This window comes from Mucilaginibacter sp. P2_D11, from assembly GCF_056404435.1.
This window is the reverse complement of record NZ_JBFUEA010000022.1, coordinates 1-57671: the sequence shown is the minus strand read 5'-3', so window position 1 is coordinate 57671 and position 57671 is coordinate 1. Positions and strand designations below refer to the sequence as shown.

General features: G+C 47.5%; 40 protein-coding genes (1 of these 40 running past the window's edge). 31 read left to right on the top strand and 9 right to left on the bottom strand.

Annotated features, from left to right (window positions below):
• The 12 genes from AC1DXC_RS24830 to AC1DXC_RS24775 all read left to right on the top strand — a co-directional run.
• Positions 1 to 112, top strand: partial view of a hypothetical protein gene (locus AC1DXC_RS24830; protein ID WP_477461873.1) — the 3' portion only. It extends 638 nt beyond the left edge of the window; 112 of the gene's 750 nt are visible here — the last part of the coding sequence; its start codon lies off the left edge, out of view; the stop codon is at positions 110 to 112.
• Between the two features lie 2 nt (positions 113 to 114).
• On the top strand, positions 115 to 2988 hold the full coding sequence (locus tag AC1DXC_RS24825; protein ID WP_477461872.1) for a TonB-dependent receptor domain-containing protein: 2874 nt from the start codon (positions 115 to 117) through the stop codon (positions 2986 to 2988).
• Complete coding sequence (locus tag AC1DXC_RS24820; protein WP_477461871.1) at positions 2988 to 4190, top strand: DUF4249 domain-containing protein; 1203 nt, start codon at positions 2988 to 2990, stop codon at positions 4188 to 4190. The genes AC1DXC_RS24825 and AC1DXC_RS24820 overlap by 1 nt, the downstream gene beginning before the upstream one ends.
• Positions 4191 to 4200: 10 nt before the next feature.
• Positions 4201 to 5397, top strand: a complete 1197-nt coding sequence (locus AC1DXC_RS24815; RefSeq protein ID WP_477461870.1) for a DUF4249 domain-containing protein — start codon at positions 4201 to 4203, stop codon at positions 5395 to 5397.
• Between the two features lie 32 nt (positions 5398 to 5429).
• The gene (locus AC1DXC_RS24810) at positions 5430 to 6569 is read left to right on the top strand and encodes a DUF4249 domain-containing protein (RefSeq protein WP_477461869.1); all 1140 of its coding nucleotides are present in this window, start codon (positions 5430 to 5432) and stop codon (positions 6567 to 6569) included.
• Complete coding sequence (locus AC1DXC_RS24805; protein WP_477461868.1) at positions 6515 to 7705, top strand: DUF4249 domain-containing protein; 1191 nt, start codon at positions 6515 to 6517, stop codon at positions 7703 to 7705. Before AC1DXC_RS24810 ends, AC1DXC_RS24805 begins: the two co-directional genes overlap by 55 nt.
• A gap of 36 nt (positions 7706 to 7741) precedes the next feature.
• Positions 7742 to 10141: a hypothetical protein gene (locus AC1DXC_RS24800; protein ID WP_477461867.1), complete on the top strand. Its 2400-nt coding sequence runs from the start codon at positions 7742 to 7744 to the stop codon at positions 10139 to 10141.
• An 82-nt stretch (positions 10142 to 10223) separates the two neighbouring features.
• Positions 10224 to 10697 carry a DinB family protein gene (locus AC1DXC_RS24795; RefSeq protein ID WP_477461866.1) on the top strand — a complete coding sequence of 158 codons (474 nt, stop codon included), beginning with the start codon at positions 10224 to 10226 and terminating at the stop codon, positions 10695 to 10697.
• Between the two features lie 420 nt (positions 10698 to 11117).
• Positions 11118 to 12701: a flavin monoamine oxidase family protein gene (locus AC1DXC_RS24790; protein ID WP_477461865.1), complete on the top strand. Its 1584-nt coding sequence runs from the start codon at positions 11118 to 11120 to the stop codon at positions 12699 to 12701.
• 24 nt (positions 12702 to 12725) lie between these two features.
• On the top strand, positions 12726 to 13898 hold the full coding sequence (locus tag AC1DXC_RS24785; protein WP_477461864.1) for a pyridoxal phosphate-dependent aminotransferase: 1173 nt from the start codon (positions 12726 to 12728) through the stop codon (positions 13896 to 13898).
• Between the two features lie 277 nt (positions 13899 to 14175).
• Positions 14176 to 15174 carry a Hint domain-containing protein gene (locus AC1DXC_RS24780; protein WP_477461863.1) on the top strand — a complete coding sequence of 333 codons (999 nt, stop codon included), beginning with the start codon at positions 14176 to 14178 and terminating at the stop codon, positions 15172 to 15174.
• Positions 15175 to 15351: 177 nt separating this feature from the next.
• Entirely contained in the window at positions 15352 to 18738 is a 3387-nt protein-coding gene (locus tag AC1DXC_RS24775; RefSeq protein WP_477461862.1) for a DEAD/DEAH box helicase, read from the top strand.
• Positions 18739 to 18932: 194 nt separating this feature from the next.
• Here the strand turns inward: AC1DXC_RS24775 and AC1DXC_RS24770 are convergent, their stop codons facing one another.
• Together AC1DXC_RS24770 and AC1DXC_RS24765 are read right to left on the bottom strand one after the other, a co-directional pair.
• On the bottom strand, positions 18933 to 19955 hold the full coding sequence (locus AC1DXC_RS24770; RefSeq protein WP_477461883.1) for a cytochrome d ubiquinol oxidase subunit II: 1023 nt from the start codon (positions 19953 to 19955) through the stop codon (positions 18933 to 18935).
• A gap of 15 nt (positions 19956 to 19970) precedes the next feature.
• A complete protein-coding gene (locus AC1DXC_RS24765) occupies positions 19971 to 21296 on the bottom strand; it encodes a cytochrome ubiquinol oxidase subunit I (RefSeq protein ID WP_477461861.1) in 1326 nt (441 codons plus the stop codon).
• Positions 21297 to 21568: 272 nt separating this feature from the next.
• Between AC1DXC_RS24765 and AC1DXC_RS24760 the strand changes: the two genes are divergently transcribed.
• The 5 genes from AC1DXC_RS24760 to AC1DXC_RS24740 all read left to right on the top strand — a co-directional run bounded on the left by AC1DXC_RS24760 (position 21569) and on the right by AC1DXC_RS24740 (position 29908).
• On the top strand, positions 21569 to 24187 hold the full coding sequence (locus AC1DXC_RS24760) for a hypothetical protein (protein WP_477461860.1): 2619 nt from the start codon (positions 21569 to 21571) through the stop codon (positions 24185 to 24187).
• Positions 24175 to 25227 carry an NAD(P)/FAD-dependent oxidoreductase gene (locus AC1DXC_RS24755; RefSeq protein WP_477461859.1) on the top strand — a complete coding sequence of 351 codons (1053 nt, stop codon included), beginning with the start codon at positions 24175 to 24177 and terminating at the stop codon, positions 25225 to 25227. Before AC1DXC_RS24760 ends, AC1DXC_RS24755 begins: the two co-directional genes overlap by 13 nt.
• A 131-nt stretch (positions 25228 to 25358) precedes the next feature.
• Positions 25359 to 27173 (top strand): gliding motility-associated C-terminal domain-containing protein, encoded by a 1815-nt coding sequence (locus tag AC1DXC_RS24750; protein ID WP_477461858.1) that lies wholly within the window; start codon positions 25359 to 25361, stop codon positions 27171 to 27173.
• Complete coding sequence (locus AC1DXC_RS24745; protein WP_477461857.1) at positions 27174 to 28151, top strand: PorP/SprF family type IX secretion system membrane protein; 978 nt, start codon at positions 27174 to 27176, stop codon at positions 28149 to 28151. It begins immediately after the preceding gene.
• A gap of 8 nt (positions 28152 to 28159) precedes the next feature.
• On the top strand, positions 28160 to 29908 hold the full coding sequence (locus AC1DXC_RS24740; protein WP_477461856.1) for an OmpA family protein: 1749 nt from the start codon (positions 28160 to 28162) through the stop codon (positions 29906 to 29908).
• 265 nt (positions 29909 to 30173) lie between these two features.
• On the opposite strand, the gene AC1DXC_RS24735 is transcribed toward AC1DXC_RS24740, so the two are convergent.
• Together AC1DXC_RS24735 and AC1DXC_RS24730 are read right to left on the bottom strand one after the other, a co-directional pair.
• On the bottom strand, positions 30174 to 31400 hold the full coding sequence (locus tag AC1DXC_RS24735) for an aspartyl protease family protein (protein WP_477461855.1): 1227 nt from the start codon (positions 31398 to 31400) through the stop codon (positions 30174 to 30176).
• Between the two features lie 64 nt (positions 31401 to 31464).
• Positions 31465 to 32202, bottom strand: coding sequence for a DoxX family protein (locus AC1DXC_RS24730; protein WP_477461854.1), 738 nt, complete (start codon positions 32200 to 32202; stop codon positions 31465 to 31467).
• Between the two features lie 140 nt (positions 32203 to 32342).
• Between AC1DXC_RS24730 and AC1DXC_RS24725 the strand changes: the two genes are divergently transcribed.
• Positions 32343 to 33698, top strand: coding sequence for a hypothetical protein (locus AC1DXC_RS24725; protein ID WP_477461853.1), 1356 nt, complete (start codon positions 32343 to 32345; stop codon positions 33696 to 33698).
• A 127-nt stretch (positions 33699 to 33825) separates the two neighbouring features.
• Here AC1DXC_RS24725 and AC1DXC_RS24720 read toward each other — a convergent pair whose 3' ends face one another.
• Positions 33826 to 34602, bottom strand: a complete 777-nt coding sequence (locus AC1DXC_RS24720) for an NUDIX hydrolase (protein WP_477461852.1) — start codon at positions 34600 to 34602, stop codon at positions 33826 to 33828.
• Positions 34603 to 34726: 124 nt separating this feature from the next.
• Here AC1DXC_RS24720 and AC1DXC_RS24715 point away from each other — a divergent pair, with 124 nt between their 5' ends.
• From AC1DXC_RS24715 to AC1DXC_RS24665, 11 genes are all read left to right on the top strand, one after another.
• Positions 34727 to 37225: a glycoside hydrolase family 2 TIM barrel-domain containing protein gene (locus tag AC1DXC_RS24715; protein ID WP_477461851.1), complete on the top strand. Its 2499-nt coding sequence runs from the start codon at positions 34727 to 34729 to the stop codon at positions 37223 to 37225.
• 112 nt (positions 37226 to 37337) lie between these two features.
• On the top strand, positions 37338 to 37712 hold the full coding sequence (locus AC1DXC_RS24710) for a hypothetical protein (RefSeq protein ID WP_477461850.1): 375 nt from the start codon (positions 37338 to 37340) through the stop codon (positions 37710 to 37712).
• Positions 37713 to 37732: 20 nt separating this feature from the next.
• Positions 37733 to 38575 carry a sugar phosphate isomerase/epimerase family protein gene (locus AC1DXC_RS24705; protein WP_477461849.1) on the top strand — a complete coding sequence of 281 codons (843 nt, stop codon included), beginning with the start codon at positions 37733 to 37735 and terminating at the stop codon, positions 38573 to 38575.
• Positions 38576 to 38716: 141 nt separating this feature from the next.
• The gene (locus tag AC1DXC_RS24700; protein WP_477461848.1) at positions 38717 to 41599 is read left to right on the top strand and encodes a glycosyl hydrolase; all 2883 of its coding nucleotides are present in this window, start codon (positions 38717 to 38719) and stop codon (positions 41597 to 41599) included.
• A 98-nt stretch (positions 41600 to 41697) separates the two neighbouring features.
• Positions 41698 to 42477, top strand: coding sequence for a DUF3667 domain-containing protein (locus tag AC1DXC_RS24695; protein ID WP_477461847.1), 780 nt, complete (start codon positions 41698 to 41700; stop codon positions 42475 to 42477).
• Positions 42478 to 42878: 401 nt separating this feature from the next.
• On the top strand, positions 42879 to 43574 hold the full coding sequence (locus AC1DXC_RS24690; RefSeq protein WP_477461846.1) for a 3-keto-disaccharide hydrolase: 696 nt from the start codon (positions 42879 to 42881) through the stop codon (positions 43572 to 43574).
• Between the two features lie 214 nt (positions 43575 to 43788).
• A complete protein-coding gene (locus AC1DXC_RS24685) occupies positions 43789 to 44688 on the top strand; it encodes a helix-turn-helix domain-containing protein (protein ID WP_477461845.1) in 900 nt (299 codons plus the stop codon).
• 81 nt (positions 44689 to 44769) lie between these two features.
• Positions 44770 to 45177: a VOC family protein gene (locus tag AC1DXC_RS24680; protein WP_477461844.1), complete on the top strand. Its 408-nt coding sequence runs from the start codon at positions 44770 to 44772 to the stop codon at positions 45175 to 45177.
• Positions 45178 to 45194: 17 nt separating this feature from the next.
• Complete coding sequence (locus tag AC1DXC_RS24675) at positions 45195 to 45812, top strand: YdeI/OmpD-associated family protein (protein WP_477461843.1); 618 nt, start codon at positions 45195 to 45197, stop codon at positions 45810 to 45812.
• An 89-nt stretch (positions 45813 to 45901) separates the two neighbouring features.
• Complete coding sequence (locus AC1DXC_RS24670; protein WP_477461842.1) at positions 45902 to 46714, top strand: helix-turn-helix domain-containing protein; 813 nt, start codon at positions 45902 to 45904, stop codon at positions 46712 to 46714.
• Between the two features lie 48 nt (positions 46715 to 46762).
• The gene (locus AC1DXC_RS24665; RefSeq protein WP_477461841.1) at positions 46763 to 47242 is read left to right on the top strand and encodes an anthrone oxygenase family protein; all 480 of its coding nucleotides are present in this window, start codon (positions 46763 to 46765) and stop codon (positions 47240 to 47242) included.
• Positions 47243 to 47358: 116 nt separating this feature from the next.
• On the opposite strand, the gene AC1DXC_RS24660 is transcribed toward AC1DXC_RS24665, so the two are convergent.
• The 4 genes from AC1DXC_RS24660 to AC1DXC_RS24645 are packed head-to-tail and all read right to left on the bottom strand — an operon-like array spanning position 47359 to position 50022.
• Complete coding sequence (locus tag AC1DXC_RS24660; RefSeq protein ID WP_477461840.1) at positions 47359 to 48012, bottom strand: response regulator; 654 nt, start codon at positions 48010 to 48012, stop codon at positions 47359 to 47361.
• Positions 48013 to 48017: 5 nt separating this feature from the next.
• A complete protein-coding gene (locus AC1DXC_RS24655; RefSeq protein ID WP_477461839.1) occupies positions 48018 to 48809 on the bottom strand; it encodes a sensor histidine kinase in 792 nt (263 codons plus the stop codon).
• A complete protein-coding gene (locus AC1DXC_RS24650; RefSeq protein WP_477461838.1) occupies positions 48776 to 49450 on the bottom strand; it encodes a hypothetical protein in 675 nt (224 codons plus the stop codon). The genes AC1DXC_RS24655 and AC1DXC_RS24650 overlap by 34 nt, the downstream gene beginning before the upstream one ends.
• 8 nt (positions 49451 to 49458) lie before the next feature.
• Positions 49459 to 50022 carry a hypothetical protein gene (locus tag AC1DXC_RS24645; RefSeq protein ID WP_477461837.1) on the bottom strand — a complete coding sequence of 188 codons (564 nt, stop codon included), beginning with the start codon at positions 50020 to 50022 and terminating at the stop codon, positions 49459 to 49461.
• 485 nt (positions 50023 to 50507) lie between these two features.
• Between AC1DXC_RS24645 and AC1DXC_RS24640 the strand changes: the two genes are divergently transcribed.
• Together AC1DXC_RS24640 and AC1DXC_RS24635 are read left to right on the top strand one after the other, a co-directional pair.
• Positions 50508 to 51053: a phage tail protein gene (locus AC1DXC_RS24640; protein WP_477461836.1), complete on the top strand. Its 546-nt coding sequence runs from the start codon at positions 50508 to 50510 to the stop codon at positions 51051 to 51053.
• Positions 51054 to 51355: 302 nt separating this feature from the next.
• On the top strand, positions 51356 to 57671 hold a 6316-nt coding region (locus AC1DXC_RS24635; protein WP_477461835.1), incomplete at its 3' end, for a cadherin-like beta sandwich domain-containing protein.

Sequence of the window (57671 nt, the reverse complement as noted above, 5' to 3'; positions counted from 1 at the left end):
TAAAAAAGAAGAACTGAAGAAATACGTGAAAGATAACCACATCAGTTTCCGCGACGAAAAGGAGCAGGCCATGGTAAAGGTAATAGCCTATTATGACCAGATAACAAATTAAATATGAGAAAACTTTACTTGTTTTGCCTAAGCCTTCTGTTTACAATTCACTTCGCATCCGCGCAGCAAACGGCTAACAAAACCATCAGCGTAAACTTTCAGCAGGCAACCATCCAAACCGTAGTTGCCGATATCGAAAGCAAAAGCGGCCTTTACTTTTATTACGATGCCGCCCAGTTCGATAGCGTTAGGGTTACCCTGCAGGCAAACGACAAAACAGTAAGCAGCATACTGGATCTAACCTTTAGGGGAACTGATTTTAGTTACGCCATCAATGGCAAACAAGTATTTATAACCAAAACGCAAATCCTGCAAACCGCACTCGCGCCGGGTTACTTTGGCACTTCGCCGGCACCTGTAACAGCGCCGGTTGTTACCGTACCCGCAGGTACGCCTTTAGCACTTACCACAATAGCAAAAGCCCCTGCGACAGCGGCCCCGACCCCGGGAGGTGCCCCGGTCACCGCAACTGCTCCCACAACGGCCCCGGTTACCGCCCTGTCAGATAATCGCGACAAGATAATCGCTGCCGCTAACGAAAATAAGCTTTACGAGATAGGCATAAAAACCAACGATATAAAAGCGGGCAAGGCCACGCTCTCGGGTTACGTACGGGATATCAAATCGGGCGAGCCGGTAACAGGCGCCAGCATTTATATAACCGAACAAAAAACCGGCGTGGCTACGGATCAGTTCGGCTATTTCACCATTACCCTGCCACGGGGCAAGCATCTGCTTAGCATACGTGGCGTAGGCATGCGCGATACCCGCAGGCAAATCATGCTGTATTCTGACGGTAAGATCATCATCGAGCTACAGGAGCAGGTAACCACCTTAAAAGAAGTAAAAATATCGGCAGATAAGGTTGCCAACGTTAAAGCGGTTGAGATGGGTATTACCCGGCTGGATATCAAAAGCATCAAACAAGTGCCCACGGTATTTGGCGAGGCCGATGTGCTAAGGGTGGTACTGACGCTGCCCGGCGTGCAAACCGTAGGCGAGGCTTCCACAGGCTTCAACGTGCGCGGCGGCTCAGCAGATCAGAATCTGATTTTGCTTAACGATGCCACTATCTACAACCCATCGCACTTCTTCGGCTTCTTCTCAGCGTTCAACCCCGATATCGTAAAAGGGGTAGAGCTGTACAAGAGCAGTATCCCCGAGCGGTTCGGGGGCCGCCTGTCGTCGATATTAGATGTTAGCGATAGGGAAGGTAACAAAAAGAAATTTACAGGTTCGGCAGGTATCGGTGCTATAACCAGCCGCTTCAATATCGAAGGGCCGATAATTAAAGATAGAACCTCGTTCATTTTCGGTGGCCGTGCCACTTATTCAGATTGGCTGCTTAAGCTATTGCCCGATGCTTATAAAAACAGCCAGGCATCTTTTTATGATTTTAACCTGGATATAAGCCACCAGCTAAGCGATAAGGACAATATCTACATCACCACCTACATCAGCCGCGATAAATTCAAGCTCAATAGCGATACAGGCTACAGCTACAGTAACCGCAACTTCAATATCAAGTGGAAACACAACTTCAATAACAAAATGTTCGGCGTGTTTTTAGCCGGTAATGACCGCTACCAATACGATATCTCCAGTTTCGACAACCCCATTACCGCCTACAAGCTTAAGTTCGATATCAACCAAACCAACTTCAAATCCGATTTTACTTACTACCTCAATACCCGCAATACCATCAGCTTCGGGCTAAACAGCATTTATTATAAGTTGCACCCCGGTACTTATGGGCCAAACGATGCGGCTTCTTTAATCGTACCCGATGTTGTGCCCGCGCAGCAGGCCCTGGAGAGTGCCCTTTACCTGGGCGATAAATTCGACCTGAACGACGACCTTTCCGTGAGCTTCGGTATCAGGTATTCGCTCTATAACTTCCTCGGCCCCCAAACTGTAAATAATTATGCCCCGGGCGTGCCACGCAGCAGCACAACGTTGATTGATAGCACGCAATACAGCAGCGGCAAGCTCATCAAAACTTATGGCGGCCCCGAAATAAGGTTATCGGCAAGGTACAACCTGGGCGATAACCTGTCGGTTAAGGCAGGCTACAATACCTTAAGGCAGTACATACACCTGCTATCTAATACCACTGCCATTGCGCCTACCGATGTTTGGCAGCTAAGCAACCCCAACATAAAACCACAATTTGGCGATCAGGTATCCCTGGGGCTATACAAAAACCTGAAAGATAATACCATCGAAACATCGGTAGAAGTTTACTACAAACGCCTGCGCGATTATTTAGATTACCGCAGTGGCGCTACGCTGGTGCTTAACCACCATATAGAAACAGATGTGATCAATACCAGGGGTAAGGCCTATGGCATCGAATTTATGGTGCGTAAAAATACCGGGGCGGCCAACGGCTGGATAACTTACGCTTACTCGCGCACTTTCCTGAAACAGGACGACCCAACCCTGGGCCAGCCCGTAAACAATGGTGATTTTTACCCTGCCAATTACGATAAGCCGCACAGTTTTAATTTTGTAGGCAACTACAGGTTTACCCACAGGTTCAGCATATCGTTAAATGTTACTTACAGCACAGGCAGACCAATTACGCTGCCAACTGGTAAGTACTACTACGCAGGTTCGGAGCGGGTGTATTATTCAGATAGGAACGCCTACCGCATCCCCGATTATTTCCGTAGCGATTTCTCGCTGAATATTGAAGGCAACCACCGGGTGCACCAGTTTTTCCACAGCTCGGTAACCTTGGGCGTGTACAACCTTACAGGCAGGCAAAACGCTTACTCAACCTACTTTACGCAGGAGAGCGGCGTTATTACCGGGTATAAGCTATCCATATTTGCGCACCCTATACCATTTATCAACTATAACCTCAGGTTCTGATGATGATGCATAAACGGGCATTGATCTTAATGATATTGGCTATGGCTGTGGCAATTGCCGCATGCCGCAAGCCCTACCTGCCGCCGGCCGTAGTTGCGAGTATCAGCTTGCTGGTGGTTGAAGGCGTAATTGTGCCCGGTGCCGATTCTACCATCATCAGGCTGAGCCACACCGTAAAACTATCCGAAAAAACAAGCAGCCAGCCCGAAACGGGCGCCACCGTTACCGTAGAGGGCAATGGTGCCACTTATAGTTTGGCAGAATTAGGCAGCGGCACCTACGCAGCAGCCAGCCTTAGCCTGAGCGCTGCGAATAAATACCGCCTTAAAATACGCACCGCATCGGGCCAGGAGTATCAGTCTGACGACATGGAAGTAAAAATTACTCCGCCCATCGACAGCCTTGCTTACAAGATAGAGGCAGACGGGTTGCACATCTACTCAGCTGCGCACGATGCAACCAACAACACGCGTTATTACCGTTGGGACTACCAGGAAACCTGGCGGTACAATTCGCTTTTCGAATCGAAATACAAGGTGGGCCGCGATACCGTTATACCACGCGAATATCCGCAGGACGAGATTTATAAATGCTACGGCTCGTACCAGGCAAGTACCATCCTTTTGGGTTCTACCGTTAAACTGGCTGAGGATATCGTAACGCAAAACCCCATAACGCAGATTGCGCCCGGCACCGAACGGTTGAGCATACGGTACAGCATCAAACTTAACCAATATGCCTTAACCAAAGAGGCCTATGCATTTTGGGAAAACCTCAAAAAAAATACCGAGCAATTGGGTAGCATTTTCGATGCCCTGCCATCAGAGTTATCGGGCAACGTGCATAACGTAAGCAATCCGGCTACCCCCGTTATTGGCTATGTAAGCATCAGCACGGTAAGCTCCAAACGAATCTATATCGACAGGACGGAGCTGCCTTTTACGCCCGAATGGCGCGATGTTTACCCCTATGATGGCTGTAAATCCGATTACGGCCTTTACGTAGACCCGCGTTATAACAACACTAACACTGTTAAGGGGAATATTATCGAAAGTATCAATTTTCCTATAGATGCGATAACAGTGCCAAATGCGGCTACCAAAAAGGATTCTATAGTAGGGTTTTCATATGCCTCGCGGCAATGTGTAGATTGTACGCTGCGCGGTAGCCCAAAACGCCCTGCTTTTTGGGCAGACAAATAATTATAAGGAAATGATAGGGAAGGTAAAATATATAATATGTGTAGCGCTGTTTTCAACAGCTTTGGGTTGCCGTAAACCCTATCTACCGGCTGTAATAGCCACAAATGCTAGTTTATTGGTGGTAGAAGGCGTGATAAACCCGGGGGCAGATTCTACTGTGATCAAATTGAGCCACACGGTAAAGCTATCTGAAAAAACTACCAGCCAGCCCGAAACCGGTGCCACTGTTACCGTAGAAGGCAATGGCGCAGTTTATCATCTGGCCGAGATAGGCAGCGGTACTTACGCAGTAACCGGCCTCAGCCTAAACAGCGCCCAGAAGTACCGGCTAAAGATACATACCGCAGGAGGGCAGGATTACCTGTCTGACGAGATGGATGTGAAAATTACCCCACCTATCGACAGCCTGAGTTATACGATGGGCGATGACGGGCTACATTTCTTTTCGGCTACACACGATCCTACCAACAACACCCGTTTCTACCGTTGGGATTACCAGGAAACCTGGCGTTTTAACGCGCTGTTTGAATCGAAGTTAAAAACCGTTGCCAACCTGGATACTATCATACCCCGGGAATATCCTCAGGATAATATTTATAAGTGTTTTGGCTTTCGTCAGTCAAGCACTATCCTGTTAGGTACATCCAACAAAATAGAACAGGATATTATCACCAATAATCCTATAACCCAAATAATCCCCACTTCTGAGAAAGTGAGCATACGCTATAGCTTGCTGGTAAGGCAATACGCGCTTACCAAAGAAGCCTACGCATTTTGGGAAAACCTCAAAAAAAACACTGAGCAGTTGGGAAGCATCTTTGACGCCCTACCTTCGGAAATATCCGGTAATATTCATAATGTCGCCAACCCGTCAACGCCCGTAATAGGCTATATAAGTATCAGTACGGTTACCTCCAAAAGGATATATGTTGACAGGACAGAGCTACCCGGTACTTACATATGGCACACCCTGTATCCATACGAAGGCTGCTCGGAGGGAAAGAGCTATTTTGTAGATGCTTTAGGTGTTAACACAGTAGAAAGTAATATTATACAATCGGTAAATGTGCCACTTACAGCTATTACCGTGTTTGACCCTACCACAGGAGGAGATAAAATTATAGGTTACTACTACAGTGCCCGTACCTGCGCCGATTGTACTATAAGGGGATTTAATACTAAACCGGCATTTTGGGTAGATAAGTAAAGATGGGAAAGATAGCATATATCGTCTGCATAATGCTGTTATTAACAGCTTTGGCTTGCCGTAAGGCATACCTGCCGCCGGCAATTACATCGGCCGGAGGCGTGCTGGTGGTTGAGGGCGTAATTGTGCCGGGGGCAGATTCTACAATCATCAAGCTGAGTCATACCGTAAAACTGTCTGAAAAAACCACTAGTCAGCCCGAGACGGGTGCAAAGGTTACAGTAGAAGGTAACGGCGCAATTTATAATTTAACAGAAATAACGAGTGGCACCTATGCATCGGCAGGCTTAAGCCTCGATGCCGCAAAAAAATACCGCCTGAAAATACACACCTCCGGTAACCAGGATTATTTATCTGACGAGATGGAGGTAAAGATTACGCCGCCGATTGATACCCTGGCCTATGAAATCCAAAGCGATGGGGTGAACATCACCTCCGCTGCGCATGACCCGCTCGATACCACCAGGTACTACCGTTGGGAATATCAGGAAACCTGGCGTTTCAACTCTGAGTTCGAATCTAAGTATAAAGTTGTGGGCGATACCCTGCTGCCCCGCCAGCATACGTTAGAAGATGAAATATACAGTTGCTGGGGCAATCATGGTTCAAACGTTGTCCTTTTAGCATCCACCGTAAATTTGCAGCACGATGTAGTGGTTAAAAACCCAATCGCATTTATTAAGGCCGGCGACGAAAAAATAAGCATCAGGTATAGCATGCTGTTAAAACAGTATGCGCTCACTAAACAGGCCTTTTATTTTTGGACGGAGTTGAAAAAGAACACGGAGAGCCTGGGCAGTATTTTTGACGCACTGCCCTCGCAATTGGCGGGTAATATCCATAATACAGCAAATCCAACGGCACCGGTAATCGGTTTTGTAAGCATCAGCACCATATCCACAAAAAGGATTTTTATAGATAGGAGCGAAATGCCTTTTACCACGGCCTGGCGAGTAGTTTATCCCGATTTTTTTTGCGAAGGAGGCACAGCACAGGATCCCGATAAGTTTGGTAACAATACCATCCGTTCCGAGATAATCCATGGTCCGCATTATGCATTGGATGTTTTTTTTGATCCTAAGGGGCACATGTATGCCGCAGAATACAACACCGGCGAATGTGTAAACTGTACATTGAGGGGTACAAACAGGAGACCATCTTTTTGGAAATGAAGATAAACGGCATCATAAGATATATGGCTTTTGCATCGCTGTTTTTAACGGCTCTAGGCTGCCGTAAGCTATATTTACCGCAGGTAGATGCTGTTGATAATGGCTTGCTGGTGGTTGAAGGCGTGATTGTGCCCGGTGCCGATTCTACTTTTATAAGGCTTAGCCACACCGTAAAATTGTCCGAGAAAACATCGAGCCAGCCGGAAACAGGTGCAACGGTTACTGTAGAAGGCAATGGCGCAACTTATAATTTACAGGAAATAAGCAGCGGTACCTATGCATCCGCAGGGTTGAGCCTCGATGCTGCAAAAACATATCGGCTGAAAATACATACCGCCGGGGGGCAGGATTACCTGTCTGATGAGATGGAGGTGAAGATTACACCGCCTATTGATTCAATTAGCTATAAGGTAAAAGGCGATACGCTCGATTTTTATTCGGCCGCGCACGATCCCTCGGGCAAAACGCAGTATTACCGCTGGGATTACCAGGAAAACTGGCGCTTCAACGCCGCTTTTTTGTCGGAATTTAAAGTGTTTGGCGACACCATCATAGAGCGCGAATTCCCGCAGGACGATATTTATAAATGCTACAGTTCATCCAAAAGTAGTACCATCATTTTGAATACATCGGTGCGTACAAGCCAGGATATCATCAGCCAAAACCCTATTACCCAAATACCGGCCGGCTCCGAAAAGATAAGCATAAGGTACAGCATGTTGCTGCGGCAGTACGCACTTAGTAAGGCGGCGTATGCTTTTTGGGAGAATCTGAAAAAAAATACTGAGCAACTAGGGAGCATATTCGATGCGCTGCCCTCAGAAATTTCGGGCAACATACACAATGTGGCCAACCCGCAAACACCGGTGATAGGGTACATCAGCATAAGTACCACTGCCTCAAAACGAGTTTATGTGGATAGGTCCGAAATGCCTTTTACGCCTGCATGGCGTACGGTGTACGCCTTCGAGGGTTGTTCCATCAGGATACCCGAAGGGAATGAGATACAAGAGAGCGTGATTGATGGCAACGGTGTAAATATTCCCATTAAGGCCAATAACTATACCAGCAGGCAATGCGCCGACTGCACTATACGCGGAACGCTGCTTAAACCTGCGTTTTGGACGGATAATTAAAATATACTGTAACCGATATAACAATATTTGATGAACATGAACAGTAAGAAAATATTAGAGTTGCTTAAGCACACTTTGCTTATGCCGGCGCTTGCGCTTCTGGTTGCCCAGAGCCACGCCCAGGAGGTCCAGCCCGTGCAAAATGCTTTTAGCCAATACACGCAAAAAGCCTTGCAGGAGAAAATATTCGTGCATACGGACAAAAGCACCTACCTGGCCGGGGAGATTATCTGGTTCAAAATATACTGCGTAGACAATGCTTTGAACCGCCCGTTAACGCTTAGCAAGGTGGTGTATGTGGATGTTTTGGATAATACCCAGGCAAGTGTAATGCAGGCCAAGATAGCTATGAAGAATGGTACGGGCAGCGGCTCGCTGGTGGTGCCGGCATCGGTTGCAAACGGCAATTATAAGCTACGAGCCTACACCAACTGGATGAAGAATTTTGGTCCTGAGGGGTTTTTCGAGAAAGCCATCACTATCATAAACCCTTTGCGCACGCCCGAGCCAACTGCTAAAATAAAATCGCCTAATTACGACCTGCAGTTCTTTCCGGAGGGGGGCAGCCTGGTGGCTGGCTTACCATCAAACGTTGCTTTTAAAGCCACCGGCAAAAACGGGCAGGATATAACATTTAAAGGGGCCATCTTAAATGACCACAATGATACGGTGGCGCGTTTCCAGCCGCTCAAATTCGGCATGGGGCATTTTGCTTTTACGCCTGTTGCGGGCAGCACCTACCGGGCCGAAATAAAAGTGGGCAACACATCTTCGGTTGTTGCATTCCCCGCTATAAACCCTAAGGGTTATACCATGCGCGTTACCGATGCCGGCAACAGCACGCTGAATGTAACTGTAAACACCAATGCCGGCGATGGCCAGGCGTACCTTTTCGCCCAAACCCGCGGCATAGCCAAAGTGGCCCTCAGTACGTCCAGCAACGCAGGCGTGGCCGTATTTACCATCAGTAAAGATAAACTGGGCGATGGCATTACGCAGCTTACCGTTTTCGATGCCAACCGCCAGCCCGTTTGCGAGCGTTTGTATTTTAAACGCCCTAAACAAAGCCTGTTTGTTGATGCCGCCGCCGATGCGCAGCAATACGTTACGCGCAAAAAGGTGAACGTAAGCATAGCCGCTAAGGATGCCGCAGGCAAGATGCTGGCATCGGGCTTATCGATGTCGGTTTACCGTATCGATTCCCTGCAAACGGCCGACCGGCAGGATATCCTGAGCTACTTTTGGCTCGGGGCCGACCTTAAGGGCAATATCGAATCTCCGGGGTATTACCTTACCGCTACCGGCCCCGAAGTAGACGAGGCCACCGATAACCTGCTGCTTACGCAGGGCTGGCGCAGGTTCCGTTGGGAGGATGCCCTGTCTGGCACTGCGCCCGCTTTTAAATACCTGCCTGAGTATAACGGTCACCTGGTGATTGGTAAAGCAACAGATGCCGCACAAAGAGCAGCTAAGGATGTTACGGCATACCTTGCCGTACCGGGTAAGCGCGTACAGGTTTTTGCGGCAAGGAGCAACGCCGACGGAACATTGTACTTCAACACCAGCGAATTGTACGGCGCCAACGAGATAGTAGTACAAACCAATACCGAACGCGATACCATCCACAAACTGGAGATATTGAGCCCGTTTTCTGAGCAATATAGCACTACCGCCCTACCTGGCTTTGAACTTACACCCGGCATGCAGGGTGCATTGACGCAGCAGAGCCTCAGTATGCAGGTGCAGAATATTTACGCCGGCAATAAACTGAGGCATTATAACCTGCCCGTAGTAGATAGCGCGGCGTTTTTCGGCAAGCCGTTTAAAACCTACAAGCTGGATGATTTTACCCGCTTTGTTACCATGGAAGAGGTGGTACGCGAGTACGTGCGTGAGGCCTACAGCGTATCTAAAACAAAGGGGCGGTCGCATATCACCCTGATGGACAACAAGACCCCGCTGAATGGCGACCCGCTGGTAATGGTTGATGGCGTGCCGGTGTTCAACCTGAATAAACTGATGGACGTAGATCCGCTTAAGGTGCAGCGGCTGCAGGTTATGCCCAATCGCTACTTTTGGGGGCCTGCGATATTCGAAGGCATCATGAACTACACCACCTACAAAGGCAACCTTGGCAGCGCCGAACTCGATCCTCACGCCCTGGTAATGGACTACGAAGGCATGCAAATACAGCGCGAGTTCTATTCGCCGATGTACGATACCGAAGAGCAGATGCGGAGCCGTATGCCCGATTTCCGTAACCTGCTGTTCTGGTCGCCGGATATAAAAACCGGTACGCAAACAGCCAACAAAGTAGCATTTTACACATCAGACCAAATCGGCAAATACTTCGGCATAGTACAGGGGATGAATGCCAATGGCAATGCTGCCGCGCAAACCTTTACTTTTGAGGTGAAGGCGGATAGCAGGCCTTAAGGGGTAAGTCAACAAACCGTAAATTTCGGTAGGGGAGGCACCAAAACCGGTGCAGTTGCGCCATCTTTAGCGCAAAAAAAAGATGGAGCAACAACTATTCGTAACCATGGCACTGCAGGGGTGGAACACCCAGGTAGCACGCGCCGAAAAATATTTCAATGCCCTTAGCGATACCGATTTTCAAAAGACGATAGCACCCGGCAAAAACCGTATCATATACCTTTACGGCCACCTTACCAGCTACCACGGCCTGCTTAGCGAAACCCTGGGCATTGGTGAGGCCCTATACCCCGAACTGGCCCCCGCATTCCTCCGCACGCCAGATGGCCCCGGCGTAGATGCTTATACCGTAGAACAGCTAAAACAATATTGGGCCGATGTGCACGGTCGTCTAAATGAGCTATTTGCCGCTTTGCCAGCCGAAGATTGGTTTAAACGCCACAACGCCATGACGGATGAGGATTTCGCCAAGGACCCCACCCGCAACCGTCTCAGCGTGTTACTCAGCCGTACCAACCATATCGCTTATCATTTTGGGCAGTTGGTGTTGGCGTAAGGAATAAATATAGACCCATTACGGCAATGGTGCCCTTTATCTGAACTCGAATTTTAAGGAATTAACGAATTGTCAGAAAGATTTATTCCGTTTCAACATTCTGTTAATTCTTAAAATTCGTTTAATTCGAGTTCAGACAAAAGCACAACCCCAACCCACCTAAACCCGATGGCAGCGGCACGAAGTACAGCGTACAGCGGGGCTGCCGCAACCCACGTAGCACCCAACCCTGCTTTTCTCGCAAAAAAAATGTATCATTTTTATATCTGTTGATAATTTAATTGGCTTTGTTTTAAAAAACAGCTAAATTTCCACTGTGAATGGCCTTTAATGCTTTTAGGTTATTTATTCGTCCCCGCAGGGTCTCTCGAAGAGGCCCCTGCGGACCGCGATTTACAACACCTGTCACTGATCTGTACATTGGAAAACTTAACCCGCAGAAATTTCTTAAGCAAGGGGGCCATGCTGGCCGGGGGAACTTATCCCGCCATGCTGGCGCTGGGCATGCTCAAAGCTGCACCTGCACATGCCTTTAACCTTACCGGTACTGGCAACGGCAAACACATCATTATTTTAGGCGGAGGATTAGCCGGCATGGCATCAGCCTACGAGTTGAATAAGCTTGGCTATAAAACCACCATATTAGAAGCCCGCGAAAGGGCAGGGGGGCGATGTTGGAGTATCCGCAACGGCAGCACCAACCAGGAAACCGGGATGCCCACCGCAACCGCAAAATTCGATGACGGGCTGTACTTTAACGCAGGCCCATCACGCATACCTCACCACCATGAACTTACGCTTCACTATTGTAAAGAACTGGGCGTACCCATACAGGTTTACAACAACGTAAACGAAGGTGCCTATTACTTCGCCGAGGGCAAAGGCCCACTCTCCAATAAAAAAATACGCGCCCGCGAGGTACATAACGATGTACGCGGCTACATGGCCGAACTGCTGAGCAAAAGCGTAGATCATGGGGCTTTAGACGCCGCCCTCACTAAAGAAGACACCCAAAAAGTACTGGAATACCTGGCTGCCGAAGGCGGTTTGGATATTGATAAGCTATACAAGGCATCTGCCCGCAGGGGGTATCAGGAATCTCCCGGGGCGGGGAACAAACCCGGAAAAATTGCGGAGGCGAACAAGCTGGCGGATATCATCCAGTCCGGTTTGCTGGACCCTGATTTTTATAACGTGGCAGAGTACACCTATGAGTTGCAAATGACCATGTTCCAGGCGGTGGGCGGCATGGATATGATAGCCAAAGCACTACAGAAGCAGGTGGCACTCTCGCTTAAATTAGGTGCCGAGGTTACCAATATCACCAACCTGCCCGAAGGCGTAAAAGTAACTTATAAAGATGCCACGGGCGAGCACGTTTTGCAGGGCGACCTTTGTATTTGCACCCTGCCGCTGCCCGTGCTAAGCAATATCAATAATAATTTTTCGGGCGATGTGAGCCGGGCGATAGATTATATCGGCTACATCCAAACCGGCAAAATAGGCCTGCAGTTCAAACGCAGGTTTTGGGAAGAGGATGATCATATTTATGGCGGTATCACCCACACTAATAACGATTTAACGCAAATATTTTATCCAAGTTATGATTATTTGGGTAAAAAGGGTATCTTGATTGGGTATTACAATTTCAACGAAAAGGCGGTGCGTACAGGCGACTTAAGTTATGCCGACCGCGAGAAGCTGGCTCTGCAAAAAGGCAGACTGATACACCCGCAGTACGATGCGGAATTCGAGCGGTCGTTCTCGGTAAGTTGGCATAAAACTAAATACAACCTGGGCGGCTGGGCGGTTTATAATAACGAAACCCGCAAAACGCAGTACCCGGCTTTATTGAAACCCGATAAGCAGGTGTACTTTGCGGGCGAGCACTTAACATACCTCAACGCCTGGATGGCAGGGGCCTTCGAATCGGCAAGGAGCGTAGTAGCCCAGGTACATGCCCGCGTAACCGAGCAAAGGGTAAGCTATCCGGCTGTAAAATAACAGACAAAACTAAAATTAAACGATATGTCAAACTCACTAAACCGCCGTAACTGGATAAAAAGCAGCGCCTTGATGGCCGGAGGCGTGGCTTTTCTAAGCAGCACCGTTAGCAAGCTGGCCGCCATGCCGCTGGTACGCAAAATGCGCACCGGCAACACCATGCTTGCCGAAGAGGCTGCCCTGATGCAGGTGCCCGCCCCCATGAAGGCAAGGCTGATGGCCAACGAGAACCCTTTTGGCCCCTCTGCCGCCGCTAAAAAGGCCATCACCGATTCGCTGGATACCAGCTACCAGTACACCTTTGCGCAGATATTCAACATGCGCTTAAAAGTAGCCAGTTACGAAGGCGTGAAAGCGAATAATGTTTTATTGTCGTCGGGTTCATCGCCACTACTGCTTGCTGCTGCCATGTATTACAGCAAAGGCGGAAAGGAAATCATTACCGGCGACCCGTCATACGACGACTTGCCAACACAGGCTGAGCATTTTGATGGCAAATGGGTAAAGGTGCCATTAACGGCCGACTACAAGCTTGATCTGGATGCCATGGAAGCCAAGGTAAGCGATAATACCGGGCTGGTTTACATTTGTAACCCCAACAACCCTACCGCTACCGTTGTAGATACCGAAAAACTGAAGGGCTTTTGCGAGCGCGTATCGAAAAAGACGCTTGTTTTTGTAGATGAGGCCTATATTGATTACCTGCCGGATCCGAAGGCCATCACCATGATGGATTGCATTAAGGCCGGGCAAAATATCATTATTGCGCGTACTTTTTCTAAACTCTATGGTTTTGCCGGGCTGCGCTTTGGTTATATCATCGGCCAGCCCGATACCATTAAAACGCTGGGTAATTATACACCGGGCTGGGCAGGCTTATCCTCTGCCACACTTGCGGCGGCTATGGCAACGTATAACGAAACCGATTACCTGCAGGATGCGCTGAAGAAAACAATAGCCTCCAAAGAGTTTTTATACGAAACTTTGAAAAAGGAGGGTTACACCTACATTCCATCATCGGCAAATTTTGTGATGTTCCCGTTGAAAATGGATGCCAAAAAATTCGCCGACGAAATGATGAAACGCGGCGTTGCCCTGCGCGATTGGAAACTGAACGGCCAGGACTGGTGCCGCATCAGCATTGGCCGTATGGACGAGATGGAAGCCTTTGCAGCGGCGTTTAAGGAGATATCGTAGGGTTGTTGGTGACAACACCAACAATGGCTGGAAAGATAAAAAATAACAAAAAAACGTCATCCCGAACTTGTTTCGGGACCCCATCATGCATTCACGACATGCAGGTCCGCTTTGCATAACGTTCACCTGCCGTGTGGGGGTGCCGAAATAAATTCGGCATGACGGAACCTAATAGATAACTAATATAAAACTCTGTGTCCCTCTGTGCCTTCTCTGCGCCCTCTGTGGTAAAAAATAACCACAACGCTACGAAGCGCATTTAAATTATTGAACTATAATGCGTAATTTATTATCTGCAATACTGATCCTTTTTATTACGAAAGCTGCCTTCGCACAGGATAAGCCCGCAAACCCGCGCCCGCTAACGCTGGCCGAGTACACCAAGGCAAAAACTTATACAATCGCCAATCTGGATAACGACACCTACGTGAAGTTCGACAATGCTTACGTGCTGGATAGGTACGAGAGCCGCAAGCCCTACTTCATCACCGGCAGCGATAACCTCAAAAAACGTATCGACCTGTACAAGTTCATCGCCAAAGAGGGCATGCAGGAGATTGGTACTATGGTATTTTACACCAGCGAAACCGGCAAGCGCTACCAGGCTCTGGTACCCGATTTTACTGCAGATGCCGCGGTATGGGCAGCCTACTTTCTGGATATTGACGATATCAACAAGGTGGAGAAAAACTTCATCCTGAAGTTGAGCTATGTGCTTTCCAAGGAATTCAGCTTTCAGCAATATAAAGTGCTGAATGCGGGTAAGGATATGAAAGAAGAATCGGCCACTTACGGCAATGATATCTGTTTCCCCGGCGATGAGCTGGTTACCATGGCCAACGGAGCAACGAAATTACTTAAAGACGTAAAAAGCGGCGATGAAGTAATCACCATAGACCCTCTTACCAAAAAGACTACCGCCACCAAAGTAAAGGAACTTACGGTGCATGCCGCTAAGAATTATGCGCTTACCCAATTGGTGCTGGTATCTGCACAGGAAAATATTACGGCAATTGGCACTCAGGTAAACCTGCGCGCCAAGGTATTAAAGGCCACGCCAAACCACCCCATGCTAACCAAACAAGGCAAACTTAAAATAGGGGACATTGCCATTGGTCAGCAGGTACTTTGCCTTAACGATGTTACCGGTAAATACGAAGCCTACACCGTGCTGCAAAAGAACGAGCATGCCGGTGGCGTACAAAACGTTTACAACATCGTCGCCGAACACGGCAGCACCATCATGATGAACGGGGTAATGGTGATGCAGAAATAAAACACGCAAATCCAAAATGTAGAGACGCAATATTTTCTGGCACATAGGAATTTACACGTAGAGACGCAATATTTTGCGTCTCCCATAAGCAAATCGGCCATGCATATTAAGAGACGCAAAATATTGCGTCTCTACGGTTAGCCGCGTCCTCTGATTTTATCGTAATTTGCCCGTATAATGGAGCATGTTTTTACCGGGAATGATGGCAACGTAAACGATGGGATGTATATCCTGAAGGGAAAGACCCTAACGGAACTTAACGCAGTGGCAATTGCCCTCCATTCATCGGTTACAAGTTACGAGGACTTGGGCAGCGAGCCTTTAACGCCCGTTAAATTCCGGGTTAATCTGGCTGGTTTTACAGGGAGGGATGGAGCCGCTACGGTAGATATAACCATCAACAATCACCCCGATTGTATTATACTCCACTGCCCCTGCAGCCAGCCCAAAAGCAAGCTTTGCAGTCACCAATCCTCGGCGCTGCTGCAAATCATCGGCAACCAAAACTACCTGATATTCTTTGATGATAAGCTGCGGCACGATAAGCTGCGGAAATTCGCCGCTGATTATGGCCTCGCCGATGTAGCCGACCCCGACGAGCACTTCGCGCCAGAATTGCAGGATGGCCGCCTCGTAATCAAACCAAAAAATAAGGCATTGTTCCCGGTCAGCAATGCCAGCCTGTTGGATTTGGAGCGGCAGCTGATGTTCCGGTCCGCACCCGATGCTGCGCCAAAAGCAGCAACCGGCGAGGATACCAAACGCATCCTGGTACTCAAACAACATAAATTCTACAAACACCTGTTGGTGGAACTTTACGATGCCGCCGTGGCCAAAGATGACCGCATTAAAAACCCGTTCGTTCAGGTTGCCCCACTGCAATTGATATCGGATACCAACGATGCACTCGAACTGAAATTCTTTACTGCCGTATCGCGTTTCCAGCAAAATATCGATACAAAGGTCAATCAGGCTAATTTGGAGGGTTTGCGTTCCATCGTCAAAAATCCACTTAACCTGGAATGTTACCTGCACAAAGGCGAGGTATCAGAAAAAGTTTCGGCTGCGGCTTTGCAGCCGGTAGCATTGCGTAGCATAAGCAAAGGCCTGCAGCTTACGGTGGATGAGAAGGGTGACTTTTTCGAGTTATCCGGCGAGTTGCACCTGGGCGAGGAGCGTTACCCCGTAAATAAATTGGAAACGGCTTTCGGCTATTTCATCAGTATAGATAAGGCGCTTTACCTGGTGAAAGATCTGCAGATGATGGGCGCAATTGGCCTCTTTAAATCCTCGGGCGAGAATTTGCTGATACACCGCTCGCAGTTCAAAGAGTTCCGCACGCGGATATTGAACAAGCTGGAAGAGAGCATGGCGGTGCATTATCCCTACATCCTGAAGGCCACGTCCGCGCAGTTGAAGAAGCATCATTTCGATAAGAACGAGATGATTATCTACCTGTCGGATTTTGGGCAGCATGTGATGTTACTGCCTGTTATGCGCTACGGCGATGCCGAGATACCCATCCGGAAGGATACGCAGATATACGCGCCTGACGATAAAGGCCGCGAGTTTTTGGTGCAACGGAACGATGTGGCCGAAAAGCATTTCAACAGTCTCATCATCCAGCAACATCCTTATTTTGAGGAACAGGTAGGCGATGAGATACAGTACTTTTACCTCCAAAAAAAACGCTTTTTGGATGAGGACTGGTTTTTAGAAGCCTTCGAAGCCTGGAACAAGGCGGGCATAACCATTTTGGGTTTCAACGAATTGAGCGGCAATAAGCTGAACCCCAATAAGGTGAATATCACCATCAAGATACTCAGCGGCATCAACTGGTTCAATGCGCATATCACGGCCAAATTTGGCAAACGCAGGGCATCATTGAAGCACCTGCACAAGGCTATCCGCAACAAAACCAAATTCGTGCAGCTGGATGATGGCACCCTCGGGATATTGCCTCAGGAGTGGCTTGAGAAGTTCGATAAGTACTTCAGGGCGGGGCAGATTTGGGAAGACGAGCTACGCATCGCCAAAACCAATTACGAGACCATCGAGGAACTGTTTGAAAAACAAATGCTGGATGAGCAGGTAAAGCTGGAGATAAAGGACCTGCACCGCCGCTTTGCCAATTTTGAATCGATAGCGGAAGTGCCCGTGCCTGCTACCTTGCTCACCACCCTGCGCCCTTACCAAAAGCAGGGCCTCAACTGGCTGAATTTCCTGGACGATTTTAGCTTCGGTGGTTGTTTGGCCGATGATATGGGTTTGGGTAAAACCATCCAGATACTGGCGTTCATCCTGTCGCAGCGCGAAAAGGTGGCGCAGAATACCAATCTGCTGGTGGTGCCCACTTCATTGATATTCAACTGGCAGGCGGAGGTTGCCAAATTTGCGCCCTCGCTAAAAATATACACCATCTACGGTGCCGACCGGGTGAAGAGCATTGCCGATTTCGATAGCTATGAGTTGGTAATAACCTCCTACGGTACGCTCCTGGCGGATGTGAATTACCTTAAGGATTATACCTTCAATTACATTTTTCTGGACGAATCGCAGAATATCAAGAACCCCGGCTCGCAGCGGTATAAGACCGCAAAGCTGCTGAATGCGCGCAACCGCATAGCCATTACCGGCACACCGATAGAGAATAATACCTTTGATTTGTACGGGCAGCTTTCGTTTACCTGTCCGGGTTTGCTGGGCACGCACCAGTATTTTAAGGAGATATACGCAGTACCTATCGACCAGTTCAAGGTGAGCAAACGCGCGCGCGAATTGCAGCAGAAGATACGCCCCTTCGTACTGCGCCGCACCAAGCAGGAGGTTGCCGCCGAACTACCCGAGAAAACCGAAATGGTATTGCATTGCCCTATGGACGAGCAGCAGCGCAGCATTTACCTGGCCTACGAGCGCGAGTTTAGGGAATATATATCCGCCACCACGCAGGACGAACTGCCCAAACGAGCCATGCATGTGCTGAAAGGACTGACCAAGCTGCGGCAGATATGCGATTCGCCGCAATTGCTGCAAGGTGAGCGGGTGCCCGGCAATGCTTCATCTAAGATAGATACGCTGATAGCCGAGATAGAAAGTAAATCGCCTAACCATAAGATACTGGTGTTTTCGCAATTCGTGGGGATGTTGGATTTGATTAAAGCAGAGCTGATGAAACGCAAGATTGGCTTTGCCTACCTCACTGGTGCCACCCGTAACCGGGCGCAGGTGGTGAACGATTTTCAGGATAATGCCACCACGCGCGTATTTTTGGTGAGCCTGAAAGCCGGCGGCACGGGCCTTAACCTCACCGCCGCCGATTACGTTTACCTGGTTGACCCCTGGTGGAACCCGGCCATCGAAAACCAGGCTATCGACCGTGCATATCGCATAGGCCAGCACAAAAACGTGGTAGCCGTTAGGCTGATATGCCCCGACACCATCGAAGAAAAGATTATCGTCCTACAGGAGACCAAGAAAGAATTGGCCGGCAAATTGGTATCGTCGGACACGATATTTAGTTCGCTTAGCAAAAGTGATTTGTTGGGGCTGTTATCGGTGTTGTAAGCCCTCTGACAAAAAAAAATGTCATTTCGAACCGAGGCACGAGGGAGAAATCTTGTTAGATAAGCAAAGCCGATAAGCAAAGCCGATAAGCAAAGCCGATAAGCAAAGCCAACAAGATTTTTCGCTGTCGCTCAAGAGATAGTTTCTCGTCGCTGCGCTTCCCTGCCAATGACAAATAGTTGAAGTTTCTTCTGTCAATGCCCCGCCACATCCCCCTTATCTTTCCGCTGGAAACTGTAGATAAGATAGCCCAGCGCAGGCAATATGAACAGACTTCCCAACAATAGTGCTATGCCCAAGCCATCAATGGCTTTATCCGCACCACGGTCGGCGAGGAGGGAAAGGTAACCCCCGTTTTTCAGGATAACGATATTGGGGTAATGCTTGTAGGTGGTGGTGAGCAAAATCATGGTCATCTGGAAGCCCGCCAGCACCCGGATGATGAACCTTTTGCCTTTGATGATGAGATACCACATCACCCCCAGCGAAATACTGGCAGCGCTTACCGCCAAAATACCGATGATATTACCAAACACCCATTGTACCAGCGGTATCTTCTCCTCTACGGAGGCAATAAAAACCAAGCCGCCGGCCACTACAGCGGCAATATTCATGAACCGCGCCTTGCGGATGGAGCGTTTGGTTTCCTCGGGCTCGTGAGCCTCGCCAATGAGGTAAATAGCCGCCAAAAATCCGCAAAGCGCAACCGTAAAGAAGCCGATGGCTACCGAAAACCAATTGAGCCAGCTGTACACATAGGCTGTCATAAAATCGGTGGCACCGGTATCTATGCGCCCGCTAACCGCGCTGCCGGCTATAATGCCCAGGAACAGCGGCGTAATGAAGCTGGAATACACGAATATTTTGTTGTAAACCACCTGCATATTATCGGTAACAGCGTCGTAGTTACGGAAGGTAAGCGCCGTGCCACGGGCGATAATGCCCATCAGCATAATCACCAGCGGGATATGCAGGTAAGTACTCATGGTGGTATAAATCACCGGGAAACCCACGAACAATATCACGATGGCGATAATCAGCCACATGTGATTGGCCTCCCAAATGGGGCCAATAGCGTTGTACATAATGCGGCGCGTGCGGTGTTTATTAGCATTTGATGTAAACAGCTCTACGATGCCCGCACCAAAATCTGCCCCGCCCATTACCAGGTACAGCAGCAGCGCAAGCCATAAGAAACCCATTACCACGTAAATCATCATAAGCTTAGTATTTTAATCAGTAACAGCGGGTTCATGATCGTAAAGTACGGGTACCATTTTTATTTGCCTGTAAAGCAAAAAGGTAACCGCAATGCTCAGGGTAAAATACACCGCTGTAAACAAGTAGAACGAATAGCCTATCCCCGGCATGGGCGTAACGGCATCTGCGGTGCGCATAACGCCTTGTATAATCCAGGGCTGACGGCCAACTTCGGTAACGGTCCACCCGGCTTCTACGGCAATAAAACCAAGCGGCGTGGCGGCGATGAACAGTTTCAGGAACCAGCCTTTTTCAAACCAGCTTTTCTTTTTTGCCAACGCGATGAGGTAAACCACGCCGAGGGCCATCATGGCCATACCCAGGCCTACCATCAGTTGGAAGGCATAATGCGTTACGGCAATAGGGGGCTGGTCGGCGAGGGGTATCTGGTCGAGGCCTTTTACCGGCGTTTTAAAATCATCGTAAACCATAAAGCTGAGCATGCCGGGCAGTTCGATGGCGTAATCAACCTTTTTGTTCTTTACATCGGGTATGCCGCCGATGATGAGGGGCGAGTAAGCTTCGGTTTTGAAATGTGCTTCCATGGCGGCAAGCTTGGCGGGTTGCCTTTTGGCCACCATCTTGGCCGAAATATCGCCGCTTAAGGGTTGCAATATAGCAGCCACCACACCGAATATCGCTGCTATCCTGAAAGAGCGCATATGGAAATCGACATTGCGTTTCCTTAATATCATCAGCGCGTGCACGCCCGCTACAGCAAAACCCGTTGCTGCAAAGGCGGCTACCGTCATATGCAGGGCCTGCGAAAACCAGGCGGGATTGAACATGGCCTTTATGGGGTCTATATCTGTATATTTGCCATTTACCAGGGTAAAACCGGTCGGGCTGTTCATCCAGGCATTGGCTGCTACCACCAATATGCCCGAAGCCAATCCGCTCACCCCGACTATCACCCCGGTAAACCAATGGAACCATTTATTGAACCTGTTCCAGCCGTACAGGAAAAAGCCCAACGCAATTGCCTCGATAAAAAAGGCGGTGCCCTCCAGCGAGAACGGCATGCCGAATATCGGCCCGGCATGTTTCATAAAGGTGGGCCAAAGCAGGCCGAGTTCGAAGGACAGCACCGTGCCCGATACCGCGCCAGTTGCAAAGAAGATAGCCACGCCTTTGCTCCAGGCCTTGGTTACGTTCTGGTAAATAAGGTTATTGGTTTTTAGGTACATAAAGTGCGATACCGCCATAAAAAAGGGCATCACCATACCTATGCACGAAAATATGATGTGGAAGCCGAGGGACAATGCCATCTGCGAGCGCGCGGCCATAAAATTATCCATGCCGTAAATTTACGCAAATGCTGTTTTAACCACTTACCTATCAGGTAATTATTATAATTTATATTGATTATGTATTAATATTTTAATTGCATTTGTAGTGCTTTTAACTTAATAAGATATATGGCGCATCGCAGCTAAAAAACACCTTGTAAAACAGCGGTTTATACCCTTTTGGGTTTTCGTTGTTTTGCCTTACTTGCTCATCGATTAATATTCTTTTAACTACATTTATTGCACCTATCAATCACCATAATAGCTAAACCTTACCAATTATGAAACGCCGGGATTTTATCACCAAAACTGCGCTTACCACATTTTTACTGAGCGAGCTTTCGTCGTTCAGCATATTGGCATCGCCCGCCAGTACGTTAAACGACATTGATTTTGATAAAGGCGGCACGGTACAGTTAACGGCGGATGCATCGGCGAAATTCAAAACTTTGCTGAAATGGATGCAGGATAACGGCTGGGTAGATTACCTCAATAAAACGCTTTCGCTAAAAATAAATCCTGCGGATACCGATCTCGCCAACTACACCAAAAATCAAAGCTTTGCCAGAGTAAAGGGCTTCGAAGATTTTGCAGGCGAGAAGCTGATAGAGCCCGGGTACCCGGCAGGCAGTTTGCTTTATCACGCTCTGGCCAGCGCACGCGTACGGCCTGCTATCGCCAGAAGCCAGTATCCGTCTGTGGAAATTATAGACTCGCTGGAAGATATTATTTACGGCTTGCGCAATTTCACTGCCGACGAGATGAAGGACATGGTGCTGGCCGTTTTTGCTTATGAATACCGCCCGGCCTATAAAACACCGCACCACTTGCACGCCGATATGGTTTTCTCACGCACGGGCATTTCGCGCATAGGCGATTGCGAGATGAATTACGATGCGCATAACCGCTGCTATACCAACAAGCCCGCCGACGCAGCCAAGGTGAAAAGTATTGCAGTAACACCCGCCCGTTTCGGTTTGTTCCTGGCTAAAAAGATGGTGGGAGAGGCCGGTATAACCCTGATGGGCAAGGCCAGGGATGGTGAGGATGTGAAACGCACGTTCCTGCAACCAGTTCGTAAAATTTTCAAAGGCGATGCCCTGCTGGATAGCCAAAGCCTCAACTTTAGCGCGTATCACGTAAACGAGAAGCTGAACAGCCTGGTAAAAACCTTCCCCGATCATTTTAACAACCCGATAGATGCAAGCGGAAAGCACATGTTCGATATCAACAAACCGCCGTTCAGGGTCGACTCCGGCAATTCAACAACATTGGCAATGAGCATTGGCACAGGTTCTTCTGTTCTAGTCAAATCTGTCCCCGGTGGCCTGGTGCGCTGGGCAAAGCAGAATGGTAAGCAAATTTATTACACGGTTAAAAAGCAGGATGGTGCGTACTTCGCCGCCATGAACACCGCCTATGTAGGTAACGAGGAAGTGCTGTTTTACGATAAGCTGGATGGGCAAGTGTATCGCGAAGTAAACCCATACGATGTGCCACGCAATACGCCCATGTTTGTAAACGCCAAGTTTAAGAAAGACGGCGCGATGCCCGGCTTTATCCATTTGGAACGTAACCCGCGCGGCAATTACCTTGCAGCTTTGTTTGAAGACAGCATTTGCGATGGCTGCGTAACGGTAGACACGAGGAGTTGGGAAAGCAAGCTGCTGCCCCAACATATCCTGCACAATTGCCTGCCTGCTTTTTCGATTATTACAGCACCTGATTTTTTCCCGCTGGTAGATAATTATGATTTGGCCGGCTTTGATTTTGACGAGGATAATGCCACCAACTTTTTCGAAGGCGGCCTGTATAGTTTTTGTGCCGAACGTACCCGGCCAAACCAAACCATGCAGGATCCGGTTACAAAAAAACCGGCCTTTGATGCCCATGGCGATACTTTTACGGCTGTATTTTCTGAAAGCACCCTCAGCAAAACCACCGCTGCAGGCATTTATACCCAAACCAGCAAACGCGATTATCGCGCCGGCAGCTTCCTGCCCGATGTGTGCTCTGGCGTGTTTGCGCCGGGCTGGGATATTACCTATGCTAATGATACCAAACAGCCCGACGGCAAATATCACAAGGCAGATAGCTACTTAAGTACGCGTGGCCTGGGTTCGCCCTTTGCAGAGGATATGAAGCTTTGCGCCGCCATGAATGGCATGTGGCCAGCCGCTTCGCCCGATGCGGCCCGCACTTACCAGGGATCGATGGATACCGATTACCGCAATCCTACGGCCGTGCCACTGATGGATAAGGAAATTGGCCTGCACAAAGATTCGCCCGCGGTTAAAGAGCTTCATTTTTTTGAAACCAGCGGTTGGGATGGCGAGCAGGGGCCGTTTTTAGAAAGGGTAAACGGAAACATGTTTGTGAATTTTACCGATCTGGCCTGCGCAGATTATATCCAAAATGCTATGAATGGCAAAATGGATATGTCGGTACTGCGCGAGTTGACCAGTGCCGAACTTCGCTCGCGGATGGCATGTTTAAAATTGTGCATCCAAAAACTGCCGCAAACCAACTTCGACCAGGAAATTATACACGATATTAAACAAAAGATGGTAGGCATGACCGGCTTATGGCTGGTAAGTGCCGAAAAGGTGGTCGACTGGGCTAAGGGCGCAGCAGGCATCGGCATCCCTGCCGATTTTGTAGGGGATAGCAATACCTGGGCTATTAATGCGCAACGGGGGATAAGCGGCGACGGCTACCTGTATGTCTTCGCCAACACCGATAAAGCCAAACCTGTAATGGCCGATAATTTAGCCGAGAAACGACGCATACAGGCCTGCTTAAAATTATACGTTTGCCAGGTTACCGAACGTGGCATAGCCTGGACGATGGTAAGGGGCGACACGGTGACTACTGCAAAAAAACTGGTTTGGAATACCTGAACGATATGAACCATGCAGATGTAATAGTGATAGGGGGCGGCCCTGCCGGCATAGCTGCGGCTATTACCTGCGTGCAAGGAGGGCTAAAGGTTATATTGCTGGCCGACAAACCAGGGGAGCCCTCCTTAGATGAGGCGGCAGGTAGACCTGCCGAACCTTTGCAAAGCCTGCACCCGGGCGCGCTGAGTTTGCTGCAGAAATTGCAGATAGATGGCGCAATTGCTTATTCATCAAAAGGGACTTACACAGGCATCCAAACGGGCGAAGATATTTCTTATTTGAGCACCGTAGAGGGTGAAACCTGGGAAGGGCATCATATTGCGCCTTCGCTGTTTTCAAGCTTCGCGCTTTTGAAAGCCAAAGAATTTGGCGTCGACCTGCGTTTTTCCAGCCGTGCAAATGAAGTGATCTGCAGCGACGATGCAGTTACCGGCATAACCTTATCTGATGGTATGGCACTTAATTGCAAATACCTCATCGATGCAAGTGGCCGCAGCCGTTTTGCGGGTCGGTTTTTGAAATTCGATGAAGCAATGCATAGTCGCCCTTTGCTCTGTTGGACAGGAATTGGCACAGACGATGAACCGGATCATCGTAGCAAACAATTGGCTCATTTCGAATCTAACGAACACGGTTGGACCTGGACGGCTTACAGCCAACATGGCTACCATACCTGGACCAAACTCACCGACAATAAAAACGCTGTTTCCTTTACTAAAGCGTTAGCCGCATCTCTCCAAAGCACATCGGTAAGAGCAGCCAATATGCAATGGTGCGTTTTTCGGCCGCTGGCCTGCCCAGGTTTGCTGCTGGCAGGAGATGCTGCCGGCATCTTAGACCCGGCAGCGGGGCAGGGGATACTAAGTGGCCTCATGTCGGGCGTTATGGCCGGCGAAACGGTTATCAGCTGCGTTAAAAATAGCATACTCTCCAACTGGCACTTAGCCCAATATGATAACTGGTTTATGGAACACTACAACCACAAAAAAGATGCGTTAAATAAACGATATCTCGAAATGGGTATCGACGTGAATCCCTAACAATATCATCGCCTCCTTTTTATTTTGAAGTATGCTGCTGTTGGTGCGCTATAATAGCTATTTTGCCCGCAGAAATTCTTACTTTAGCCACAACCCCTTTAACTTAGCCAGTGCTTACCGTTCGGTAATTTATGGAGATACATTTTTCAAACTCATGCCTTCGTAATTGGCTGTCCTGCTGCATTCTTTGCCTGGCATTGTTTTGTACGGCCAATTTATATGCCGAAGGAAGCAAGGAACTCGCCGCTAATGGTGGTAACCGTGCTTATTTATTATCCTCCACGGTAGAAAACCCTTCGTACCCGTTCCCTACGCTTGGTACCATGAAAGTTTATGTAAAGGAGGGCGAAACCATTTATGTAGGGTCCAGCGCGCAGGGGCAAAGTTTCGGCACCATAAGCCTGCGCTCGCCCGATGGCGCCACTTACACCAGCGGCAACTCAAAAACCGTAGGTTTTATTGGTACTCGCGCACAAGAAGTTGCCGGTCCGCAGCCCAACGCCGGCGGCTACCTGGCCTTTACCCGCACCGTACTGGCAGGGCAGGGGGGCATTTGGGAGATAGACTTTATCTCGCCGAATAATGGCGGCGATACGGGCGGCAACCCGCCACAACTTGCTGTTGATGCGCAATGGGTACAGCCCACCAACCGCTATATCGCCGCGTTCGACGTTTCGGTGCGTAATGCGGGCAATACCGCCTTTTTAACCGGCAGGGTATTCACCAATGTGCTATCGGGCATTTTAGGTACATTCGATGTAGGTTTTAACGCCATATTAAACATCCTCACCAAAGATGGCTACCACTACACCCTGGATAATAACGGGCAGGCAGGCAACGGCTTTACGTTTTTCGCCAATAACAAAGGTTTCCGCAATGCCGATGGTACCCCATCATACAAAAGCGTAAACAACACCAGCAGTCCCGATGTGTACAACCCGGCAAACGGCGATACTCCCTCTGATATCACCCACAAAATATTCTTCAACACCCCGGCTGCCGATCTCCCCGCGTCGGCCAATACTCCCGGTGGCAATACCTGGCTCGTGAACGTGCCCGTTTTGCCTACTTTAAGCAATATCAGCTTTATAGGGGCCGATGGCATCAGCGGCCAAACCAGCACGGCCAATCCCGGTGGAAAAATCAAATTCACGGCTACGGCCAATGGCAGCTACACCATCAGCATAGATATTAACCGCAACGGTGTTTTTACCGATGGTATAGACCGCATCATCAGCGGCACCATCAATGCGGGGAGCAATGAAGTAGTTTGGAACGGGCTGGACGGTGCCGGAAGCGTAGTGCCGGCAAATGCGGCTAGTTACACCGTTAATATCAACGTATCGCTGTTCGCTGCCGAGGTCCACTTTCCGTTTTTTGATGTGGAACGTAACCTCAACGGCATAAAGCTTACGCGCACGAATGGCGCCAACTCGCCTGATAATACCATTTATTGGGACGATAGTCCGATTACCCCAAATGGCCTGCCCTCCAACCCTGTAACCAATACCACGGGCCTAAGCAGCCTAACCAACGGCCACAAATGGGGAAAGACGGCCCTGAGCAGTAACGACGATGACGACTTCGGTAACAACAAAAGCATCGATACCTGGGCCTATGTGATCACTTCGGCCCTGGCCGCAAGCCTCGATGTTATCGTAAAAGCACCAAACCCTGATGGTATTATCTTCGTGCCGAATATCATCACGCCAAATAACGATGGCAAGAACGATGTATTCGAAGTAAAAGGCATAGCGGGATTCCCCGGCAGCCGCCTCATGATTTTCAACCGCTGGGGAAACCAGGTATATAAATCTGAGAATTATGCCAACACCTGGGATGCTAACGGCCTCGCCGACGGTACCTATTATTACCTGCTCGAACTAAACACCGGCGAACCAAAACGCACCGTGTATAAGGGTTGGCTTTACATCAACAGAAGGTAAATGAACAGGGTTAACAAATATATACTGCTATTAGTGCTGGCATTTGCTTTGCAGCAGGCCCACGCACAGCAAACCGTACAGTTTAGCCAATACATGTTCAACGGCCTGGTGGTTAACCCGGCTTATGCGGGCTATAAAGAAGACTGGACGCTGAACCTGGCCAGCCGCCTGCAATGGGCCGGTATAGATGGCGCGCCGCGTACCAACACCATATCTGTAGATGGCGTGTTGAACCCGGATAGCAAGAACGCCGCCCTCGGCTTTTTAGCTACCAACGATAGGTTGGGCCCCGAAAATAATACCTCTTTTTATGCCAATTACGCCTACCGCCTACGACTCGATGATGAGGACACCAAACGTCTGAGCTTTGGGTTTGGCGGGGGGCTGGTGCAGTACCGTATTGATGGCTCTAAATTTAGCCCCATCGATCCTACCGATGGTGGCATCATCGGCAACGAGAATACGCTGATGGCCGATTTTAGGCTGGGCGTGTATTATACCACGCCATCGTTTTACGTTGGGGCATCGGCATTGAATTTATTTTCGAAGCCGATATCCGGCGCGAATACTTTGGTTATAAAGCCGGTTTCGCACTTCTACCTCACCACAGGTACGGTTATTCCGTTGAGCAACACTATCGATATCAAGCCATCAGCTATGCTGAAAGGAGATCTGAAAAGCCCTGCGGGTTTAGATTTGACAACCTACCTGCTGTTCGATAAAAAGCTGTGGCTGGGGGCATCGTACAACACGGGGGTAAACATCAACAATAAGTACAAACAGTATAAAGGGGTAGATAAAAACAACACCATAACCGCTATTGCACAGTTCAATATCAACGATTTCCTGCGCTTTGGTTATTCGTATGATTTCAGCACCAATGCGCTGGCAACCTACCAAAGCGGCACGCACGAGGTTTCGCTAAGCATAAGTTTCAGGCGAAAGCAGCCAAGAGTAATTAGTCCACGCTTTTTTTGATGAGCAATATGAAGAAGATACTGATATTCCTGGTATTGATACAATGCCTTACGCGGGTAGCAACCGCGCAGGAGCAGCTCAGCAAAAAACAACTGGCCGATAAGCTTTTCGAACGTTATGAATATTACAAAGCGCTTAGCCTGTACCTGCCCCTTACAGATAAAAATAACCCAGACGTGCGCGTGGTAGAACGTGTAGCCGATTGCTACCGACTGGTAAACGATAGCAAAAACGCCGAAAACTGGTATGCCAACGCTATTAACTACAATAACGCACAAGTAATAGATTGGTATTACTACGCCGGGGCGCTGTTACAGAACAACAAGCTAAAGGAGGCCAAAGCGCAATATACAGCCTATTATAAAAGCGTGGGTAAACCTGATGAACTGCAATTTAAGCTGGCCACCTGCGATTCGGCTGCGAAGTGGATGGCTGCGCCAAATAGGCGTTATAGGATAATTGAAGAAAAAAAATTGAATAGCATTTACGCTGATTGGGGCACTAATTTTTATGGCGCGTATGGCGAATACGGCATTGTTTTTACATCCGACCGCGTTACCGGGAGCGAGGGCGACAAGCAAACCGATAACCGCACCGGTAATGCTTATTTAAAATTGTTTAGGGCCAATAAGGATAGCGTTTTGCTGCTGCCAATAAGCAGCGAGGGCAGCAAGATTTTCAATGGAGACTACCACGCCGGCCCCGCTTTATTCAACGATGCAGCTGACACTGCCTGGATAACCATTACCACAACCGTTCCCCGCGGCAACCTGCCTGTAGATAAGCGCGATAAAGGCAGTCACCAGCGCCTGTACACCCGCAGGCTGATGCTGGTGATGGCAACGAAGAAAAATGGCGTTTGGGGTAATTTCAAAAACTTTGCTTACAATAATATAAAGGAATACTCGGTGGGGCACGCGGCCTTGGCCTATGGCGGCGGAGTGCTTTATTTTGCATCAGACATGCCGGGTGGTGTAGGGGGGACTGATATTTGGTACTGCCTTAAACAAAAGGATGGCAGTTGGGGCAAGCCCATTAACTGCGGTAAAACAATTAACACAAAGGGCGATGAAGCCTTCCCGGCAACAGAGGGGCCCGGCGTACTTATATTCGCATCTAATGGTTTGCCGGGGATGGGCGGCTTTGATATTTTTACCGCGGTTGGTGAGCAAAGCACCTGGAGTGTGCCATATAATCATCGTTATCCGGTTAACAGCACTGCCGATGACTTTTACTTCTTAACAAGTAATGGCCTTTCAGGTTATTTTTCCTCTAACCGCACAGGAGGTACTGGCAACGATGATATTTATAGTTTTAAATACCAGCTCCCTGCACCACCGGTAGTGCCTATACCTCCGGCTGTTATCGTATCCACGCCGAAACCGGCTTTCGATCCGCAGGATATCCATGCGATTATTTATTACGACCTCGATAAATCCAACATCCGGCCGGATGCCGCTGCAGAGCTGGATAAACTGGCCGAAGTGTTGAAGGCGAATCCATTGGTAAAGGTAAAACTTGCTTCTTATACCGATGTACGCGCATCGGGTAGCTACAATATTGGTTTATCCAAACGGCGCTCCGATTCGGCTATTGCCTATTTGGTTAAGCAAGGGATAGCGCCGGGTAGACTCTCGGCAGGGTGGTTCGGCAAGGAAAACCTTGTAGCAGATTGCCCCGACCGCAGCGCATGTACCGAAGCCCAGCATCAGCTGAACCGCCGCACTGAAGTGGTGTATGATGGGGTGCTGAAGTGAATCGGGTGAGGATAAGGCCTTGCAGAGCGTGATTTTCTATTTAGAAATTATTAGAAATCTAGCTGTGAAATGAGCGCATTTATTGGAAAAAGCTGGAAAAAATATGCCCGTTTTTGGCCAAATCAGCCTATTTTGCTGTGCGCGAAAAACTACGAAATTTGAAGAAAAACGCAGATTTTTAACGGTTTTTGTTATTAGGAGAGGCTTTTTCTCAGTACTTTTTTTCGACTGTTTTCTATCCCGTCGAATTGGAAAAAATGAGGGCTTATATCCTCCTTTTCAACGTCAGTATTACCCGGGTGTATATCTTTTCGTGATATATCTCCAGCAACAAACTCCGCCCATCACCCGAGCGGAAAAGTTGGTCCAGCTCTTCCAGCTGCATATTGGCCACCGGCTTAAAATTCACGGACATGATCTCGTCGTCCCTGGCCAATCCAATATCGTCACTTGCAGAACCGGGTTCTACGCGGCTTATTACCACATGCTTCAGGCCATCGCCGCCGGCGTAGTACTCCAGGCCGCTCATATCACGCTCAAAGGCCTCTTTAAGATTGGAGCGGGGTTTTACATACAGCAGCCCTTTGCCGTAATCGAATATCAGGTGAAAACGTTTCAGCACGTCAATACCCAGGTTGCCGTCGCGCTGGGCCGAGGTATAGGGTTCGTAGCGTCTCGCGGGGAAGGAGGAAAGCACGTTGGTTAAGATATACCTGCCAATGTTCAGCTGGTTTATCCGGCTTATATCGCCGCTAATGGGTCCCGTAAGGCCCATGCCCAGGTTGGCGGCGATGGATTTATCGGTAGGCCAGCGTTTGCTGCCGTCATCCTCCAATGATAAAGGATGGCCGGCGCCAATATCTACGATTAGCTTGCAGTCGCGCTCGGTTTTATCGCAAAAACGCACGCAGGTGGTTATAAACGGTTTGTTGCCCTCTATTAAAAGCGGCAGCGCATCGTATTTCTTCGGCACCCGCATTTTGCCCGGGCGATAGGCAGTTAGTGTGCTATCGCTAAAGTTTATTTTAACAACCAGCCTGCTAAAAAACTCGTAGCCCAATAAGCCATATATGGGCACACCTGCATAATTAGATAAACCAAAGTGGTCTTTCTTAAAGATAGCAGCACTAACGCCTACGCTGTTTATCCCGGGAATTTCTATATTTAAAGTTGATGTATAATATGCATCGAAATCGTCGCCCTCGCCCAGGCCGCCCAGCTTTATGGTGCGCCTATCGGGTATGCTCAGGCTATCGATCAGGCTGGGCTCGGTTATCACCATAAAGCCTACGCCGGTATCTAAAATAAAATTGTAGGGGCCGTTATTATTTATCTTTAGCTTAATAATCACCATGTTCCGCACTATCTTGAACGGCACGTTTACCTTGTTCTGGCCACCTGTCAGCTCAAAAAATTGCGCGTACCCCCGCCGGCTGCAACCAAAAAGCATGAGCAGCAACAAAAAGAGGTAATATGCAATATGGCGTGGCATAAGGGCATACGATTTATAATTGGTTTGTAACAGGTGGTTATATAATAATACGTTAGTTTTTGCATTAAGTTGCCAATGCTACTGTCTTATAATAGCGCGCCTGCAGGTTGGCAATCGTAAACGTACCTCCTGCAATAGCAAAGTCCAGCATCGAGGCCGTCCACACCTGGCCATCGTATATATTGGCAACCATTAGCGGCAAATGATACAGCAGGCCGAATGCCATTAAGAATATGCCCAGGGCAACAGCCGGAAGCCCGCCATAGCGGTTGCTGATGACGCCAATGGCAGCTATGATAATGAATGCCCCGACCAAATAATCCCATACGGCCCCACCCGCGAACCATTCCGGTACTTTGGCCGTAACGAATTTGATATGTGCAAAATGCTGCATCGCTAAAAATATCAAGGCCGTGGCAAACAGATACCGCGCCGGCAATTGCAGCCTGCGTTGCCCGCTTAAAGCCATGGCAATAGCCATTATTGCCACATCCTGTAGGGCACGTGTCCAAAACTGCACATCCTGCGGCGTGCTTATCAAACGTGGTATATGCAGCAGTACGATGAAAAGCAACAGCATCAGGGCCAACAAAAGGGCGGCTAAACGGGTGTATTTATCAATAGCTATGCTCGCGGCGAACGCTACGAATGCAACGCCAACAAACCAGGCCAAAAACAAGTGCCAGGGTATAAATGCAGGTACCAACGTAGCCACAAAGCCGGCATACATAAAATGCTGTATGCCAAATACAAAGAATGCCGCTGCGTAAAGCCATTTGCCAGCTGTAGCTAACTTATCCATAAAAAATGTATTGGTGTTTTGGTTATTTAGCCGCCAAAATCGCGTAACTTGCATAAGCGGCGGCCATACAAATGTAGACGGCGTTTTTCCATATTGCATGCGTTTTGCCTGTACAAGTTGGTACAAGTTGATACAAGCGTATGCATGCAACGCATGCTGCTAAATTTGCGCAAGTAAAACCGATTATGCCTTTTGATGAACTAATAGAATCGCTTAAAAAGCAATACGAGGCCGAAACCGGCTGGGGCGACAGTGGCAGCTGGACCAATCAGGATTTTATTAACCTAAGCGAACTTATACACCAGCGCACCGGCGTAACCTTAAGCCATGTAACCCTCAAACGCATTTGGGGAAAGGTGAAATACGATAGCCTGCCCAATACCTACACGCTGGATACCCTTGCCACTTTTATTGGTTTTAATGGCTGGAGGAGCTTTGTAACCGCCCATCAAAAAAGCGACAATACCAACGTTGCCATACTGGAAGATGTACTGGTAAGCCCCCAACCCGGGCTTGCACCGGCGCCAAAACCGGTTACTGCCCATAAGCCAACCAATATGCGGATATGGCAGATTACCGCCGCAGTTGCTTTAATAACCGGCATTGTGATAACCTACCTCAGCATCAACAAAAACCCCGCGCCTGTTACCGATGCCGACTACACCTTCAGCAGCAAAAAGGTTGTTACCAAGGGGGTGCCCAATTCGGTTATATTCAGTTACGATGCAGCGAAGGCACCGGGCGATTCGGTCATCATACAGCAATCGTGGGATAAAACGCTGAGGCAGAAGGTTTCTAAATGGGATAAGCAGCACACCTCCATTTATTATTATCCAGATTATTACCGGGCAAAGCTCATCGTAAACAATAAAATTGTAAAACAGCACGACCTCCTGATTAAATCTAAGGGGTGGATGGGTGCCGTTACGCTGAAGCCGGTGCCGGTTTATTTCGACAGTTCAGAGGTGATGAGGGGTGGGAAAATGAAGTTAGATGTAGCTCAAATACAGGCACATAATATTAAAATGCAACCTACGCCACCTTTTGTGCTGTTCAGCAACGTGCGCGACCTTGGCGAGATATACAGCGATGATTTCGTATTCGAGTCCTCCCTGCGGAACGATTACAGCGATGGTGCGGCCATTTGCCAGCAAAGCCACATTTATATATTGTGCGAGGGCACGGCCATTGCCATACCGCTGTGTGCAAAGGGCTGTGTATCAGATATAGATTTCATTTTTACCGACTACTACAAATCGGGCAAAACGCAGGATTTATCCGTCTTCGGGGTAGATTTTAGCAAGTACGTGAAGGTTAGGGTAGAGGCGCACACCGGGATAGGGAAGGTGTACCTGGACGATAAACTGGTGTACACCATCAAAAGGAATATTGTCCGCTCCAAAATTATCGGTATCGACTTCAGTTTTCAGGGGACGGGATCGGTAGATTACGTGAAACTGTCAAACGGTAAGGTAAACTACCAGGATAACTTTTAGCCCGTTTTTGCCAAAAATCACCGTGAAAAATCCGAGCTTTTCGGAGAAAAATAGGGGCTTTTCTGTCGTTTCCATTGTTTTTCCGATGGAAACTTTTGAGGCGGCATTTTCGGCACCCTTCGCAACCTCAAAAAGCCAGGGTGACACCGTTTTTTAATCCATCGTCGTATTTTTCTTTATCAAACTTGTAGAGGAAGGGAGAGCGATGTGCACCAATTTTTTTTGTCTCGTTTAGTTTGGTTATGATACCTGTGGCAATCAATTTTTTTGAAAAATTCCGGTCATCTAACGTTTTGCCCAAAATGGTTTCGTACAAACTATGAATCTCGGGGAGCGTAAATTTTTCTTCAAGCAATTCGTACCCTATTGGAAAATGCGCGATGTGCAACCGCAGCGCTTTCAACGCCTCGCCGATGATATGCGCATGATCAAACATCATCGACGGTAAGTCGCTTACAGGCCACCATTGAATTTGTGCCTCCAATTCGCCTTTTTTTATTTCCACTTTCGAAAACTCGGTAAGGGTATAAAAACTTACCGAAACAAAATAATCGAAAATCCAGGAATCAGACGGCACATCCATCCCGGTCAACTCCTTCAAATGTTCGGGCGTAAACCCGCTGTCCACACTCCGTTGCGGGGTACCAAACGAGCCAAACTTTTGTAAAAAGAGGCCTTTTAAACCCGTCCTTGATAAAGCTATCCGGCTTGCCGCTTCTTCAATCGATTCCGTTTTTTTTATATAGCCACCCGCTACTGTCCATTTATCAACCGAAAATGGCTGTTGCAACAAAACCTTCAGCTCTTTTTCGTGATAGCCGAAGATCACATTATCTACCGCTACATTCTTAAGGTATTGATCACCCCGGCCTATAAAATCGGCCGCCTCCTGCTCTATTGTCATTTTCGCTCTAAAATTTACAACGTCAAAGTTACAAAAAATACATTACGTAATAAATACGCATTATAATTTGGATATATAAAAAACGCAACATACCTTTATTCCGTATAAATTACAGAATGAATATATGAGACGACATATCCTTTTACCAGTTATCTTCCTGTTAACAACATTGAGCGCCCTTGCTCAGGATTCGCGGGCAACCCTGTTTGATAATGGCTGGCGTTTTAAAAAGGACACACTTAGTGGCGCTGAAAACCCCGCTTACATTGATGCAAAATGGCGAACCTTAAACCTGCCGCACGATTGGAGCATAGAGGATCTGCCCAATCAAAAAGAAGGAGAAGTGCAAGGGCCGTTCACCAAATCCTCTATAGGAAAAGCGGCAACCGGTTTTACCGAAGGCGGCACAGGCTGGTACCGCAAAACATTTAAGCTGGATAATAGCTATAAAGGAAAACACACTTATATCGTATTTGACGGTGTTTATATGGACGCCGATGTTTGGCTAAACGGGCACTATTTAGGCAACCATCCATACGGCTACACCGCATTTTCGTACGATTTGACGGCCTTTTTAAACGTAGCGGGGAAGCCGAATGTAATAGCCGTTCGCGCAAAAAATGTGGGCAAGAATAGCCGCTGGTACTCCGGCTCGGGCATTTACCGCCATGTATGGCTGCTGCCGGTTAACCCTGTGCATACCAAAATATGGGGAAATTATATCACTACCCCAATAGCTACAGCAAGCAATGCGGAAGTAATCATACAAACCTCCGTTGAAAACACATCGCCTGTAAAAAGCGTGGTAACCGTAAAGGTAGATTTGATTGACCCGACCGGGCAATTAGTTGCTTCGCAAAAAAAATCTGTTACTATCCCTGCAAACACCAGTGAGGATATTACGCAAAGTTTATCGGTAGTAAACCCCAAATTATGGGCGATGGAAAATCCTGTTCTGTATAAGGCGAAAGTTACCATTCTTAGCGGCGCCAGAGGAGTCGATCAAACTGTTACATCATTTGGCATCCGCAGCCTAATATTCGACGGGCAAAAAGGGCTTTTAATAAACGGCAAAACGGTTAAACTTAAAGGCGGCTGCATCCATCACGATCTGGGCCCCTTAGGTGCTGCCAGTATAGACCGTGCAGAGGAACGCAAAGTGGAACTGCTGAAAGAAGCGGGCTACAACGCTATCCGCTTGAGCCACAATCCGGCATCGCCGGCTTTATTAAATGCTTGCGACCGTTTGGGCATACTGGTGTTAGACGAAGCCTTTGATATGTGGGAGTTGGCCAAAAGCCCGCAGGATTATCACCTTTATTTTAAAGACTGGTGGCAGCGCGACCTGGAAGCCATGATCAAAAGCGACCGCAATCACCCCTCTGTTATTATGTACAGCATCGGTAACGAAATTTATGAAGCGCCCGACTCCTCGGGTTATCAAAATGCCAGGCGGCTGTCGGCAGAGGTGAGGAGGCTTGATCCCACCCGTGCGGTTACCGCAGCCATCGTTTTCCTGCCGCCTTATACCAAAAAGCCATGGGCAGCATACCAACCGCATGTAAACAACCTTGATATCGACGGGTATAATTATTTTCTCGACCCGTCGATCTACTTCGCGCGGGATAGTGCCACGTTGCACCGTTTCGAAACGGAAAGGGCTAAGCACCCTGCTAAATTATATATGTCAACAGAATACCTCAACAACGCCGCGCTCGAAAATTGGGATGCAACAGAGAAGTACCCATGGTTTTTAGGAGGCTTTAGCTGGACAGCAATAGACTATATAGGCGAGGCGGGAATAGGAAAATCGCAGATGGTGCCCGAAGGCCAGGTACTGCAAAAGGGGCTAATGGGCATGGCCGTTTTTTACCGCAATAACTGGCCGGTGTTTAACGCCAATTGCGGCGACCTGGATTTGATTGGAACGCCCAAAGCAGCGTCCTACTATAAAAATGTGGTTTGGCGTAATAGTAAAATAGAGTTGCTGGTGCACGTACCCATACCCGATGGGCAAAAAGAAGCGGTAGCAACCTGGGGTTTCCCGGATGAAATGAAAAGCTGGACCTGGCCGGGCCGTGAGGGAAAAAAAATGCAGGTAAGCGTATATACCCGAAGCAAAATGGTGAAGCTTGAATTGAACGGTAAAATTATTGCCCAACAAGCTGTTCCTGCCGGATCTGTAACCGTCACTTTTGCTATTGATTATCATCCCGGCACTTTAGTGGCAAAAGCTTTTGACGATGGAAAAGAAACCGGATCGGACACGTTAACAACAGCAGGTAAACCGGTTGCCCTAAGGCTTGTTGCCGACAGGCAAACTATTGCCGCCAATGCAAACGACCTATCATTTGTAAATGTAGAAGTGGTAGATGCAAAAGGCAATATAGTACCATCGGTTGATGGCCTGGAGGTGAGTTTTGCGGTGAAAGGCAAGGCGGCTATAGCGGCCGTTGGTAATGGCGACCCGGCGGATATGTCGAGCTTTCAGCAAAAGCATAAAAAGGTATACAGAGGGGTAGCATTAGCCATTGTAAGGCCAACGGGCGTTAAAGGGGTAGCTACATTAACCGCCTCGGCTAACGGCCTTAAACAAGCATCTACTCAAATAGTAATAAAATAAAAGCACAATGCGTAGAAAATACGCAATGAAATTTGGATATATGAAAACTATCTTCTAATTTTATTCCGTTAAAAGTACGTAATAAATAAAACCAATATCAAACATTAAAATCATGAAGAAGAAATTAAGCTTAATTTTTACAGTAGTTATAGGCATATTCTTTTGCTTTACGGCAAAGGCCCAAACCAATGCCGATTACTTTGCCGGCAAATGGACCGTTACCATATTCGGTACACCTAACGGCGATGCTAAAATGGATTTTGTATTCAGCAAAACCGATGGAAAGTTAACGGGCATAGTGCAGGATTCTACCGGGAAACTTGTTTCTAAGATTACCACGATAGAAGAGAAAGACAAAACCATTACCGCAGCATTTACCGCGCAGGATTATGATGTTACCCTAAGCCTGGAGCCGGTTGATGCCGACCATGCTAAAGGTAGCCTGATGGGCATGTTTGAGGCTAAGGCTATCCGCAAAAAAGACTAATCTCATCTGCATCGTAAATTATGAGAAGAATAAAATTTGCAGGTATAACAGCAATTGTGCTCTCATCAGTACTATTTGCTGCCTTTACCGTACCCAATGCCGGCCCTAAATGGAAGCTTGGCGTTGCGTTGTGGACCTTCCACCGCTTTACGCTGGCCGAATCTGTCAAAAAGTGCGACAGCGCGGGTGTACATTATATTGAGGGCTCTACCTTTCAAAAGGCGGGGGAGGAGATAGAAAACACTGGGGTTGCCCAGCTATCGGATGCGGGTATCGAAAAGTTAAACGGCTTCATGGCAGAGCATCACCTACAAATGAAATCTATTTATGCTTTTGGCGGCAAAACCGTTGCCAGCTGGAAAAAGGATTTTGAGCTGGCGAAAAGGCTAAAGGTTGATTTTGTTACCGCAGAACCGCCAAAAGCTTTGTGGAACAGCATCGACAGCCTTGCCGGGGCATATCATATTAAAGTAGCCATACATAACCACTGGAAAGGAATGAGCATTTACTGGCACCCCGATTCGGTTTTGGCGGCCATTAAAGGGCACCCCAATTTTGGCGCTTGCCCCGATTTGGGTCATTACCCTAAAAGTGGGATTGATGCTGTGTACGCACTAAAAAAACTGCATGGGCACATCCTGGCTATCCACTTAAAGGATGCCGACGAAATGAATAACCCCAAAGCCAACGATGTAAACATTGGCAAAGGCGTGGTGAATTTTAAAGCTGCTTTTGAAGAATTGAAAAGGCAAAACTACAAAGGCTATATTTATATAGAACGCGATGCCGATTACCGGCCGAGCAACCTACCATCGGTAATAGAAGAAATAAACTATTATACCCAGCTAACGGATAATTTATAAATTCGTTAAAAGATCTTTTGCATCATCTCTCAAACACCGGCTTTGCTCATGGCAAGCCGGTGTTATTTGTCTGGTGAGTTTAAACCTAAGTGCCGCCATTCTTCGAAAAAAAAAGCCGGCATCTATATTATTTAGTTAAGGATGAAGAGTTTTTACAGAATAGCGGTATTCCTGCCGTTGATGGCGGCGTCATTTTGGTCTTTAGGCCAGGGTGCTACAAAAAAACAAGCCTCGGCAACCGCTAAATGGTTCCCGAAGTACGATTTCAACCCGGCAGTATTTAAACAGCCCGCTATCGAATTTGGCCCCTTCGCCCGCTGGTGGTGGCCGGGCAATAATGTGGATAAAACAGAACTGCAAAGAGAAATTAATCTTTTTGCCGATAATAGCTTTGGTGGTGTAGAGATACAACCGATGGCTGCATTGTTTGCTCCCGGAACGGCTGCGGCCCGTGCCAAAATGGTGACTTGGGATACCCCGGATTACTATGAAAACTTAAAAACCGTTATGGAAGAAGCCCGCAAGCGCGGCCTTAGCGTAGATATGACTGACGGCAGCGGCTGGCCCCCGGGTGGCTCGTTCCTCACAGCTGCTGACGGCTTTTTAAGTTTAGATGCTGCGTCGATTGATGTTACAGGGAACAGCGCTGTGGCTATTAAACTTCCAACAGTAACTAATAACACAACCAGTCCCTCGCGGCTGGAAACGGTGCTCGCTGCGAAAATATTGCCTAAAAATTCGGGCGACAAGTCAAGTACCGTCCTGATGGACCCATCCTCGGTTGTCCTGCTTACGAAACATGTTCACAAGGATTCTCTTAACTGGCATGCACCGGCAGGCGATTGGAAGATTATCGCTTTTTGGAGCAAGCCTGCAGGGCAAAAAACGATGAGTGCTTCGCCAACGCAAGGCCCGGTGTTCGACCATTTCGACTCGGCCAAAGTGCTAAAAAATTACAGGCATTTGTTTGGCGCGCAAACTGGCTTAGCGCCGTATTTCGGCAACCCGATGCGCTCGGTTTTTAACGACAGCTATGAGTTTACGGTGAACCGCCACTACGCTTTAGGGTTTATAGCATATTTTAAAAAACACAGGGGTTATGATATCACCCCTTGGCTTCCTGCCGAAATGCAACGGGGTTACAATTATGTAAACTACATGAACCCCAATGGCAGCCCGGATTTTTCCTTCAGCAGCCAGGACTGGCGGTTAAAGTACGATTATGACCTTACGCTAAGTGAACTGTTTGGCGAGCAATTTTTAAAAGCAAGTAGAGATTTTTTAGAGCCACAGGGCTTGTTGCACCGTACGCAAGCTTACGGATTAAACCTGGATATGATGGCATCCGCAGGCCTGGCATCCATCCCCGAAACAGAGACAATGCTTGGCCCCGAAGCGAATATCAAAATCATGACATCGGGCGCGCATTTGTATAACCGCCCTATAATATCGGCAGAATCTGTTGTGTATGCATCAAGGGCGTACACCACTACGCCGCAGAAGATTAAATTGGCGGTTGATAAACTATTTGCCGAAGGGGTAAACCAGGTGATTTATCATGGCGTACCGTATCGCTATACACCCGAACAGGTTGGATCCGAAGGCTGGTACCCATTTTCGCTGACTACTTTGGGCTCGATTAATTTTTCCTCGAATTTAGGCGAGGGCAATATTTTTTGGAAGGATCAAAAGGCGGTGAACCAATATATCCAAAGGGTGCAATATGCGCTGCGCTCAGGGAAACCACATGCCGATGTACTTATCTATTTTCCGTTCATGTCGGTAGACGGCACGCCCGAGAATCCGGAGGAGATCATGGCGAAAGGTTATATCCCTGGCGTTGAAGGCCCCTTGCCCGATATTAAAGAGCGGCAGATGGCAGAGAAAGAAAAATGGGCAGAGGTTGTTTACCCGCTGATAAACCAGTTGGAAGCAAACGGCATCACCTGGGATTGGGTTAATGATGCCTCTATCCAAATTGCACAATTAAATGCCAATAAACAGATCAATATCCGGGGGAATATTTATAAAGCGCTCATCCTGGCAAGTAACCCTGTTATCCAGCTTCAAACAGCGCAAAAGATCAGCCTGCTTGCAGCCGGGGGGATGAATTTTATGGCTACAGGCACATTGCCCTATATGCAGCCATCATATTTAAACTGGCAGGCTAACGACAGGAAAACCGAACAGTTTATCCAAACCGCACTAAGGGCAAAAAGCAGTAAATATATACAAACGGGTATCGCCTTAAGCAGCTGGCTAAAGGGCCTCCGCGGAGCCGTTGCTTTCAAGGGGCAATACCATTTTACCAGGCAAGTTCAACGCGATATGGCCGACGGTAGCCGCATCCAGTTCATCTGGAACAAAAGCGATGAATGGCAAACCCTGGCTTTATCACTCGATAAAAAATACCAAAGCAGTTTTTGGCTTAACGCCGACGCGGGTACCTCGGTACAAAACAATACTTCGGTTATCAATTACCGCTTGCCGCCTTACGGTTCGGTAATACTTTTTGCTTCCACAAAAAAAGCTGTAGGCTCAACATCGTCTGGAATTTTGCCCGGTGCAATCGACGAAGGAACTATTGTACTTGCGCTGGATAAATGGGATTTAAAAGCGGATACTGTGACGCTTGAAAATAGCGGCTTATTCGATTGGAGAACAAATGACAAGTTGAAATTCTCCCCGGCAGAAGGTATCTACTCTTCCTCGTTTCAATGGGGTAAAAGCAGCGCCACATCGCACTACTACCTGGATTTGGGCAAAGTGTACTTCACTGCGGAGGTTTTTGTTAACGGGCATGTTGCGGGTAAACGCTTGTTTTCTCCCTATATGCTCGATATTACCCCTTACCTTAAACAAGGGGAAAATAGTATCGAAGTACGCGTTACACCAGGTCAGTTAAACGGGTTTATTGGTAAGGCAAACTCCGGTGATGCTCATTACAAACAATTTAAAGGCAAAGAAGGCCAGTTAATGGCAGCCGGATTATTGGGGCCCGTAGTAATCAGAGAACAGAAATAAGGAAAATCTTTTACAATGAAAGTTAAAGTTATCATAATCAGCTTTGTCGACGGTATCATCAATAATGTTGGTTGCTAACAGCTTATCAAAGAAAGCAAATGCGAAAAACGTTGAAAAAAACCGGCGATAAAGTAAATACTACGATCATTTGCAAAAATTGCGATGGCCAGGTATCGGGCAATTTTTGTAGTGGTTGTGGACAACGGGCAGACACCCACAAACTGAACATGCATTTTATTCTGCATGAGCTGCAACATGCACTGATTCATTTTGATAAAGGGATTTTGTACACTGCTAAGCAGCTTTTGACAAGACCTGGTCACACTATCCGCGAGTTTTTGGAAGGGAAAAGAGTCAGGCATTTTCAGCCACTATCCTTTGTTATTGTGCTTGCTACTTTTTATGGATTACTCTGGCATTACTTAATTTCCGACCGCCTTCATGCGAGTCTAATTGAGCCCAGAAACGACATAACCGGGGCTTCCGGGAAAATCATTAGCTGGATAACTGAGCATTTTGCTTTTGACTGTCTAATCCTGATCATAACCAGCACCTTGGTTTCCTATGTCATTTTTAAAAAACGGAAATATAATCTTGCAGAACACCTCGTTTTGAATACATACTTAATGGGATTGTTTGTAATTGTCAGCCTACTGGTTTTTCCCATTGTTTATATTTTCGGTAACGCATTAACGCTCCAATATGGCATAGTTCAGCAGGGTTTTCTATTCATTTTAATGTGCTGGTGTTATTCCCAGTTCTTTAACAATACCTCGCGAAATAAGATAATCGGTCTTACTTTTATTGCTTTTTTGGTCATTTCAGTTCTAAACCTGGCTATTGGATATTTTGCCGGTTGGATAGTATCGCATTCTTGATGCCTTTTAACAACGTAATAACCGATTTGCATTAACGGCGAAAAATGCATGGAATGCCTGATTTCTCAGCCACAATGGGCAGGTTGACCGTAACCGTAGGCCGGCACCTTACTGCCGTGGCCCCTGCGTGCTCCTTTTCCGTTGCAGATGATCAGCATAATAAGCTACAAATAATCGGATTTACAAGTTCGCAATCGCTATGTTTGTGATACAAGATTTGCAGTTAATCTGCACAAAAAATTGCTTGGTTTTCGGTAAGTAAGAAATAACAACCGTTTAACATATTGATTGTCAAAGTGATTTAAGTATTAAATAAATCGCCTTCTTTGCTGGCAAAACAACAGGGGCTCTTCGGGGATCCTTGCGGGAACATAGAACGAACTATATTTATATTATCTTATATGAAAAAGAGATTACAAGTTAAATACTTCGTTTTATTTGCCTCCGTTTTTTTAACGGGGGGTTGCGGCAGTTCGCGCATCTTACCGGGTGTAAACACAACTTCGTTGGTGTACACTTTGCCGGATAAAGGCAAATTTGTTGACGATAAACCCGTGGGAACAGGTTGGGTTAACCTGATTGGTTCGTTAAACGACTGGGTGGCTACAAAACCTTACTGGACTTTGAATGATGGTATTTTGCATGGTGATTATAACGGTGGCGGGCGACATATGTATGCATACACCAAAACTACCTATGCCAACTTTGAATTAAATGCGATTGTTAGGATGACCGGCCGCGATGCAAACTCGGGTGTTTGCATACGCATACACCCTACCGATACTGATAACGTACCAGGCTACCAGGTAGATATGGGGCCGGGCTACTGGGGATGCCTTTGGGAAGAACGCAGGGCCGAAATGGTTCAAAAGTACCCAAAAGAACTGGCTGATAAACTGGTAAAGGCAAATGACTGGAACCATTACTATATCATTGCCAAGGACCACCATATTACTGCATGGTTAAACGGCGTTAAAACAATTGATATCGTACATGCAGAAGGATTTAGCGATGGCGCCATTGGCTTACAACTTTGCCATGGCGACAAACATACGGTACTGGATGTGAAGGCATTGTATATCAGGAAGATAAAGTAGGGGGGGGGCTGTTTCACGAAAATGTATTCCTGTTAACAAGCTTACTACTATTGATCCTTCATTCAAAAATCAGTGAAGTTTTTCATTTAAAATTGTACCAATCGGAAATTATAAGCCGTCCATAATAAAGATGTATTGTGGGCTTTAAATTCTCCGCATTAGCAGAAGAGATTTTCTTTTCCCATTTTAGGAAAATCTTTTTGTGGACTATTTTATGGATAAAATAAAAAATACGCTCCCTTATTATACCGAAATAAACGATTTCCTGGCTTCTATCCCATGGCCGGGCCGTACTACCAACCCTGATTTTTACTGTTTGCGCCTAAAACGGCTCGGCCGCGATCTGCAGGTGTACAGGCCACCTTTTAAACGGTCGTTTTATTTTTTTGCCTTGCTATTTAATTCAGGTAAGATTGAGGTGAACTTCGGTGGCAAAACCATTCACAACCCCGACTCCTATCTCGTTTTTCATTCGCCTAACCTGGTGTACAGTTTTGCCCACAACAATGCGCTGGAAGGGTATGTTATCTACTTTAAACCGGAATGCTTTTCCTTTTTTAAACCCGGCTTTCATCAGCAATTCCCTTTGTTTGATATGATGCATACCAACCTGTTCGAGTTTAGCCATGCTACTTTCGATCAGTTAGCCCCACATTTTGAAGCTGTATTTACCGCTTACGAACGATCTGCCAAAGCACAGCATATAGAAGCAAGAGTAAAATTATTGGGCTTGCTTTACCACCTTGATGACTTTGCGTTGCAAAAGAAAAACGATACGCCAACTGCTACTACGCAGCAAGTATTGTTGCGCAAATTTACCCTGCTTATTGATAATCACTACATCAATAAGCGCACCGTGCAGGAATATGCAGAACTGCTTTCGGTTACCGCAAATTACCTCTCCCAATCTGTAAAACAGCTCTCGGGTAAAAATGCGCTTACCTTTATTACCGGGCGGCTGGCTACCGAGGCGAGGTCGCTTATGCAGTACACAGATCTGGAAATTAGCGAGATCGCCTACCAGCTCAACTTTTCCGACCCGGCCAATTTCAGCAAATTCTTCAAAAAGCATATTGGCGTGTCGCCTTCCGGGTTCAGGAAAGAGGTTAAGTAATTAAATTGACCTGTTTACCCAAGTTTTCTACCACTGCTTTTTGCCTTCGTTTAAGTTTTTTTGTGCTATAATATTAAAAACATGGCAACTAAAGTATTTATCAACCTCCCGGTGAAAAACCTGGAAAAATCTATGGAATTCTTCAAAAACCTTGGCTTTGCGTTTAACCCGCAGTTTACCGATGAAAAGGCTGGTTGCATGGTGGTGAGCGACAGCATTTTTGTGATGCTGCTCACCGACAATTATTTTAAATCTTTTATAGATACGGAGATTTGCAACGCACATCAAACTACCGAAGTACTGATAGCGCTGGATGCAGTTTCGGCAGATGAAGTGAAGCAGTTTGTTAGTAAGGCCGAATCGTTGGGCGGCCGAATATACGCCACGGCGCAGGATCATGGCTGGATGTACCAGCATAGTTTTGCCGATCTGGACGGCCACAAATGGGAAATGGCTTATCTGGATATGAACAGCTTCCCTCAATCATAAACCTTTTTAATAATACCATGATGAATTATAACACCGAGATAGATAACTACATAGCTAAGGCCGAAGATTTTGCAAAGCCCATTTTAACGCATTGGCGCCAAATGGTGCACCAAAGTTGCCCGGGAGTAGTGGAGGCCATAAAATGGGGTTTTCCGCATTTCGACTATAAAAACAGCCACATGTTTGTTATCGCCTCTTATAAAAACCATTGCTCATTTTCCTTCATGAAAGCGGAGCTGATGAGCGACCCGCGCCTGAAAAACAGCACAGATCAAAAACCTATTCAACGTTTTTTGGGAAAGGTTACTAAAATAGAAGATTTGCCGGCCGACGAAGAATTTACAGCTATGCTGCTGGAAGCGGTGGCCTTGAATGAAAATGGGGTTAAGGTAAAAAGAGAAAAGCCGACTGCGGATAAACCTAAGGTATTAGAAACGCCGGATTACCTGCTGGCTGCCTTAGATGCCGAGCCAAAAGCAAAAGAGGTTTTTGAAAGTAAATCCAATTCGTTCCGCAAGGAATATATTATATGGATAACCGATGCCAAAACAGACGAAACGCGGCAAAAGCGGATAACGGAGGCTTTGGAATGGATAGCCGAAGGCAAAGGTAGGTTTTGGAAACACCAAAAATAAGCGCACAAGCCTGCCTGTTTAAATTTTACTGTAACGTAAATGGCTTCGGCTCAGTCTAAATCAAAATCGTTACCTTCGAGCCTAAGACGTTGACTGCTAAATTCTATACACCAACCGAGCCTTGTTTTAAGCAAGTGATACACTCCATTTGGCAGGTAGAGCATCCGCAGCATCAATTTAAAAAGGAGTGTATTATCCCCAATGGCGTGGTGGAGGCAATCTTTAATTTTAGCGATAGCCCGCCCATACCGGCTCAATTGGGCAACAAACAGCAATATTTGGGTAACTGCTTTATAAATGGGTTTAATACTACCCCTATCAATATCCAGCTTCCGCAACGGCAGGTATTTTTTGGCGTTATGTTTCAACCTTTAGCGGTAAAACATATATTTAAAACCCCGGCGGCCGAGTTTGCCAATTTAACGGTGGACCTTGGCCTTGTCAACCCCATTTACAATTCGCTTTGGCACCATTTGGCAGAGCAGGGCAATTTTGATGCAAGGGTAACAGCTTTTCTTGGCTGGCTTAGTAAACACCTTACCGGTTGGCAGCCCCGCGAGCAAATGATCAACAACTTCCTGTACGCCACTAACCAAAACGATTTATCTGTAAACGCCCTGGCTTCATCATTGTGCTATTCGCCACGGCAGTTGCAGCGGAAAATACTGGAAGCCACCGGAATGAATACCGAAGAAATGCTGCTGTATAAAAAATACCTAAAGGCCGTTGGGTTGATGCATGATGATGCTAACCTTTCGCTTACAGAGATAGCCTACCAAACCCGCTTTTCCGACCAATCTCATTTCAACAAAACCTTTAAGGGTTACGCCGGCATTACCCCCGGCGAATACAAACGGGGCATGGGCCCGGTAAAAGGGCACCTTTACCAGGATGTCCGTTAAATACAATTTTGCGGGGTGCCACTGCGGCATCTTTGCAGAAAAAAACAAATGAAAACAATATTTTTATTCGCATCTATCGGCATAGCCAGCGGCTTGCTATTTACAAACATTTACACTTCTTTGGTCGACGCACGGAGCTGGGGAAGCGACGTTCCCCATTCTATTGCTGCGGCGCGGGAATACTTTAAGGTGGTAAGCCCGGGCAATTTCTTCCGGATATTTTCGCCAATTAACCAGCTATTGGGCTTACTGGTGCTCATCCTTTTCTGGAAGGCATCGCCGGCTATTCGGCTGAGTTTAGGCGCTGCCTTTGTTTTATACATTATTGCAGATGCTTTTACATTTGCCTATTTCTATCCGCGCAACGATATCATGTTTAAAACCGCCCGCCTAACCGATGTGGATCTGCTCAAGCAAACAGTGTCGCAATGGGCCACCATGAACTGGCTGCGTACCGCAATTGTTTTTGCAGGGCTTTGCTGCTCGTGCGTATCGCTGCACAAGCTATATTTGCTTGCACAGAAATAATTTGTGAGGGTAGCCGGTAACCGGGAATGAGTGCCGGCTGCCCATTCGCAATTGTATTTCAATTCGTCGGGTAGGCGGTATCCGTCACCTCTGCGGTTACTGATGTTGTCAGCCTCCTATATCTTTATCAACCCGTTCTTCAAGGCAGCAATCACCAGCCCCGTGCGCGATTTTGTTTCGAACTTCTGGAACAGCGATTCGCGGTAGTTATCGATGGTGTGTGGGCTAAGGCACATTTGGTCGGCAATTTGTTTGTAGGTAAGGTCTGAACAGCACAGCTCCAGGAAACGGAGTTCGTTGGCGTTAAGGTCCGAATAGTCGTTCTTAAGCTGCTGTTTGTTTTGGATATTGCGCAGTAGCTTGCCCGATACCAGCTCGTTGATATAAAAGGAATGCTGGTTGATACCTGCGATGGCAGCCACCAGATCGCTAACCTTGCTTTGCTTGAGCATGTAGCCGCCCGCGCCGCTTTTGAGCATTTCGATGATGGGCTTGTCTTCTTCAAACATGCTCAGGGCGAGCACGTTGATATCGGGATGGTTTTGTTTGAGCCATCGGGTGCTTTCGTAGCCATCCATTATGGGCATGGTAATATCCATCAGCACAACCTGGGGTAGGGCCTGTTTGGTGATCTTTTGTATCATATCGGCACCGTTGCTGGCATCAAAAACAACGTTTACCTGGCCGCTCTCGGCCAAAAGGTTTACTAAACCCTGCCTAAAAAGGGTATGATCGTCAACTATCGCGATATCTATTTTGTCGGGGGACATTTTATTTATAAATAGGGTACAGTAATGGCTATTGCAGAGCCGGTACCAGGGGCAGATTCAATAGAGGCGGTGCCGTTAATAATGGCAGCGCGCTTCTTGATATTGTACAAACCCATACCAGTCTTTCGTTTCAGGGTTTCTTCAACATTAAAGCCTGCGCCATTATCGCGTATGCTCATTTTCAGTGCCCCTTCAACCTGTTCCAAATTAACGAATATTTCTGTTGCCCTGGAGTGCTGGATGATATTATTTATGATTTCCTGGAAAAGGCGGAACATGATGGTCTCCTTGCTGCCATCGCCTGTGAAAGAGTCGAAGGTGGGTTTAACGAAATGGATGGCAAAGCGGTCGCTGCGTTTCATCCATTCCAGCTCGAATTCGATGGCCGAGAACAGCCCCCTGCTTAACAGTTCCTCGCTGTGCAGCATGCGCGATAGGGCCTTTACCTCCTTGGTAGAGCGCGCCGTGAGGTCCTCCACCAATGCTATTTTTTCGGCCGTTTTGGCAAGGTCGTTCAGGTTGATGGAGCTGAGCGTGATGGTAGTTAGGCTAAGCAGCTGGCCGATGTTGTCGTGCAGGTCGTAAGCGATGGTTTTGAGGGTCTGTTCTTGCACTTCCATCTGGGTGCGCAGCAGTTCGGTTTCTAAAGTTTTTACCATAGCCTGTTTTTCTTCTTCGTGTTTTTTCTTTTTACGATTATATAGCAGCACGTACCGTATCAAAAAGATAGGGGCTATAAGGAAAACGATGGAGGTTAACCCAATTAACGAAACGATTTCCTTTGTAGATACCGGCATACGGATGAAATTGACCAGAATGAATACAGGATAACATTCAACACCTTAAAAATAATATACCGTACCGAGCTGTTGTAAGCCGATATTTCGTTGGTTTTAAGATAATCGAAAAAAACATTACAGGCAGTGCTGCCAAAATAAAAAAAGAGCGCCCCGCTTACAAACCAAAACTCACCCGAGCTTAGCAGGGGTTCATACCGCTCATCCGTTAGTTTCAAATAGTAAAACCATACGCAGGCCAGTACAAATACTACCGACATTACTTCGGCCGAGATGGTAACGAAATCCGAAAAGTGGGTATAAAGTATTTCGCCGGTGTACACTACCGCAAATACCGCAAACCAGCCATATAGCCATTTTATGCTGTAACCGTAAGGTTTAAACAGGGTATAAAAAAAATAGCTGATAAAACCGCACTCGGCCAGTAGCGCAACATTGTACAGCCGCATATTGGGTAACAAGAACACCTTGCGGATGATTAGCCCTGCGGTTTCTACGCAAACGGTTAGTAGCAGGTAAATAACAAACAACCGCCAGGCTGCGCTTTTATCCCGGTAAAGGAATATAAGCGCAACCAGGAAGCAAATAAACTCCACTGCTGTGTTTAGGGTGTATAAATCGCTTAGCGAGTATGGTTTCATTGTTATAATTACTGTATAAGCGTAGCGCCAACGGCCGGGCAATTACTTGGCGGAGGGCAAATTTCGCCGCGGTTTTCGGGGCCGGCTCCTATGATGCCTGTGGGCTTTCCGTTCAGCGGGATGTAGCTATCCCAATGCAGGTTTTTTTGGCCCAGGGTATCTTTTTTCACGGTTGATACCATTACCAGGGTGTTGTAACCATCGTACCTACGGGCACTATCCTTTGCTGCCACGCCCAGCCTTGGGTTATAAGCTGCGAAGTAAAACCTTACGCCGTCGCCGTCTTTTTCTTTCTCTAAAGCAGCTAGCATAGCCTGCAGCTTTTCTTTACTAAACCAAACCGAGCGTGTGTTGGGCAGTTTTACATGCGTTCCGTCGGATTTTATGGAATCTACCTCGCCTGCACGGGATTTGTAGTTGCCCACGTATTTAGTCGCTGTTGCAACATCAAGCGCGCCGCTGGTATCAATGGCGGCGGTGCCGGGTTCTGTTGGTGCGGCGGTTTTGGGCTGGCACGATGCAAGGCCTATGCCTGCGACTGCCAATAGGATAAGGGTTTTTTTGATTGTCATATCGTTATGAATTTAAGGTTATCGAAAGTGGGTAATTACGGGCGCAATCGCAAAAAGTATCCCGCCTTTTTTTACCCCTAAATCACCCCCTCAAAAAAGCTGATTAAACCCTGTTGCAGCTTTTAGCTTCAACATACATTTGGGATGTAATAAATAATTAATGTTAAGGGGACACATTGATCAAAGTATAGCCGGGAATAAAGTACCGGTTATATTTTAAATGCCGCAGGGCAGCATAACAAGCCGCCAATGGATGGTTAAACATTTAATTAAATGTTAAGGCAGTATTCCTATAACGGCTAACTATATATCATAGAAACATATACAAAGTATATACAAGTTTTTAATAATGCGCTGGATTTTAATTTATTAACATAAAAATATGCAATTGTTGATATTAAATATTTCTTTTACTACTAATTAAATATATTACATTTACACACCAAATTATAAACCTTTAACAATAACCCTAATCAATTTAAACTATGGATCAGTACATGGCCTCTCTCATGCTTTTTGCGGGCAACTTTGCACCAAAAGGCTGGTTCTTCTGCGACGGAACCTTATTATCAACCAACCAGTATCAAGCCCTTTTTTCGCTTATTGGCACAACTTACGGCGGCGACGGCGTTACTAATTTCGCACTTCCCGACCTGCGTGGCCGTGCACCCGTGCATCCCGGCCAGGGCAGGGGCTTGTCTAATTACTATGAGGGGCAAATGGCCGGTGCAGAAAGCGCAACCCTAACACAACAGCAACTGCCGTCTCATACGCATGCACTGCAAGGGGTAACTACCGCGGCCAACCAGTCGGACCCGCTTAATAATTTTATCTCGGTACCTATTGAAGGTAGCAGTGGTAATCCTCTTTCTACCTACAACGATGGTACTGATCCTGTATTTGCGCTTGCGGCGTTGAATCCAAAAAGTATTTCTTTCACAGGTGGTAGCCAGCCGGTACAAACGCTGTCGCCGGTATTGGCAATAAACTATATTATTTGCTGGGACGGAATATACCCGAGCAGGCCATAATTAAATATTAGCAGCGGCGCCTTCTTCAAACAATGGGGCGCTACTTTTTCACTTGGCATTAGTTGTGAGGCTCCTAAGCCCTGCAACTAATGCCATAATACACCCGGCCAAACGGCCGACACCATTAACTCGCAAATAACAAGTTTTATACAGCCCGCATCAATAAACGGTGCCAGGAAAAACTTTATAGATATAACACCTGCACCACGGCCCGGCATGCAGTTTTTACGGTTGAAACGGGCAAATATTATATTAAAATACAGCGGCGTTGCCGTAAAAAACGGACTACTTAAGTGAACATTATGAAAACAAATTTACTCTTATTAAAAAGCAGCTTGTTAAAAACCTCCGGCGTTTTAAAGGCTGCCTTTTTGCTATTAGTATTGCTGGGCATTAGCACAGCTTCTCGTGCGCAGGTTGTTTACAGCATGGGCGAACCGGGTAACACGACTGCCGCTACCTCGGGCGATTTGATCAAAAAAATGAACTACGACGGCACCAACGTAAGTACCGTTATTACAGGTACCAACGCCGGGCTGATACAACCGCTCAACGTTGCGTTGGATGGTAATAACAACCGCATTTTCGTATCCGAGGGTAACTTAAGCGGTAATGTTATCAAAGTTATTACCGGTAGCTCGGTGACAGGTACCATTACCAGCGCCAATTCTGCTTATATAAAAGATATAAATTACGATGTGGTTGGTAATTGGCTGTATTATATTACCGAAAGCGGCGATATTACGCAAGCTACTGCAAATGATGCCCTTTACAGGGTACACCCGGATGGTACCGGCTCGCAAACCCTCGCCACATCGGTAACAAAAAACCCTTACAGGCTTGAAGTGGATGCGGCTAATAATAAAGTGTACGTAGTTGATGTATCTTTTAGCGGCAGAAGCATAAAAACCGTCGACCTGGCCAATAGCAACGCCGTTACCTCGCGCGCCTTTGCCACAACATTGAACTCGGTTTATGACGTCGCCTTAGATAAGGTTAACGGGTATTTGTACTATTGTGCCGAAGGGGGGAGTGCTGCTACACTTTCCGCCACCGACCAGGTAAGAAGACAAAATATCGACGGCACCAACGATGTTCAAATAGCAGCTTCGGTTTGTAATTCGCCTTTTCGCTTAGGCCTTGATGCTGGCAATAACCGCCTCTACGTTGGCGATGCTTACTATGGCTCAGGAAAAATCGTTGCCATAAACCTCACAAATAACACGTTCAGTACGACACTCAGTTTCGCAACCGGCCAGAATTTTCCACAGATATATGATTTTGGCGTGCCCGAGCAACCTAAAGTTACCACCACAGCTGCAGCATCAGTAACAGCAACGGGGGCAACACTGGCTGGCAACCTGGTTTACGGTTACGGTATGAGCACCGAACGTGGCGTGGTTTATAGCTCCACGAATACTACCCCAACAGTAAGCGATACCAAAGCAGCAAATGCTACTGTAACTACAAATGGCGCATACTCGGCAAGTGTTAGCGGCTTAACACCGGTTACCACTTATTATGCACGGGCCTATGCCATAAATGGCGCCGGCACTACTTACGGTGCTGTGGTTACATTTACAACAATATCAAACGATGCAAACCTTTCGGCCTTTACCATTAGTTCGGGTACCTTAACTCCTACGTTTGCAGCGGGCACAACCAGTTATTCGGCATCGGTAACAAACGCCGCAACCTCCATTACGGTAACACCTACCCGCAACCAGGCCAACGCCACTATTAAAGTTAATACCGTAGCTGTAAACTCCGGTTCCGCTTCCGGCAATTTAAGTTTAGCCATTGGCAATAACACCATCACCACGGTGGTAACGGCGCAAGATGCAAGTACCAAAACATACACCCTTACGGTAACCCGCCCCAAAGCGGCACAAACCATTACCTTCGCCTCAACTGCTACCAAAACCTACGGCAATGCCGACTTTGCACCGGGCGCAAGCACAAACAGCGGGCTTACCATAAGCTACGTAAGCAGTAATACCGCGGTTGCTACCATCGTAAACGGGCAAATACACATCGTAGGGGCAGGCACATCAACCATTACCGCTTCGCAGGCGGGGGATGCCAATTATTTGGCGGCGAGTGATGCAACCCAACTCCTAACTGTAAATAAAGCGTCGCAAACAATTACCTTTAATGCCTTAACAGCCAAAACCTACGGCAATGCCAATTTTGCACCGGGCGCAACTGTTAGCAGTCCTTTGAGTGTCACTTACACCAGCGATAACACTGCTGTTGCTACCATAGTAAGCAATCAGGTACATATAGTAGGGCAGGGCACTGCCAATATCACAGCTTCGCAGGGCGGCAATGCCAATTACAATGCCGCTGCAAACGTGGTACAAAGCCTAACCGTAAATAAAGCAAACCTTACCATAACCGCCGCAGCCAAAACTAAAAATTACGGCGACACCGACCCTGCATTTACTTATACCGCAACAGGCGTAGTAGGCAGCGATGCTCCTACAGGTGCATTATCAAGGGTATCACCAACAACAAACATCTTTATCGGCACCTATGCTATTGATCAGGGCACCCTTAGCTATAGTAACAATTACAATGTTACCTACGTGGGCGCAAATCTTACGATTAACAAACGGCCCATTACCGTTTTACCGATAGCCAAAACCAAAGTTTATGGCGATGCGGATCCGTTCCTTAACCAGTTTCAGACCGTAGCAGGCTCATTGGCCTCCGGCGATGCAACGAGCGACCAATTTGGGCGTGCTGCCGGCGAAAACGTGGGCACTTACCTGATGAGCCTTGGCACCAAAAAGTTTGTAAATGGCCTTAACGATGTTACCGCCAATTACGATATAACCGTTCAACCGGCCTATGTAACCATTACTGCTAAACCTATAACCGTTACAGCCACCGCTAAAACCAAAACTTACGGCGATAACGACCCGGCGTTAACCTACACTGCCAACGTTGCTTTAGGTTTTAGTGATAGCTTTACCGGGGCATTAAGCCGTGCAGCAGGCGAGGGATTTGGCACTTACGCTATTAATAAAAATACGCTGGCATTAAGCAGCAACTATACCTTAACTTATGTTGGCGCTAATTTAACCATCGGCAAGAAAATAGTTAACGTTATCGCCGAGGCCAAAACCAAGACCTTTGGCGACAGCGACCCTGCATTAACCTATACCGCTGATGAATTGGCCAGTGGCGACAGCTTTAGCGGCGCGCTAACCCGTGTAGCAGGGGAGAACTTTGGTGCCTATGCCATTAGCCAGGGTACGCTCGCCGTAAGCAACAGCAGTAATTATACCTTGAGTTTTACAGGCGCCGACCTAACCATCAACAAGAAAACTATTAACGTAACCGCCGCCGCCACAAGCAAAACTTATGGCGATACCGACCCTGCGCTTACTTACGCTGCCGACGCTTTGATTGGCGGCGACAGCTTCACAGGGGCAATAAGCCGCGCCCCGGGCGAAAGTTTTGGCACTTATGCCATAACCCAGGGTACGCTTGCCCTTGGCAGTAACTATACATTGAACTATACAAGTGCCGACCTGAGCATTGAAAAACGAGTTATTGATATTTACTCTGGCAGCCGCGATGTGCAATACGGCGACCCTGATGGCACAATCGGGTACTCTTATTCGGGCACCCCGGTTTCGGGCGATACGTTCTCCGGTTCACTTGGCCACGAGCCGGGTAGTGCGTTAGGTACTTATGCTACAACTATAGGTACTTTCGGGATAACCAATGGCGGAAGCTATGACCTTATTTTCCATAGTGGAGCGTTCAATATCGTACAAAGGGAGATCATCGTTTCGGGCGGTTCTACCTTTAAGATCTATGGCGATGCCGACCCTGCTATCAATTACAGCATTGTATCGGGCACTTTGCTGGGCGGTACCCAAATTACAGGCGCATTAACCCGCGATGCGGGTGAAACAGCGGGCCCGTATAACGTAAGCCTCGGTACTTTAGCCATTAACGACAGCAATTATAAACTGACTTTCCAAGGCGGGTACTTCGAGATAGACCGCGCACCCCTTACTCTTACTATCGATAATAAAACCAAAGTTGCTACCAAGCCAAACCCGGCACTTACCTATAGTGTAACCGGTTATAAAAATGGTGATACCGAGGCAACAGCATTTACATCGGCCATTCAGCTAACAACAGATGCCACCATCAGTTCGGCTGCCGGTGATTATAATATTTATGTTAACGGTGGTGCGTACGCTTCCAACTACAACGTTACTACCGTAGGTGGTACCATGACTGTAACGCCTGCATCAAGCATTAATACCCTGGCAAGTGCTACGCTAAATGGCGGTGGGTTTAATGAGGCTTTTGATCCTGCAACTGATTTTTACTCGGCAAGTGTTCCAAACGGTTCTACGTCTGCAACATTAATAGCAACAGTAACCGATCCGCTATCGACCATGTCGATAGGCTACGATCCTGCAACCGCTACGCCGATAGCATCCGGCGCACCTTACACAGTAACCTTTACTGGTGGCAATACCCAGCAGGTACCCGTAAACGTAACGGCAGAAAACGGAACGGTACATTCTTACTATTTTAATATAACACCTATTCCTTCAGACTCTAAGCTGTCTAACCTGAGCAGTAGCGTGGGTGTTATCAGCCCATCGTTTAACCCTCTTGTTACCTCATACACGCTTGATGTTAGTGCCGAAACAGATTCTATCACCATTACCCCAACAACCCACGACCCGCTGGCAACAGCAAGAGTAAGCGGTGGTGGCGAAGGTGGCGCTACAGGTGCCAAAAGGATAGCTGTGCATGAGGGCGGAAACCCGGTCAACATAACTGTTCGATCTGCCGATCATACCAGTAATACATTTTACCAGTTATACATCAAAAGGCCTATCAGGTTGAAAACGCTTATGCTAAGCGCCGGTAACCTGTTCCCCGCCTTCGATCCTAACGTAACCAGTTATGTAGCAAAAGTAGGCGAGAGCATACCTGCCATTACAGTAACACCAGAAGGTAACCAGTCTTATTTCCAAATCACTGTAAACGGCGATCAGGTAACTTCCGGCGACGCGTCTGCACCGGTTACTATAAATGCAGATGGTTCTACTACTATCGCGGTGACAATTACCGCAGGCGATGGCGAAACCTCTAAAACATATAATATTAGCGTAGTACACGCATCAAGCAATGCTGCGCTTGCCGGCATCAGCTTAAGCACCGGCGCGTTAGACCCTGTGTTTGATCCGGCTACTTTAACTTATAATGTTTACCTGCCAAATACAACAACTGCAGTATCATTTACGCCAACGGTAGCAGATGCAACGGCAACCATGACAATAAACGCCAGCCCTGCGGCTTCGGGTGCTACCATTACCAACAATAACTTAACTGTAGGCCTGCACAATTACTATTTGGTTGTAACTGCTGCAGATGGCGTAACAGCCAACACCTATAATTTGAGGGTATCAAGGGCACCGTCAAGCGAATCCGGCCTGTCAAATATCGTACTAAGCCAGGGTACCCTGTCGCCGGTGTTTGATATAGAGGTTAGTTCTTATACCGCATCGGTAAGTAACGGGGTATCGATTTTAACGTTAACACCGGCATTTCTAGATGCTACCGGCAGCCTGTCTGCAAAGGTTAATGGCAGCAATGCAGCCATATCATCGGGTGTAATTACTGCTCCACTCAACTCGGGTGCCAATACGATAGACATTATATCAACAGCCGAAGACGGCGTAACCACTAAAACCTACACCATAACGGTAACTCGCGCCCTGTCTAACAATGCAGCGGTATTATTAAAAGTTGGCGGGGCCAACCTGGTGTCTGCAACGGGGAGCGGTGATGAGAATTATAAAACATCGGTAGCCAATACCGCAACAAGCATCGTGCTGACGCCTACGGCATTGGAGGCCCATGCTGTTATCCGTGTAAACGGTACTGTCGCAAGCAGCGGCTCTCCGCTTTCGATACCTCTTACCGGTGCCGTTACGCAGGTTACCATCCAGGTAACCGCAGAGGATGGTGTAACCACCAGGACGGCGACGCTTCAGGTAAATAAAACAGGGTCTACCAATGCTTGGTTAACTCAGGTGGTTTTAAGCCCATATGTAACGTTAAGTTCTGTTTCCGGAAGCAGCGATTATAATTTTTCGGCATCGGTAGGTGCAAATATTAGCAGTGTTACGTTAACCGCCACGCCAAGTGATTCCAAAGCCATCATACGGGTTAATAACGTAGTGGTAGCTGGTGGGGCAGCCTCCGGGGCGATAGCGCTTTCAACGGGATCCAATGTGATCAGTACGGTGGTAACAGCCGAAGACGGCATAACCACTAAAACCTACACCATAACGGTAACTCGCCTGTCTAACAATGCAGCGGTATTATTAAAAGTTGGCGGGGCCAACCTGGTGTCTGCAACGGGGAGCGGTGATGAGAATTATAAAACATCGGTAGCCAATACCGCAACAAGCATCGTACTGACGCCTACGGCATTGGAGGCCCATGCTGTTATCCGTGTAAACGGTACTGTCGCAAGCAGCGGCTCTCCGCTTTCGATACCTCTTACCGGTGCCGTTACGCAGGTTACCATCCAGGTAACCGCAGAGGATGGTGTAACCACCAGGACGGCGA

Bases quoted from the DNA above. Each gene is read 5' to 3' on its own strand.
- AC1DXC_RS24735 (WP_477461855.1), bottom strand. From the start codon at position 31,400: ATGCCACGCCATATTGCATATTACCTCTTTTTGTTGCTGCTCATGCTT.
- AC1DXC_RS24695 (WP_477461847.1), top strand. From the start codon at position 41,698: ATGCGAAAAACGTTGAAAAAAACCGGCGATAAAGTAAATACTACGATC.
- AC1DXC_RS24645 (WP_477461837.1), bottom strand. From the start codon at position 50,022: ATGACAATCAAAAAAACCCTTATCCTATTGGCAGTCGCAGGCATAGGC.
- AC1DXC_RS24770 (WP_477461883.1), bottom strand. From the start codon at position 19,955: ATGATTTACGTGGTAATGGGTTTCTTATGGCTTGCGCTGCTGCTGTAC.
- AC1DXC_RS24720 (WP_477461852.1), bottom strand. From the start codon at position 34,602: ATGACAATAGAGCAGGAGGCGGCCGATTTTATAGGCCGGGGTGATCAA.
- AC1DXC_RS24795 (WP_477461866.1), top strand. From the start codon at position 10,224: ATGGAGCAACAACTATTCGTAACCATGGCACTGCAGGGGTGGAACACC.
- AC1DXC_RS24705 (WP_477461849.1), top strand. From the start codon at position 37,733: ATGAGAAGAATAAAATTTGCAGGTATAACAGCAATTGTGCTCTCATCA.
- AC1DXC_RS24815 (WP_477461870.1), top strand. From the start codon at position 4,201: ATGATAGGGAAGGTAAAATATATAATATGTGTAGCGCTGTTTTCAACA.
- AC1DXC_RS24700 (WP_477461848.1), top strand. From the start codon at position 38,717: ATGAAGAGTTTTTACAGAATAGCGGTATTCCTGCCGTTGATGGCGGCG.
- AC1DXC_RS24765 (WP_477461861.1), bottom strand. From the start codon at position 21,296: ATGGATAATTTTATGGCCGCGCGCTCGCAGATGGCATTGTCCCTCGGC.
- AC1DXC_RS24690 (WP_477461846.1), top strand. From the start codon at position 42,879: ATGAAAAAGAGATTACAAGTTAAATACTTCGTTTTATTTGCCTCCGTT.
- AC1DXC_RS24725 (WP_477461853.1), top strand. From the start codon at position 32,343: ATGCATGCAACGCATGCTGCTAAATTTGCGCAAGTAAAACCGATTATG.
- AC1DXC_RS24715 (WP_477461851.1), top strand. From the start codon at position 34,727: ATGAGACGACATATCCTTTTACCAGTTATCTTCCTGTTAACAACATTG.
- AC1DXC_RS24810 (WP_477461869.1), top strand. From the start codon at position 5,430: ATGCTGTTATTAACAGCTTTGGCTTGCCGTAAGGCATACCTGCCGCCG.
- AC1DXC_RS24640 (WP_477461836.1), top strand. From the start codon at position 50,508: ATGGATCAGTACATGGCCTCTCTCATGCTTTTTGCGGGCAACTTTGCA.
- AC1DXC_RS24760 (WP_477461860.1), top strand. From the start codon at position 21,569: ATGAAACGCCGGGATTTTATCACCAAAACTGCGCTTACCACATTTTTA.
- AC1DXC_RS24650 (WP_477461838.1), bottom strand. From the start codon at position 49,450: ATGAAACCATACTCGCTAAGCGATTTATACACCCTAAACACAGCAGTG.
- AC1DXC_RS24780 (WP_477461863.1), top strand. From the start codon at position 14,176: ATGCGTAATTTATTATCTGCAATACTGATCCTTTTTATTACGAAAGCT.
- AC1DXC_RS24745 (WP_477461857.1), top strand. From the start codon at position 27,174: ATGAACAGGGTTAACAAATATATACTGCTATTAGTGCTGGCATTTGCT.
- AC1DXC_RS24665 (WP_477461841.1), top strand. From the start codon at position 46,763: ATGAAAACAATATTTTTATTCGCATCTATCGGCATAGCCAGCGGCTTG.
- AC1DXC_RS24680 (WP_477461844.1), top strand. From the start codon at position 44,770: ATGGCAACTAAAGTATTTATCAACCTCCCGGTGAAAAACCTGGAAAAA.
- AC1DXC_RS24785 (WP_477461864.1), top strand. From the start codon at position 12,726: ATGTCAAACTCACTAAACCGCCGTAACTGGATAAAAAGCAGCGCCTTG.
- AC1DXC_RS24685 (WP_477461845.1), top strand. From the start codon at position 43,789: ATGGATAAAATAAAAAATACGCTCCCTTATTATACCGAAATAAACGAT.
- AC1DXC_RS24825 (WP_477461872.1), top strand. From the start codon at position 115: ATGAGAAAACTTTACTTGTTTTGCCTAAGCCTTCTGTTTACAATTCAC.
- AC1DXC_RS24660 (WP_477461840.1), bottom strand. From the start codon at position 48,012: ATGTCCCCCGACAAAATAGATATCGCGATAGTTGACGATCATACCCTT.
- AC1DXC_RS24675 (WP_477461843.1), top strand. From the start codon at position 45,195: ATGATGAATTATAACACCGAGATAGATAACTACATAGCTAAGGCCGAA.
- AC1DXC_RS24800 (WP_477461867.1), top strand. From the start codon at position 7,742: ATGAACAGTAAGAAAATATTAGAGTTGCTTAAGCACACTTTGCTTATG.
- AC1DXC_RS24750 (WP_477461858.1), top strand. From the start codon at position 25,359: ATGGAGATACATTTTTCAAACTCATGCCTTCGTAATTGGCTGTCCTGC.
- AC1DXC_RS24820 (WP_477461871.1), top strand. From the start codon at position 2,988: ATGATGATGCATAAACGGGCATTGATCTTAATGATATTGGCTATGGCT.
- AC1DXC_RS24775 (WP_477461862.1), top strand. From the start codon at position 15,352: ATGGAGCATGTTTTTACCGGGAATGATGGCAACGTAAACGATGGGATG.
- AC1DXC_RS24805 (WP_477461868.1), top strand. From the start codon at position 6,515: ATGTGTAAACTGTACATTGAGGGGTACAAACAGGAGACCATCTTTTTG.
- AC1DXC_RS24740 (WP_477461856.1), top strand. From the start codon at position 28,160: ATGAAGAAGATACTGATATTCCTGGTATTGATACAATGCCTTACGCGG.
- AC1DXC_RS24710 (WP_477461850.1), top strand. From the start codon at position 37,338: ATGAAGAAGAAATTAAGCTTAATTTTTACAGTAGTTATAGGCATATTC.
- AC1DXC_RS24655 (WP_477461839.1), bottom strand. From the start codon at position 48,809: ATGCCGGTATCTACAAAGGAAATCGTTTCGTTAATTGGGTTAACCTCC.
- AC1DXC_RS24730 (WP_477461854.1), bottom strand. From the start codon at position 32,202: ATGGATAAGTTAGCTACAGCTGGCAAATGGCTTTACGCAGCGGCATTC.